Raw genomic sequence first — 53,761 nt, forward strand, 5'->3', positions numbered from 1 at the left:
CCCGCCGAGATTGTCGGTGCCGAAACGCCGCCGCAAAATAAAGTAGAGCGGATAGCCCAGCGCCACTACCAGCGTCGGCCACGAGACGCCGCCCGCCTGATACAGCTCATTGCCCACCCCCACCATGGCGCACGCCACCGCCAGCTTTTGCAGCAGCGACAGCCGATCGCGGTAGATCAAACGGCCCGCCAGCACCATGGTCAGCGGCAGCAGAAAATAGCCGAGCGACACGTCGAGCGCCTTGCCGTGCAGCGGCGCCCACAGGAATAACCACAGCTGCACCCCCAGCAGCGCCGAGGTGAGCAGTAGGCCCAGCAGACGCTGCGGCCGTTGGCCGATCCAGCCCAGCGTGTCGCCCACTTTGCGCCAATCGCCGGACAGCGCCATGAACAGCGTCAGGAACGGCAGCGTTAGCAGCGTGCGCCAGCCGTAGACCTGCTCGCCGTTCAGCGGGGTGAGGGTAGAGGTGAAGTAATACATCGCGCCGAACAAGATGGAGGCGACGACCGAAAGAGTGATGCCCTTAATCACACGCATTCCTGGTGAGTGATTGATTTTATGGCGGCTACTGTAGAGAAATTTGCCGCCAACGACAATGGCGTTGCCGGGCGCTGGACAATCGGCGGCGGCGGGTTACAATGATTACTGTGTATTCATACAGGCTTTGGCGATGACAATCGATCTTTTTGAAGACGCGCTGCCGCCGCCGTGGCGCGAAGAGATCGCCCCCGGCGCGGTGGTGATGCACGGCTTCGTGCGCGATCACGGGCCGGAACTGCTGGCGGCGGTGCAGGGCGTCGTCGCCCAGGTGCCGTGGCGGCATTTGACCACGCCCGGCGGGCACGTGATGTCGGTGGCGATGAGCTGGTGCGGCAACGGCTGGACCAGCGACAGCCGCGGTTACCGCTATTCGGAACGCGACGCGCGCAGCGGCAAACGCTGGCCGGCCATTCCGCCGATCCTGATGGCGCTGGCGGACGAAGCCGCGCAGCAGGCGGGCTTCGGCCCCTTCGTGCCGGATTCCTGTCTGATGAACCGCTACGATCCGGGCAGCAAGCTGTCGCTGCATCAGGATAAAGACGAGCACGACTTCGGCGCACCCATCGTTTCGGTGTCGCTCGGGCTGCCGGCGGTATTTCAGTTCGGCGGCCTGCAACGCAGCGACCGGGCGCGGCGCATCCCGCTGGCGCACGGTGACGTGGTGGTGTGGGGCGGTCCATCGCGGCTCTGTTTTCACGGCATCCTGCCGGTCAAGGAAGGCTACCACTCGCTGGTGGGGCCGCACCGCATCAACATCACGCTACGCAAGGCGCTTTAGCTGCGGCTCCTGCGCCAGGCAGGCGACGAGATAGTCGATAAACACCCGCAGTTTGGGCGGTAGATACTGGTTAGGCGCGTAAAGCAACCACAGGCCGCCGTGATAGCTGCTGAGGAAATCCCACGCCGGTAATACCTGCACGATCTCGCCGTCATCGAGCGCCTGGCGGGCGGTAAAATACGGCAGGCTGCCGATGCCGATATGCCGTTTCACCGCGTCCAGCCGCACGCCGGTGTGGTTGGCGGCGTAGCGGCCGCGCACGTTGACCGTCACCGTTTTGCCGCTGCGGCGGAACTTCCATTGCGCGTCGCTCGGCGTTTCACCCAGATAGATGCAGCTGTGCGCCGCCAGATCGTGCGGGTGCTGCGGCGTGCCGTGCTGCGCCAGGTAGTGCGGCGTGGCGCACAGCAGATGGTCTATTCTCATCAACTGGCGGCCGATCAACCCGGGCGATGGGCGATCGGTAATGCGCAGCGCCAGATCGACCCGATCGTCGATCAGATCCATGTAGCGATCTTCCAGCCGCAGCCGCACGTCCACCTTCGGGTAGCGGCGCAGGAACTCCGGCATGTGCGGATGCAGCACGAAGCGCCCCACCGCCTTGGGCACGCTGACGCTGACCAATCCTTCGGGCTCCGCGGCGCCGCGCCCGCCGATCGCCATAACCGCGTCGGCGGCCGCCAGCAGGGTGCGGCAGTGCGCATACGCCTCTTCGCCGCTTTCGCTCAGCCGTAGTTTGCGGGTGGTGCGGTGCAGCAGCTGCAGCGCCAGCGCCTGTTCGAGCCTTGCCACGCTGCGGCTGACGGCGGAAGGCGAAGTATCCAGCTTGCGGGCGGCGGCGGAAAAGCTGCCGCTCTCTACCACCTGAACGAAAACGGCCATTTCAGGCAACAGCGCGTAAGAAAGATTTGTGCTCATGACGCAAAGGTCCATTGTGATGACGGCGGATTATCCCTCGATTATGACATGAATATAATGGCTCTTTGAACCGAGGAGAAAAATGATGACCGAACGACGTTATTACTACAGCGACGATGTACAGGGCCAGGCGCAGGTGTTGAGCTGTACGCCGGCCGAGGCGGGCGCCTACGCCGTAGAGCTGGACGCCACGCTGTTCCACCCACAGGGCGGCGGCCAGCCGTCCGACGTGGGGACGTTAGGCGGCGTCGCCGTGCTGCGGGTGCAGCAGCAGGGGGATACCGTGCTGCACTTTACCGCCGCGCCGCTGCCGATCGGGCCGGTTACGCTGCAAATCGATGAGGCGCTGCGCCGCCTGCACGCCCGCTGGCACTCCGGCGGGCATCTGATCGGCTGGCTGGGCGAAACCCGCGGGTGGCGGCCGGTCAAGGCGCATCATTGGCCGGGAGAGGGGCGCATCACGTTCGCGCCAGGGCCGGATGCGCAGACGATAGAAGCGGACTTTTTGCAGGCGGAGCTGGCGCGCTTGATCGCCGCCGATCTGCCACGCCGCCAACAGGCGGTGGACGGGATGCGCCAGGTCGGTTTCGGCGAACTGCCCGCTTACGGCTGCGGCGGCACCCATGTCGCCACGCTGGGCGAGGTGGGCGCGATCGCTATCACCGGCGTAAAGATGAAGAAGGGGCAGCTGATCGTGCAGTATGCGCTGAGTTGAATTGAATAAGGGGGGCGGCTCAGCGCCCGGCCTGCCGCAGCTGGGTGCAGAACGCGCATTGGCATCCCGCCACTGGCACCGCCGCGCAGCTGCCGATGTTCACCGGCTGGGCGTCCATGGCGTGAAAGCCGTAAAACAGATTTTCGATGTTTTGTTCCGCCGCGCGCGCCTGTTCCGGGCGCGGTTCGGGCACTTTCGACTGAAACGCCGCGGCCTTGCCGGCCAGCAGGCAGAGAAACAGCAGCGACAGCTGGATTTTCATCGTCGTCTTCCTTTGGCTGAAGTTGTGATACGTTATAACAAAACCCCATCAATGCCAAGCGGCGGCGCTGTTACGCTATTCTCCAGCCACCGGCATCTGCAGGTTGACGATTACCCTCAGTAGCTGTGGCCGGTTTTTTCGCTGGCGTTGAATAACGCCCAACATGTCTTTGGCTTTGTAGTCCCAGTAAATCACGTCATGAAAGCAGGGACTGCCTTCGAACAGATGCTAACGTTATGCTTGCAATTGCCTCCGGGCGCCGCGCTTACTCCTCCCACACCTGCGTGCTGCGCGGGCTGTCCATCTGATAATCCGAATAGGGGCGAGTGAAAAACTCGCGCCCCAACTCGCGTGCGGCCTGCAGCGGGTTGCGCGGATCGCGGGCGATCTCGCCGCGCTGATTGCCGGCGCCGTGCACCACGCCGACGAACGAGGAATGGGTGTAGCGGCTGAATTCCTGGAGCTGATGCACGATGCCCAGTGCCGCGCCGGGGTAGGTCTCTTCCGACGCCACCGCCAGCCCGATGCGTTTGCCGCTCATGCGCTGGTGCACCTGTTCCGCCTGAGGGTAGGCATTGGAATAGAAGCTGAACGAGCGATCGAAAAAGGCTTTGGTTTGCGCCGACATGCCGTACCAGTAAATCGGCGTGCAGAATACCGCGCCGTCGGCCGGCAGGAAGTGCTCCAGAAACAGCTCGGCGTAGCGATCGGCCGGCGGCGGCGTATGGCGCTCATCGCTCAGAAAACCGCTCAGGTAATCATCGAGAAAATGCAGGCTGGCGGACGTGCCGGCTTCGGCGGCGCCCGCCATGATCGCCTGCGCCAGCGTGGCGCTGTTGCCGTCGCGGCGCGGGCTGCCGACCAGCACCACCAGACGTTTGGATTGATGAGTTGTATTCATGTCATGTTCCTCGGTATGAAGTGAATTCAGCCCTACTCTAGAAACAACTAGTGGCAGGCGACAAATGACGGCTTTTCTGCCAGGATGAGCTCAACTCATCTCTAGAGGTTTCGCCATGTTCGCCACGCTGCCCGTCAACGCATTACGCACCTTTGAATCTGCCGCTCGCCTGCGCAGCTTCAAGCTGGCGGCGGCCGAGCTGGCGGTGACGCCGACGGCGATTTCGCACCAGATCAAAGCGCTGGAACAGCAGTTGGGGTTTGCGCTGTTCGAGCGGGTGCCGCGCGGCGTGCGGCTGACGCCGAAAGGTGAAACGCTGTTTGCCGGGGTGCACGGCGCGCTGCTGGACGTCGCCGCCACGCTCGAGGGCCTGCGGCCGCAGCCCAGCACCGGATCGCTGTGCGTCTCGGTCACGCACTCTTTCGCGGCGCTGTGGCTGGTGCCGCGCCTGGGGCGTTTCTACCAGGCCTACCCGCACTATCTGGTGCGGTTGGAGGCCTGCGCCGAGGTGATCGATCTGCAGCAGGACGCCAGCGTGGACGTGGCGGTGCGCTACAGCCGCGCGCACTATCCTGCGCTGCATCAGACGGCGCGGCTGGAGGAAAGCTTTGGCGTCTACGCGGCGCCGGGGCTGGCCGCCGCCGAGCCGGAAAACCCGGTGCTGATCACCGTCAAATGGGGGGATTCGGCGCTGTACGACAGCGGCTGGCGCGACTGGTGCCTGGCCGCCGACGTGGACTGGTGGCAGCGCCATGCGGCGATGCGCAGCTATCACGAGGAGCATTACGCCCTGCAGGCGGCGGTGGCCGGGCAGGGGATGGTGCTCGCGAGCTCGGTGATGGTGTCCGATATGGTGGACAACGGCCTGCTGGTGGCGTACCGGCCGGAGGTGCGCGTACCGGGCGCCGCGTACAGCGTGCTGTGCGCGCCGGGGCGCGAGCGGCATCCGCCGGTCAGGGCGTTTCTCGCCTGGCTGCAGCAGGAACTGCCGCAGGGCAATGGCACGAAATAAAAGTTTTATCGTCCTAAGCTGTGGGAATATCAGCGAACTTTTGTTTTATTTCACTGCGAGAACCGACTATGAACCAGCCAAGAACTTCCGATTATCCGATTGATGCGCAATTTATCGAACGCTGGTCGCCGCGCGCGATGGCCAACGACACCATCGACGATCAAACGCTGCTGAGCTTTTTTGAAGCGGCGCGCTGGTCGCCTTCGGCCTACAACATTCAGCCATGGCGCTTTGCCTACAGCAAGCACGGTTCCGACAGCTGGGAGAACTACCTGGAATTCCTGATCGACTTCAACCGCGGCTGGGCGCAGCACGCCTCGGCGCTGGTGGTGATCGTCTCCAAAACCACCAGCCTGAACGGCGAACGGCTGATGGACAACCCGACCCACGCGTTCGATACCGGCGCCGCCTGGGCCAGCCTGGCGCATCAGGCGCACCTGAAAGGCTGGCTGACCCACTGCATGAGCGGAATTCACCACGACAAGATTAAGGCGGCGCTGCAGCTGCCGGACGACTATGCGGTGCACGCCATGGTGGCGATCGGCAAACCGGGCGACAAAGCCCGCCTGCCAGATTTCCTGCAGGAAAAAGAGGCGCCGTCGGGCCGCCTGCCGCTGGGCAAGACCGTCAGCGAAGGGCTGAATTTCACGCTGTGATTGCCCGTTCTCGCCGAGGCCCGCTTGGCGGGCCTTTTTTATGCGGCGAGTAAAACTTAGGGAGTATGTTCTCGTTCGCTCATTCGCTGTATATTTTGTTATATAGCGATGGCGTAATGAGGAGGAAACCGTGGGTGACCATTTTGGCAAAGGGCTGTTGGCGGGGTTAAAGGCGGAGAGTCTGAAGCCGGAGGCGGAATTGTCGCGCTTTTGCTCCGACTATAAGCGCGGCTTTGTGCTCGGCTATGCGCACCATTTGGCACAGCGCTGCGGCGACGAGAATCGGGCGGCGTTCGAAGCCGGGCAGCTGAGCCGCGCCTATGGCCTCGGCAGCGAGCCGATGAGCGAGTTTTTTTCCGGCGGCGACAGCCGGCTGGCGGAGAAGTTTTTCCGCGCCGGCTATAACCGGCCGACGCAGGGTTAGCGCGGGCGGGGCATCAGGCGGCGCTCAGCACCGCCACCATATACACGCACGGTTGATCGCTCTGGTTTTCAAAGCGGCAGTCCGCCGGTGGGCCGAGCTCCAGGCAGTCTCCCTCGGCCATGTCATGGCGCGCGTCACCTTCCACAAAGACCAACTCACCGGATAAGACCCAGATAAGCTGGCGCTTAAAGGCATACACCGAAGCCGGCATCGGGATCGTCGCGCCGGCCGGCAGTTCGATACGCACCAGATCGAGCGGCAGATCGGTGCGCGGCGACACGTGGCGCCGCACGTAGCCGCTCTCCGGATCGACCCAGACCGGCTGATCTTCCCGGCGCAGCAGCCGGCCTTCCTGCGTTTCCGCCCGGGCGATCAGCTTGGACATGCTGAGGCCGAACGCCCCCGCCAGCCTGGCCAGCAGCATCGCCGTCGGGCTGCTCTCGCCGCGCTCGATCTTATGAACCATCGCCCGTGAGACGCCTGCCTGCTCGGCCAGATCGGACAGCGACCAGTGGCGCGCCTCGCGTTCAAGGCGAATGCGTGCGCCGATCAGCTGATTTAGATTGTCTAATTTAATATTCATATCGTAGTATTATAGTGGACAATTGGCCGGGGTAAACCATGATTATACGAAATGCGACGCTCAACGATAGCGCGGCGATTGCCGCCATCTATAACGACGCGGTGTTGAACAGCACCGCCATCTGGAATGAACAAACCGTGGATGCGGCCAACCGCGCGGCGTGGATCGGCGAACGGCAGGCGGCGGGCTACCCGGTGCTGGTGGCGGTGAACGGCGCGGACGAGGCGATCGGCTACGCGTCGTTCGGCGACTGGCGCGCCTGGGACGGCTATCGCCATACCGTAGAACACTCGGTGTATGTCCATCAGGCGCATCGCGGTGAAGGGATTGGCAAAGCGCTGTTGATAGCCCTGATCGCACGGGCGCGGGAGATCGGCAAGCACGTGATGGTGGCCGGTATCGAATCCGGCAATCAGGCCTCGATTAAGCTGCATCTGGCGCTGGGGTTCCGCGAGGTGGGGCGCATGGAGCAGGTGGGCGCCAAATTTGGCCAATGGCTGGATCTGACTTTCCTGCAGCTGACGCTCGACGAGCGAACGGCGCCGCCGGCGCGCTGATCCCGGGAGACAGGGCGATGAATATGCTGTTGCTGCTGATCGCGGCGGGAATGGGGCTGGTGGTGCAGAATCTGCTGATGGTGCGCATTACCGAAAGCGTCTCGACCATCCTTATCACGCTGGTGATCAACTCCAGCGTCGGTTTGCTGCTGCTGGTGGGGTTGTTGCTGGCCAAAAACGGCCTCGGCGCAGTGGCGGAAGTGACCGGCGCCGCCAGGTGGTGGATGCTGTTGCCGGGGCTGCTGGGATCGCTGTTCGTGTTCGCCGGCATCCTGGGTTACCAAAAACTGGGCGCGGCGGCGACTATCTCGATCCTGGTCGCCAGCCAGCTATGCATGGGGCTGCTGGTGGACGTCTACCGCGCCGGCCCGGCGGCGCTGCGCGACAATCTGCCGGCGCTGTTCGGCGCCCTGCTGCTGGTGGCGGGCGCCTATCTGGTGGCGAAACGCAGCTTTTGACGGCGGCAGAAAGCAAAAAGCCCGCTCGGGTTTCCCTGAGCGGGCTTCTCTAAATATGGCTCCTCTGACTGGACTCGAACCAGTGACATACGGATTAACAGTCCGCCGTTCTACCGACTGAACTACAGAGGAATCGTGTGAACGGGGCGAATAATAGCGGGGCGGTTGCGGCTTGTAAAGCGTGAAAGCGCCCGACGCGCTCGTTTGCTGCAAGATTGCCCAACCTGCTGCTTTTTCTCGCTTTTATCGCTTATCCCGCGCGCAGCGCCGCCGGATTGCCCGTTGTTTGGCGCATTTGCCTGCCGATGGTGCAACGGCTGCCCTGCGCGGTGGCGCGCGCCGCCCGGCGAACGGCCGTTGACCGCCGTATATCCCGCTTCCGTGGCCGTTTACCGACTCTGGCCTGGATCTTGCTGTGGTTGCCTGACCGGATTTCGGCATTCTCAATTTAGCGGCTCGCTGGAGGCACTATGAATTTCAGACGTCTGAAGTACTTCGTGAAAATCGTCGATATCGGCAGCCTGACCCAGGCGGCGGAGGTGTTGCACATCGCCCAGCCGGCGCTCAGCCAGCAGCTGGCGACGCTGGAGGGGGAGCTGAAGCAACAGCTGCTGATCCGCACCAAGCGCGGCGTGCAGCCGACCGAGGCCGGCAACATTCTGTATGCCCACGCGCAAACCATTCTGCGCCAGTGCGAGCAGGCGCAGAGTGCGGTCAACAGCGCCGGGCAGGCGATGAGCGGCCAGGTGTCTCTCGGGCTGGCGTCGGGCAGCACCGCGGCGCAGCTGGCGTTGCCGCTGCTGCAGAGCCTGCGCGATCAGCAGCCGGGTATCCTGCTCAGCCTGCATGAAAACGGCGGCGCGGCGCTGGCCGGGCAGGTGGCTAACCAGACGCTGGACATGGCGATGGTCTACGGCGCCAAAATGCCCGCCGGGCTGCACGCCATCGCACTGATGCGAGAAGATCTTTATCTGGTGGCGACGCGCGCGGTGCCGCATCCTGGCAACAGCGTCGAGCTGCTGGACGTGGCGCGGCTAAACCTGTTCCTGCCGCGCGAGGGCGATGCGGTGCGCAATCAGCTGGAAGAGGCGATGGCGCTGCGCAAGCTGGCTGTCAACGTGGTGGGGGAGATCGAATCCTCGGGCGCACTGAGCGCCGCGATCGCCAGCGGGCTGGGGGCGACCGTGCTGCCGGAATCGGTGGCGCGCGCGATGATCGGCCCGGCCAAGGCCTGGATGGCGCGCATCAATGCGCCGACGATGTCGGTGCCGCTGTCGCTGTGCATGTCGGGCCAACAGGCGCTGTCCGCCCCGGCGCTGCTGGTCAAAGACCTGCTGCTGTCGATCGCCGGCGGCCGCAGCCAGGAGAAGCGCGCGCTGGCGTTGGTGCGTTAAGGAAAAAATGGCCCGCCGCAGCGGGCCTGACGTTACCGGAACGGCGGCTCGTTGAAGGTGCGCAGCTTGCGCGAGTGCAGGCGATCGCCCTCGGCGCGCAGCAGATCGATGGCGCAGATGCCGATCTGCAGGTGCTCGGAGATCGCTCCTTCGTAGAAGCGGTTGGCCTGGCCCGGCAGTTTTATTTCGCCGTGCAACGGTTTGTCGGAGACGCACAGCAGCGTGCCGTACGGCACCCGGAAGCGGTAACCCTGGGCGGCGATGGTGGCGCTCTCCATGTCGACCGCCACCGCGCGGCTGAGGTTGAAGCGCCGCGCCGAAGCGGAATAGCGCAGCTCCCAGTTGCGATCGTCGGTGGTGACCACGGTGCCGGTGCGCAAACGCTGTTTGACCTCTTCGCCGGGCATGCCGCTGACCATCTTGGTGGCGTCGTACAGGGCGCGCTGCACCTCGGCGATGCTCGGGATCGGAATATCCGGCGGCAGCACCGCATCCAGCACGTGATCGTCGCGCAGATAGGCGTGGGCCAGCACATAATCGCCGATCTTCTGGCTTTCGCGCAGGCCGCCGCAGTGGCCGATCATCAGCCAGGCGCTCGGGCGCAACACCGCCAGGTGATCGCAGATGGTCTTGGCGTTGGACGGGCCGACGCCGATGTTGATCAGCGTAATGCCCTGGCCGGTGCGCGAGATCAGGTGATAGGCCGGCATCTGGTGGTTTTTCCACGCCAGATCGGACACCGCCTGCTCCGGGGCGCGGGTTTCCGGCGTGATATAGGTGCCGCCGGCGCTGGAGAGGGCTATGTAGGGGCTGGCCGGATCGGCGATCTGGGCGCAGGCCCAGCGCACGAACTCATCCACATAGCGGGTGTAGTTGGTGAACAGCACGAACGGCTGGAAGTGTTCCACCGGCGTGCCGGTGTAGTGCCGCAGCCGCGCCAGCGAGAAATCCGCGCGCAGCGCATCGAAATGCGACAGCGGGAAATGGCTGTCGGTGGCGTGGTACAGGCCGTCGGCGGTCTCGTCACCGATCTGCGCCAGCTCGGTGGTGGGGAAATGCTGCGCGATGCCGGCGCTCATCGAGCGATCGAGCGCCAGGCTGGAGCCGTCGATCACGTAAGGGAACGGGATCTCCTGCTGCGACGGCGCCACTTCGATATGGGCGGCGTAATCGTGCTCCAGCATCGCCAGCTGTTCGGCCAGATAGTGGCGGAACAGCTGCGGCCGGGTCACGGTGGTGCTGTAGCTGCCGGGATGGGTAAAGCGGCCGAAGGCGCGGGTTTTGTTCAGGCCGGACTGCTGCCCGTCCCAGCTGACGCGCAGCTCGGGATACACGAACAGCCCGGCGGCGCGCGCCTGCGCATCCGGCAGCGTGCCGTGGTTGATAAAGTCGCTGACCGCCTGACGCAGCGCGTCTACCGCGGCGTCATACAGGGCTTCCAGTTGATCGAGTGCCTGATCGGCGCTGAGGCCGCTGCGAGGTGGGGCATAGCTCATACTTTCTCCTTGGATGTCCCGGCTCTGTAGCGGGGTTGCGGCGTTTTACCGTCACAGGTTAGCCGAAGAAGGGCGTAAAAGCTTGGTCGAAATGACGGACGCAGCAAAGAAAATGCCGCGCCCGTGAAGGCGTGGGGATCAGGAGGAGGGGGCGGCCGCCTCGACCTTCAGCGACACCAGGCCGATGCCCAGCTTCTTCGGTGTGAAGCCGCCGCTGGCGCTCTCTTTCGGCTCGGTCGGCGCCGGCGGGGTAATGCTGATCTTCTGCGCGCCGCGCGGGTTGTCGAAGCGCAGGGTGACGGTGCTGTCCTGTTCGCCGAGCGACACGAAACGCTCTTCGTCGCCGACGCGCACCGAAATCGGTTCGCCGACGTTATTGCCGTAGGCGCGGGCGCGCAGCACCAGATCGAAGCGCTTCGGCAGCGGATCGACGTAATCGATGTCGACCGCCGGCGCCAGGTTGGCGTCGGACCAGCGGCCCCACTCCTCGACGCCGGAAACGCCGGTGATGGCCTTCACCTGCTCCGGCAGGCCGGGCAGCATGAACTCGATGCTGTCCGCCCGGTACTTCATCGCCGCGTCGTCCACCTGCAGGCGGGCGACGGCGTTTTGATAATCGGCGACGCTGTCCGCCGCCGGGGCGGTAAAGCTCACCTTGCCGCGGAAGCGTTCGCCGCTGGCCTGCACGATCTGCGGCGGCGAGGCTAGGGTGCCGGAGGCCACGCAGATGTCGGTGCTCAGCGCCAGCTGCGGCGCCCAGACCCGGCCGATCTCGTAGCATTTATCGACCCAGACGAATTTCTCCCCCGCGCCCAGCCCGGCCAGCTGCTTGCGCAGCGGGGTGGAAAGGTAGACGTTGAACATCGGTTCGATGCGGTTATCGCCCACCCGCAGAATGAACGGCACCTTGTAGGTGACGCCGGAGAAGCTGAAGCTGCGCTGGCGCGTATCCACGCTGTAGTCGCTGATGCGGTTTGGCAGGCCCCACTGGTTGATCACTGCCGGTTTCCAGCCGTTGATTTTTTCTTCGATGTTCAGGAACACCGTAGACAGCGACGGCGCCGACAGGCTGCTGCGGCCGAGGCCGATGTAGTTGTCGCCGCCCATCACGTCCAGCACCGTGGCGCCGTTGTCCAGCGTGCTGCGCTTCTCGTTGCGCTGTTCCGCCAGCGGCCGGGTGCCGTCGATGATGAAGAACAGGTTGCGGCGCTTCTGTTTGGTCAGGATATCGTAGGCGGTGTTGTTCATCGCCAGATGATCGGAGGACACCACGATCACGGTGTTGCTGAAATAGGGCGAGCGTTTGATCTTGTCGATCAGCGCGGCGATGTGTTGCTGGCTGCAGGCCACCGCGCTCAGCGAGCGGTTTTCCTTGTTCTGCCAGGCGTAACTTTTCTTGCTGCAGCCGGCGGAGATAAAGCCGTCCGGGTGATGGGTATCGACGGTCAGGGTAAACAGCGAGAAGGGTTGGCGCTGCTTGGACAGCTCGACGAACTTGCCGTACACCACGTCCAGCACGCTGTCGTCGTACCAGCCCCAGTCGTTTTTGTAGCTCGGATCGGCGACCTGTTCACGCAGCTCTTTGAAGCCGTAAACGTGGTCGAAACCGTGGGATTTCAGGAAGGTGTCTTTACCGGCGAACGCCAGCTCGGCGCCCTGATAGAAATAGTTGCTGTAGCCGGCGGCCTTCAGCACGTCGCCCAGGCAGACGTTCTCCGGGTAGAAGGTGGAGACCGCGCTGGAGGCGTTGCCGTCGAAGGGCGCGAACAGCGGAATGCCGCACTGCGAGGCGACCATGCCGGCGATGGTGTAGCCGGTGCCCGGCAGCTGCTGGGTGTTGCTGAAATCGATGCTGTCCGTGCGCAGGGCGTTCAGCTCGTCGGCCAGGCCGGGAAACAGCTCTGCGTCGAAGTAGGTGCGCTCCAGGCTTTCGGCATAGATGTACACCAGGTTCGGCCGCTTGCCCTGCACGGTCTTTTTCGGCGCCTTGTAGTAGGTGCTGAAATCGGCGGTATCGCCGACGATCTGGCTCTTGACCAGCAGCGAGATGTCCTGAAACGCCGGGGTGGTGCCGACCGAAAACAGCGCCAGCAGCACGGCGACGATGCTGTAGGCCACGCTGCTGCCTTTGGCCTTGCGGCGCAGGAGGCTGCGAGCCAGCACCGCGAAGATAAGCCCCAGCGCCGCCAGCAGGCCGATAAACGGCAGCACGTATTTGCTGATGCCCGCGCCTTTGAGGCTGCTGGTGACGGTGTAGATCACCGCGTCGGTGATGCCGTCGCCGGTGAAGTAGTTGCTGGCGATCAGGATGACGTTCAGCACCAGATAGCTGCCGAGCAGCGTCAGCAGAATGGCGAACCACCAGCGGTTGGCGGCGGCCCGGGTGCGATAAATCAAAATCGACGCCAAAAAGAGAACAAACGAAACGACTGCTAAAACCATCCGCCAAACCCTGTCTGATTGAAATAAAACCGTTGCTGCCCTGGTCTGCGCCGCCGAGCGTGCCGCGGCGCGAAAAGTGAAGGGTATAGCCTATTGCCGGCGGCGGAACAACGCGCGATCTCCCGCTACGGCCGACGAACGGCGGCTATTGTACATTTTTATGACAATAGTGTGACGTTAATCACGCCGGCGGCGGCTTCGGCGGCGAAAGCTTGCTGGTCGGAGGTTTCGCTCTACGCTTAATGAGCGCCACGACGGCGCGCCCATCAGCCATTCAGGAGGAAGTATGCAGACGATTCCCGCAGCGGTACTCGACGATCTGGCCCCGCAAGGCGTGTTGCGCGCGGCGATCAACTACGGCAATCCGGTGCTGGCGCAGGCCGGAGCCGGCGGCAAACCGCAAGGCGCTTCGGTGGAGCTGGCCACCGCGCTGGCCCAGGAGCTGGGCGTGGCGCTCGAGCTGGTGACCTATGACGCGGCGGGCAAGGTGTTCGCCGATCTGGACAGCGGCGCCTGGAACCTGGCGTTTATGGCCATCGAGCCGGTGCGCGCGGCGCAGATTGCCTTCAGCGAGCCGTACGTGATCATCGAGGGGACTTACCTGGTGGCGAACGACGCGCCTTACTTTGAGGTGGCGCAGCTCGACAGGCCGGAGGTGCGCATCGCGGTCGGCCAGGGGGCGGCGTACGATCTGTTTTTATCGCGCACGCTGCAGCAGGCGCAACTGGTGCGGGCGGCAACCTCTGCCGAGGCGATCGCGCTGTTTTTCGACCGGGGGCTGGAGGCGGCGGCCGGCGTGCGCCAACCGCTGCTGGCCGCCGCGGCCGTCCATCCCGGCTACCGGGTGCTGGACGGGCATTTCACCGCTATCCGCCAGGCAATGGCGGTGCCGCGGCAAAAAACGCAGGGCGCCGCCTACGTGAACGATTTTATCGAGCGCTGCAAGGCCAACGGGCTGGTGAAGGCGGCCTTGCAGCGCAGCGGCCAGGGTGAGGTGACGGTGGCGCCGCCGGCCGCCTCGGCGTGATCAGTCGAGCTCCACCGCGTACTGTTCCCCCGGAGTGATTTTCTTGATCAGCTTGTTGTCGAACAGGAACTGTTCGTAAGCCTGGTAGCGGGCGCGATCCAGCTTGGCCGGATCGCGCGCGAACAGCGGCAGGCTGGCTTGCCACGCCTGTTTGTTCAGCTCGGTATTCAGCTCCGGGTGCGCCTTGGCGAACGCCAGCCAGGTGTCCTGCGGGTGCGCGTGCAGGTAGTCGCTGCCTTGCTTCAGCGCGGCGAGGAACTTGCGGATTTTCGGCTCGTTCACCGCATCGCGGTGGGCGACGATGATCAGCTCGTCGTAGGCCGGCACGCCGTAATCTTCGACGTTGAACACCACCGGCGTCTTGCCCTGCAGCTTCAGCTCCAGCGCTTCGATGTTGCGGTAGCCGCCGATCACCGCATCGACCTGGCCCGCCAGCAGGGCGCTGGTCAGCTGGAAGTTGACGTTGATGAGCTTGATGTCCTGCGGCTTGAGGTGCTCGTGTTCGACCATGGTGGCCAGCATCGCCTGTTCGATGCCGCTGACCGAGTAACCCACCGTCTTGCCCTTGAGATCCGCCGGCGACGTGATGTTTTTATCCAGCGCGATCACCGTATTCAACGGCGTGTTGATCAGCGTGCCGACGCGCATCAGCGGCAGGCCCTGATCGGCGAAGAAATGCAGCTGCGGTTGGTAGGTGATGGCGAGGTCGGCCTGTTTGGCGGCCACCAGCCGCGGCGGCAGCGCCGGATCGGACGGCGGCACGATCTTGACGTCCAGCCCTTCGGCCTTGAAGGCGCCGATCTGCTCGGCCACCATAATCGGCGCGTGATCGGGGTTGATGTACCAGTCGAGCACCAGCGTCAGCTTTTCGGCCGCGCCGGCCTGGCCGGTGATGGCGGCGCCGAGCAGCAGCCCGCAAACGGTTTGTTTGATCATGGTCGTTCCTTTATCCCTGGTTATGGTTGCAATCATCAGTCGTTTTCCGGCGCCCAGGCGATCAGGCGCCGCAGCAGCGCATCCACCGCAGCCCACAGCAGCACGGTCATCAGCACCAAAATAAACAGCGCGGCGAAGCAGACGTCGGTCTGCATGCGCGCATTGGCGTTCAGCATCACGTAGCCCAGCCCTTCGGCCGAGCCGACCCATTCGCCGATGATGGCGCCGATCGGCGCGACGGCGGCGGCCATGCGCAGGCCGGAGCCGAAGGCCGGCAGCGCCGCCATCAGCCGCACGTGCCGCAGCTGCGCCCAGCGCGAAGCGCGCATCGTGCGCGCCAGATCGAGATAGTCGTTGTTGACCCGGCGCAGCCCATCGAAAAAGGCCGACACCACCGGGAAGAAAATCACCAGCACCGCCATCGCCACCTTGGCGCTCATGCCGAAGCCGAACCACAGCACCAGCAGCGGGGCCAGAGCGAATACCGGTATCGCCTGGCTGGTGAGTACCAACGGCATCAGCCAGCGCTGCAGGCGCGGCGAGAAGATCATGCACAGCGCCAGCGCCGCACCGAGCAGCACGCCCAGCGCCAGCCCGCTGACGATCTCCGAAGCGGTGACCAGCGTGTGCCAGGCGAGATAGCCGCGCCCGTCCCACAGTGCCTGCGCCACCGCGCCCGGCGTGGGCAGCAGAAAGGCCGGAATGCCGCTTTGCGCCGCCAGCCACCACAGCAGCAGCAGGCCGACGAACACCGTCAGCCCGCGCCGCAGGCGGGTGAGGCCGCGCTCTTTGGCGATATTCATTGCGCGGCCCTCACCATCTGCAGCAGCAGCTCGGCCTGGCTTTTCAGCAGGCCGGCGTCATCCGGTGCGCGCGGCGGCCGCCCGCTGATGCAGTGGGTATCGTCGAGGCCCAGCGGCCAGGGCGACAGCACCAGCAGCCGGTGGCTCAGGCGGCAGGCTTCCATCGGGTCGTGGGTGATCAGCAGCACGGTGTTTTGCGCCAGCAGCTCGGCGGCCAGACTTTGGATCTCGGCGCGGGTGATGGCGTCCAGCGCCGAAAAGGGTTCGTCCATCAGCACGATCGGCTGGCGTTCATAGAGCGTGCGGGCGATGGCGGCGCGCTGGCGCATGCCGCCGGACAGCGCGGCGGGCAGGCTGCGGCCGTGAGCGGCCAGGCCCACGCGCTCCAGCAGGTGCGCCGCCCACGCCCGATCCGGCGTTTCGCCGCGCAGCCGCGAGCCGAGGGCGACGTTCTCTTCGACGGTCAGCCACGGGTAGAGCAGGTCTTTTTGCCCCATGTAGGCGATGCGCCCGGCGATCGGCAGGCCGTCGCTGCCGGTCACCGTGCCCGAGGTGGCCTGCGCCAGGCCGGCGATGATCTTCAGCAGGCTGGTTTTGCCGGCGCCGCTGGCGCCGAGCAGGGCAACGAAGCTACCGCCGGCGATGTCGAAACTCAGCCGCTCAAAGATCGTCTGTTGACCGAAACGCAGGCTGAGATCCCGCACCTGGATGCCGGGCGGGAGAAGCGGGGAGGTCATGAGGCGTTCAGCCCCATTTGCCAAAATGCCGATTCCAGCTGGGTGGCGGTGGTGAAAATCTGCGCCAGCTCGGTGAAGCGGCCTGGTGCGCCGCGCTGGTGGCCGACGGTTTCCAGCAGCTCGATGGCGGCGCGCACGCCGGCCAGATAGCCCTCGTCGCCGTAGTTGCGGATCCAGGAGGCGTAAGGATTGCCCTCCATTTGGGTGGCGGGATCGTGCAGCAGCCGCAGGCCGATTTCGGCATAGCCGGCCACGCAGGGCAGCAGGCCGGCCAGCAGGTCGAGGGCGTCGCCGGCATGGCCGATATCCAGTACGTAGCGGGTATAGTTCATGGTTTCCGCCGCTTCCGGCTGGGCGGCGATCTGCGCTTCGCTCAGCCCCCATTCGGCGCAGTAGGCCACGTGCAGCGGCAGTTCGGCGACGATGCCGTTGAGCGAGGCGGTGGCGGCGCGCATTTCCGGCAGGGTGCGCAGCTTGCTGACCAGCAGCGCGTAGGCGCGGGCGAAGTGCAGCAGGAACAGATAGTCCTGGGTCAGGTAGCGGCGAAACGCGCGTTCGGGCAAGGTGCCGGCGGCCAGCTGCTGCAGAAACGGGTGATCGACGTAGTCTTGCCAGTGGCTGCCGGCATGTTGGCGCAGCCGGCCGTAAAGACCGCTTTCGAACAGGGTGGTGATGGACATGGGACCTCCTTGAGTCAGTGGAGATCCGGGCACGCTGGGGTATGAACAGGCAACGGGTGAAAGCGTTGTTGCCTAACCGTCCCTTCGCTGGCATGACCCAGATCAGGTTCAAAGGGTTCGGCTTGCGCCATCTCAGCCCGTAACAGGACACCCCTCGGAGCTGCTTGTTATACGACATTTGTTTTTTGATTACAATCGCCGGGCGGCGCGGCGGCAATCGGTTCGTTTAGTGCGATCGGGGGCGATTTTGCTGGCGCAGGGCGCGCGGTTTTTGTCACTGTAGGCCGATGATTTGCCTTTGAGGACGATTCCCGATGAAAAAGATTGGTTTTCTCTCGTTTGGCCACTGGTCGCCTTCCGCCCAGTCCGGCACCCGTTCCGCGGCGGATGCGCTGCTGCAGTCCATCGATCTGGCGGTCGCCGCCGAAGATCTGGGGGCGGATGGCGCCTATTTTCGCGTACACCACTTCGCACGCCAGCTGGGGTCGCCGTTCCCGCTGCTGGCCGCCATCGGCGCCAAAACCCAACGCATCGAGATCGGCACCGGCGTGATCGACATGCGTTATGAAAATCCGCTGTATATGGTGGAAGACGCCGGCGCGGCGGATCTGATCGCCGGCGGGCGGCTGCAGCTTGGCATCAGCCGCGGCTCGCCGGAGCAGGTGATCGACGGCTGGCGCTATTTCGGCTATGCCCCGGCTGACGGCGAGAGCGACGCGGACATGGCCCGCCGCCATACCGAAGTGTTTCTGGAAGCGCTGCGCGGCGAAGGGTTCGCCGAACCCAATCCACAGCCGATGTTCCCGAATCCGCCCGGGCTGCTGCGGCCGGAGCCGTTTTCCGCCGGGCTGCGCGACCGCATCTGGTGGGGCGCCGGTTCGAACGCCACCGCCGTCTGGGCGGCGAAGCTGGGCATGAACCTGCAAAGCTCGACGCTCAAGAACGACGAAACCGGCGAACCCTTCCATATCCAGCAGGCCAAGCAGATCCGCGCCTACCGCGCCGCCTGGCAAGAGGTGGGCCATGCGCGCGAGCCGCGGGTTTCCGTCAGCCGCAGCATCTTCGCGCTGGTGGATCAGCGGGATCGCAACTACTTCGGCGGCGGCGGCAAGGAGGGCGATCAACTGGGGTATATCGACGCGCAGACCCGGGCGATCTTCGGCCGCAGCTATGCCGCCGAGCCGGACGAGCTGATCAAGCAGCTGGCGCAGGACGAGGCCATCGCCGAAGCGGATACGCTGCTGCTGACCGTGCCTAACCAGCTGGGCGTGGATTACAACGCCCACGTCATCGAATCGATTTTAACCCATGTCGCGCCGGCGCTCGGCTGGCGCTAAACGGAGGAGTGGCATGTCACGCATTTTCATTACCGGTTCGGTAGACGGGCTGGGCCGCGCCGCCGCGCAAACGCTGTTGGACGAAGGGCATCAGGTAATTCTGCATGCGCGTGAGCCCGGCCGTTTGGACGCGGTGCGCGATCTGCTGGATCGCGGCGCACAGGCGACGATCGGCGATCTGTCCGATGTGCAGCAGATCCGGCAGCTTGCCGAGCAGGTCAACCGCCTCGGCCGCCCGGACGCGGTGATCCACAACGCCGGTATGTTTACCGGGCCGCAGGTGATGCCGGTGAACGTCGTTGCGCCCTACCTGCTGACGGCCCTGATCGAACGCCCCAAGCGTATCGTCTATCTGAGCAGCAGCATGCACTTTGACGGCGTGGCGGAACTGAGCGGCGTGGACTGGCTCGGCGGCGCAGCCGGCTCTTATTCGGACAGCAAGCTGTTCGTCACTGCGCTGGCCGCCGCCGTGGCGCGCCTGTGGCCTGACGTGATCAGCAGCGCGGTCGATCCCGGCTGGGTGCCGACCAAAATGGGCGGCGCGGATGCGCCCGACGATCTGGCGCTGGGGCATGTGACGCAGGCGTGGCTGGTGAGCAGCGATGAGCCGCAGGCCCTGGTGTCCGGCGGCTATTGGCACCATCAACAGCGCTTCGAACCTCACGCGGCGGTATACGACGAGGCGTTTCAAACGGCGCTGCTGGCGCAATTGGCGCGCGCCGGCGGGGTGAGCCTGCCGCAGGCTTGAGGGCAGTGCTTTGTTGGCCCGTCGGTGCTTGCCGGCGGGCTTTTTTATGCACGCAGGGTGAACCGGCGAGGCTTTTCTTATACAGTGGCTGTCTGACCTGTTTTGCTTGTTCTTCCTATTATCGCCATGCATACATTCCTGATTATCGTCCCTGAAGGGGGCATGCTGTTCGAAGCGGCGGGCATCGCCGATATCCTGATGCAGGCTAACCGTCTGAGCCCTGCCGAGGTGCCGCTGTATCAGATCGCGGTCGCCACCACGCAATCCCATCGGGTGGTACACGGCCTGTCCGGGCTGAGCCTGTTGGCCGACCACCGCCTGGCGGATCTCGATCCGGCCCTGCCGCGCGATACCGTCATTGTCGCCGGCAAGGGGGCGACGGAAGAAGAGGGCGCCCTGGTGGCGGATTGGCTGCGCCGCGCGGCGCCGCAGACGCGCCGGATCGCTTCGGTCTGCGGCGGGGCTCTGCTGCTGGCCGAAGCCGGGTTGCTGGACGGGCGGCGGGCGACTACCCACTGGCGGCTGGCGGAAACGCTGCAAGCGCGCTTCCCGCGGGTGCAGGTCGAAAACGGCCCGATCTACGTGCAGGACGGGCCGATCTGGACCTCCGGCGGCGTCAGTTCCGGCTTCGATCTGACGCTGGCGCTGGTGGAGGACGACTACGGCTTCGTGCAGGCGCGCGAAGTGGCGCAGGATCTGGTGATGTTTCTGCGCCGCCCCGGCGGGCAGGCGCAGTTCAGCCGCTACCCGCTAAACCAGGCCAAATCGCCGGGCCCGATCCGCGATCTGCAGTCCTGGATCCTGGAAAACCTCGCCGACGATCTCAGCGTCGATCGGTTGGCCGAACGCGTGGCGATGAGTCCGCGCAACTTTACCCGCGTCTTCACCCGTGAGACGGGCATTTCTCCCGCCAAATTCGTCGAAGAAGGGCGGTTGCATACTGCCAGGCAGCGCCTCGAGCAGAGTACGGAGGGCATCGAACAGATCGCGCTGGCCACCGGCTTTGGCAACGGCCTTAACCTGCGACGGGTGTTTGAGCGCAAACTGCAGCTGACCCCGAGCGAATACCGCGAACGCTTCCACGCGCGCAATTTGGCGTAAATTGATCGGTAAACGTCATTTACGCCGCCTCGTGGCAGGGCTAGATTTGAGGCAAAGCCCAAAACGAGGAGAGCATCATGGTGAAAGTAGGCATTAACGGCTTCGGCAGGATCGGGCGCAACGTGCTGCGCGCGGCGCTGGGGCGCAGCGATTTTGAAGTGGTGGCGATCAACGATCTGACGGACAGCAAGACGCTGGCGCATCTGCTGAAATACGACACGCTTTCCGGCACGCTGGCGGCCAGGGTGGAAGCTGGCGACAACCAGCTGCTGCTGGACGGCCGGCCGATTCAGGTGTTTTCGCAGCGCGATCCCGCCGAGATCCCGTGGAGCAGCGTGGGCGTGGACGTGGTGATCGAAGCGACGGGCTTCTTTACCGAGAAAGCCAAGGCGGAAGTGCACATCACGCACGGCGGCGCCAAGCGGGTGATTATCTCGGCGCCGGCCAAGAACGACGACATCACCATCGTCATGGGGGTTAACGACCAGCTCTACGATCCGGCGCTGCATAAAGTGGTCAGCAACGGCAGCTGCACCACCAACGGGCTGGCACCCGCCGCGCAGCTGCTGCATCAGGCGTTCGGCATCGAATACGGGCTGATGAACACCACCCACGCCTATACCAACAGCCAGGCGCTGCACGATCAGCCGGAAAAAGATCTGCGCGGCGCGCGGGCGGCGGCAGAGTCGATCGTGCCTTACTCCAGCGGCGCGGCCAAAGCGCTCGGCAAGGTGATCCCGGATCTCGACGGCCGCCTGACCGGTTACTCGCTGCGGGTGCCGGTGCCGGTCGTCTCGATCGTCGATCTGACGGTGACGCTGAAACGCCCGGCGACGGTGGAGGAAATCAACGCCGCTTTCCGCGCGGCGGCGGCATCCGGCCCGCTGAAAGGAATTTTGGGCTACAGCGATGAACCACTGGTGTCGAGCGACTACCGGGGCGACGCGCGCTCATCGATTATCGATGGTTTGTCTACGCTGGTCATCGGCGGCAACCTGGTGAAAGTGCTCGCCTGGTATGACAATGAGTGGGGGTTCTCCAATCGGTTGGTCGATCTGGCGCTGCTGATGGAAAAACGCGGGCTGTAAATGCCCCATAGCAAAAAGCCCGCTTAAGTTTCCTTAAGCGGGCTTCTCTAAATATGGCTCCTCTGACTGGACTCGAACCAGTGACATACGGATTAACAGTCCGCCGTTCTACCGACTGAACTACAGAGGAATCGTGTGAACGGGGCGCATGATATCCAGCGGCCCCGGGTGTGTCAACGCTAAATTGCCTTGAGTGGTGCGACTGCTCGGTATCTGAGCAATGTGTCCGTCAATCAGCCCATTGCGCATCGTTTTCCGCCTGGCCGCGCAGCAGGCGCGCCAGCGGATCCTGGCGGTAGAAGCGGCAAAAGTGCTGATACAGCGCCGGAAAGCGTTCTGCCAGCAGCTCGGGGGCGCTGAAAAAATACTCCGACAGCACGGCGAAGCACTCGGCCGCATCGGTGGCGGCGTAGGCATCCATGCTGGCGGCCTCTTCGCCGACCATGTCGATTTCATCCTGCAGGCTTTCCATCGCGGCGTGCAGATCGTGCTCCCAAGCAGCCACTTCGCGCAGCGGGATCGGCGGCACGCCGGTAGCGACGCCGCCGTTGCGCATATCCAGCTTGTGCACCGCTTCGTGGATCACCAGATTGAAACCGGAGAGATCGAAAGAGTCCTGCACGTCTTGCCAATTGAGCACGATCGGCCCCTGTTCCCAGCTCTGGCCGGACTGCACCACCGGCCCCGAGTGCACCAGGCCGATTTCGTCCTGCCATTCGTCTTCCACCACGAACGGGGTGGGGTAGAGCAGGATTTCGTTGAAGCCGTCGAGGCACTCCGCGCCGAGCTCCAGCACCGGCAGGGCGAACAGCAGGGCGATGCGCGCCTGCATTTGTGAGGTGAGCTGCAGCCCCTGCAGCGGCACGATGCGCTTTTGCTGCAAGATTTGCCCGGCGACGGCCACCAGCCGCTGCCGCTCCTGCTCATTCAGCGGCGACAGCAGCGGGATCGCCAGCGCGTCCTGCCACTGGGCCTCGATGTCTGCCTGGGATTGAGAGGGTTGAGTCGCTTTCCACGGCCATTTAATCATCAGGTTGCTCGTAAACTCATCACTTGAACGTTCAGCGGTATGCTAATGCTGTAAAAATGCCGCAAAAGCGGGCATGATAGCAAGCGTTGTCAGGAGAGATGCCGGAGCGGCTGAACGGACCAGTCTCGAAAACTGGAGTAGGGGCAACTCTACCGGGGGTTCAAATCCCCCTCTCTCCGCCACTATTCAATCACTTACGAATAAATCTTTCAACGATCCCCATCACAGTAAAACCACCGTTCTTATCGGCTGTCGTTCTTATTTTCCTGTCCCGACCCTTTGCCGACGTTATCAAACTGTCTTTTCGTCTTACCGTTTGTCATGTTGTGAACGATAGGGCGGGTTTGACGCCGCCCGTTGCCGATGGGATTGACTCACTCTGTAAACCCGATGCGCCTTGATATTTCTCGTGCGAGATTACTTGTCCGGCAGCGCATAGGCGATAATGTAGTCGCCGCGCGTCGGTGATTGGCGTGCGCCCCCCGCATTGATGACAATGTACTGTTTGCCGGTTTTCGGCGAAAGGTAAGTCATCGGGCCGGATTGGCTCCCGACCGGCAAGCGCGATTTCCAAATCTCTTTACCGTTGGCGGTATCAAAGGCGCGTAAATAGAAGTCCTGCGTGCCGGCGAAAAACAGAAGACCCGACTGCGTCGTCAGCGGCGCGCCCAGCGTTGGCATGCCGATAGGGATCGGCATATGCATGCTGATGCCGAGCGGCCCGGTATCCTCGACTGTCCCGACAGGGACCTGCCACACCAATTTGCCGGTAGTCAGGTCCACGGCGGACATCGTGCCGAACGGCGGTTTCTGGCAGGGGATCCCCAGCGGGGAGAGGAACCGTTCTCGCAGGGCCCCGAACGGGGTGCCCTCCATCGGGACTATCCCCATTTCAATACCGCTGGCGTTGGTCGGCACCTTATCCCTCGGCACCAGATAATGCGCCAATCCCAGACGCATGTCGTTAACGAACATCAGGTTATTGTGGGGATCCACGGCGACGCTGCCCCAGTTCATTCCTCCCAGGGAGCCTGGGTATTGCAGGGCGCGGTCTTCACCCGGCGGGGTGAAAATGCCTTGATAGCGCATTTCTTTAAACTGAATGCGGCATAACAGCAGGTCAATCGGCGTTGCGCCCCACATATCCGACTCTTTCAGTTGTTCATTGCCAATCATCGGCATCCCCACTGAGTACGGCTGGGTGGGGGAATAGCGTTCACCCTTGATAGCTCCCGTTGGCACCGGGCGTTCTTCAACTTGCGCGACGGGCTCGCCGGTCACGCGATTGAGCATGAAAATCATGCCTTGCTTGCTGGTTTGTACCAGAACCGGCGTAATGCCGCCTTTGCCGTCGGGCAAATCGAACAACAGCGGCTGTGAGGGCAGATCGAAGTCCCACAAATCGTGGTGGGTCGTCTGATAGTGCCAGCGAACTTTGCCGGTAGCGGCGTCTATGGCGACGACGGCGGAGCTGTATTTATCGTCCAGCGCGCTGCGAGTGCCGCCGAAAAAGTCTGGCGTCGCGTTGCCTGTGGGTAAATAGATGAGGTTCAACCGCTTGTCATAGGACATGGCTGACCAGACATTCGGCGTGCCGCGAGTATAGGTTTGCCCCTCCGGCGGCAGGCCGCTCAGTTCAGGGTTGCCCGGATCCCAGGCCCACACGAGGTTGCCGGAGTGAACATCATAAGCTCGAACAACGCCGGGAGGCTCATCGGTGGAAAAGTTGTCCGCTACGCGTCCCCCCACGACGACGATTTCTCCGGCCACCAGCGGCGTGGAGGTTTGTTGATAATAGCCCGGTTTGATTTCGCCCATGCCGCTGCCGAGATCGACGGTACCGCGATCGCCAAAGGCGTCGCACAATTTCCCCGTGTCGGCATCAAGGGCGATGAGTCTGGCGTCAATTGTGGGCAGGAACAAACGACGTGAACAGATCGCGGGTGGGCGACTCGAGCCTGTTGCTGCAGGAGCGGCGTGATCCTCGTAGTAACCCAGGCCCCGGCAGCGCTGCCAGTTCGGCGAGGCGGCTTGCGGATCGAAACGCCATTTTTCTTTCCCGCTATCCACATCTAAAGCCAGCACTTTACTGTACGGGGTGCAGACATACAGCGTGTCGCCGACCTGCAAAGGCGTATTCTGATCTTCCGCGCCCGAGCCTTTGCTCACGGGAAGATCGCCGGTATGGGCAGTCCAGGCCACCTGCAAGCGGGAAACGTTCTGCTTGTTTATTTGATCAAGTGCGGCGAAGCGATCGCCGTACGGGGTATTTCCCCAGTGCTCCCAATTCTTTTGTTGCTCGCCGGCGGCTACTGGAAATACGGGGATGGTTTTCGTCGCGCTGACCAGCGGTTGGGATCTGAACATCCACCCGAAGCTGACCCCCAGCCCGATGGCCAGGATCGCCGCTAAGCCGAAAGCCGGGCCTTTTTTGGCCGAATGACCGGGCATCAATGGCCAGGCGATAGCGCAAAGAAACGCTAAAACGCCGAGGGTGAAAAGGCGCGAGAACAGCGGCCAGTAATGCCAGCCGGCATCGGCGACGGCCCAAAACAGGGAGGCGACGAAGGCGATCGCGTACAGGATAATGCCGCTGCGACGGCGCCGGGCAATCAGTACGGCGGCGATAATCATCGCCAGACCCATCGCCACGAAATAAAACGTTCCGCCGACGAAGGCCAATCTGGCGCCGAGAAGGCAGATTGCCAGGCCGATAATGAACATCAATCCGGCAAGAAACCACAGGAGGTATTTCTTCCCGTCCCGCGTCCTGTGCGCTTTTTGCATATGAGCTCCTTAGTGATTTTTCTCTGAGGCGGTTAAAAAGGGGAATGAGGTGGCGTTGCGCCTTCCGGCTCAGGCGTCGCGCGCTTGCAGCCGGAAGGCGTCTGTACCGAAGAAAGGAAGGGAGGGAATGTCATTCCCGCTATCCTGTCGCGCTGTTCAAACAGGGGCTACTCCGCGCGTTCAGCGCATGTCATTTGAACGTGCGTCAAGGTAAGCCTTATACCCATGCCCTGCCGCTTGGCGAACTTGATGGCGCCCTTTGGCGACGATCATCGCCACCGTCAATAGCGCCGGCAGCGCCAGCACGGTGAAAATGGTGCTTAAGCTCCAACCGAGCGCCAGCATTTCAGCGCCGGCCAGCGCGCTCAATATGGCGCCCAAACGACCGATGCCGTGCATCCAGCTGGAGCCGGTAGCCCGGGCTTCGGTGGGATAAAAACTGGCCGACAGGGCGTTCATGCCGGTGTTGGCTCCTCCGATGCAGAATCCGATCGCCATCGCGCAGCCTCCCATCAGGACGGGGTAGCCCATCGCCGGCCCCATAAGCAGGGTGAACAGCGCCCCCATCCCATAAATGGACGCCAAAGCGCGATGCGGTTCGGATCTGTCCATCAGCCAGCCGGAAAACAGTGAGCCCAGCGTGCCGCCCGCCTGAAACAGGGCGGTGATGATCGCCGCTTGCGTGACGTTGAAGCCGCCGTCTTTAATCAGCAACGGCAGCCAACTGCCCAACGTATAGAACAGAAACAGCGCGGAAAAATACGATCCCCACAGCATTAAACTGCCGAAACGGTACTGCGAGCTCACCACTAATTTGATGGGGTGCGCGCAGGCCTGGTTTGGCGGGGGCAATATGATGGTGCTGTGCCGAAGATCGAGGTCGGGCGCCAGTTTCGCCAAAATCCGCTGAATTCCGTCGTTTTTCGCCCGTTTCTCCACCAGGAAACACACCGATTCGGGTAACGCCGCCATCAGCACGGGCGCGAACAGCAGGGGCAAGATCCCGCCGAGCAGCAGCACGGAATGCCAGCCGAAGCGTGGCATCAGCCAGGAGGCGGCGAATCCGCCCAAGGCGGCGCCAAAGGTGAAGCCGCAGAAGACCACGGTAATCAAGAAAGCGCGGCGCCGGGCAGGCGCGAATTCCGCCACCAGGGTGCCGACATTCGGCATGGCGGCGCCCAGCCCCAAGCCGGTGAGCAGGCGAAATAACATCATCTGCTCCATATTTTGAGAAAACGCCGTCACCAGCGTCCAAACGCCAAAAAAGAATACGCTGTTGATGATGACCACTTTGCGGCCGAACCTGTCTGACAATGGCCCGGAAAGCATCGCGCCCAGCGACAGGCCAATCAGCGCCGCGCTGATCACCAGCCCCAGCTCGCGATTAGTGATTTGCCAATCGGCCTTAAGCTCTGGCGCAATAAATCCCATGATAACGATATCGAATCCATCCAGAGCAATGATGCAAAAGCCGAGCAGCACGACCATCTTTTGCCATTTCCCTAAGGGGCGGCTGTCGATCAGCGCCCGAACATTGATTGCGTTGTTTCCCGACATGGGGGGCTCCCGGTGCAGTAGTTGAGTGTCATCACTATAAGCAGCCGTTGGTGGGGCAATAAATGTCGATTATCGAAATAATGTGCGTTTATCGGACGATGAGGTGAGAGGGAAGTGAGGGTGGAATGTTAACCTTATGTTATGAAAAGGGATTGCCGTGGGAATGGCTGAGCCGGAAGCGGTTGAGAGTGTGAGCGCGATCATTAACCTTTTCAGTAAGATGAAAGAATGAGCGGGCCTTGATGGCCCGCACGGTTAACGCATGGCGGTGAGCCGAACCGGGGCGTTGGCGGCCCCGAAGCCGCGGTAGCCGCCCCGACGTTCCAATAACTCGAAGAAGAAGCGCCCTTTCTCGTAGGCGACGGTATAGACGTGCAGTAATTCTCCACCTTGCTCGTCTCGATCGTAGAGCACATTGAACGCTTGCAGCTGCGAAAGGAAAACGGGATCAAGATCGAAACGCGCTCTGAGGTCTTGATAGTAGTTATCGGGGATGCGCAGCGTTTTTAATCCACGCTGCTGAGCCGCTTTCACGACGCTGAACAAATCATTACAGCCAAAGGCGACATGCTGTAATCCCGCGCCCTGATAGGTGGTTAATGCCTGGGCAATTTGGGTTTCCCGGCTCACCGACATATTCAGCGGCAGCCGGATGGCGTCGTTGGGGCTGCGCAACACGCGGCTGCGCACCAAACCCAACGGATCGGGCAGTTCCCACTCGTTGTCCTGCACAAAACCCGGCACGCTGCGCAGGAACATGATCCAGTTGCCGCAAGATTCGTCCGTCAGCGCTATCGCGAGGTGATCGATGCTCTGCAGTGCAGGCGGCGGCGCGCTGCGATGCGTCAGATGAAAATCGGTGTGATAAATATCGTTCTTGGGATCTTCGTCCGCCTCGACCAGATAAATCAGGCTGCCGTCCGGTGCGCACAGGGCGGGAATTTGCCGCTCGTTGGGGCCGGTTTCTCCTTGCCAGAGGGCGTAACCGTAGTCTTGCGCCCGTTGCAGTAAACGCGCTACGCCGCGAACCCGCCACGCCACGGCGCAAAGAGAAATGCCGTGCAAGTGATAATAGCCGCTGGCCTGACTTTCCGGTTGGGCATTCAGAATGACATTCACTTTGCCGTTGCGATAGAGGGCGACGCTTTTGGAGCGGTGTTCGCCGGCGTGAACCAATCCCAACTGCGTCAGCCATTGGCCCATCGCCAGCCCATCGCTGTGCGAGACGGCAAATTCGATAAACTCCAGCGCCAGCAAGGGGGGATGCGCTTCTGAATGAAATAATGAATGTTCTATGAGCGAGGCCATGGCGTTGGGCAGCAGAGGCTGTTTGGCCAGCCAGTCATAGGTTTGTTCCTCCAGCCACAACAACGATCGGAAACCGTCCTGAGCCGTGGGAAGCACCGGCGAGGCGCGGAAACCATCGTTAAATATCTCCAGCGACCAGGCGCCGCGATAGCCATGCGCGGAAAGTTGAGTCATGAACTGAGCCAGGTTCAGCTCCCCTTGGCCGGGGAAACAGCGGAAATGGCGGCTCCAGGCGAGCACGTCCATCTTCAGCAGCGGGGCGTCCGCCAGTTGTACAAACACAATTTTTTCGGGCGGGACTTCATCAAGGCCGTCAAGATTATCGCCGCGCGACAGGATATGAAAACTATCGAGAATGATCCCCAGCGCCGGATGGTCTACGGCCTTAACCCGCGCCCAGGCGTCGCGCCACAGGTTCACGTGACGCCCCCATGCCAGCGCTTCATAACCGACAGTAATATCATACTCGGCGGCCAACTCCGCCAACGCGCGCAAATCGCTCACTTGCGTGGCCATGTCTTCGCTGCTGTCGGGCGAGACATTACTGCAGAGCAGCATGCGCGAGCAGCCCAATTGCTGCATGACGTCGAACTTGCGCGCTGCGCGTGAAAGGTTCTGCGCCAGGCTTTCGCGCGAGCCGCCTTCGAAGTCCCGAAACGGCTGGAACAGCAAAATTTCCAGGCCCAGTTCGGCGCACAGATCACGGATTTGCGCCGGTGAACCGGGGTAATAGACCAGATCGTTATCGAAAATTTCGACGCCATCAAAGCCTGCGGCGGCGATAGCCCGCAGTTTTTCCGGCAGCGAGCCCGATACCGAGACCGTCGCGATAGAACGTTTCATCATTGCCTCCAGTTAAGCGGTCATGGATGACCTGAAAGCGACCATTCAGTAGCGAGGCGGACCACCGACGGGAATTGAAACCTGTTATGGACCAAATGAAATGTTTCGTCAATTCAGAACATTTCATGACTTTTTGTTATATAAATCGATCGGTTTTCTCACTTTACTTTTACATATTGCGCTTCCTACACTCTGTCGACATGTACCCTCAAATAATAAGGATACCGGGATGAAAAGTGATTGGATGGCGCGAGAACTGGTGCATCGAGATTACAGCCATCACCCGCCTGCGCTGGCGCCGCTGTATAAAACCAGCGTGCTGCGATCGCCGCGCAATGCATTAATTTCATTGCAAAACTCGCTGTCTGAACTGACCGCACCCGTGTTCACGCCAACGGATATCGGCCCGATTGATCACGATCTGATTCTGAACTACGCCAAAGACGGCTTACCGATCGGCGAGCGGATCATCGTGCATGGATATGTGCGCGATGCCTTCGGGGCGCCGGTGCGCAACGCCCTGGTCGAGGTATGGCAGGCTAATGCGGGAGGGCGCTATCGTCACAAGAAGGATCAGTATCTGGCGCCTATCGATCCCAATTTTGGCGGCTGCGGCAGGATGCTGACCGACGACAACGGGTATTACTGTTTTCGCACCATCAAGCCGGGCCCGTACCCCTGGCGCAATCAGGTCAGCGACTGGCGTCCGGCGCATATTCACTTCTCGCTCTCCGGCGAGGCGTTCGCGCAGCGGTTGATCACGCAGATGTATTTCGAAGGCGATCCGTTGCTCGTTCGTTGCCCCATCTTGCAGTCGGTAGGCAGCGACGATGCGATGCGCACGCTGATTGCCGAGCTGGATATGCACGCCGCCGTGCCGCTGGACAGCCTGGCCTACCGCTTCGATCTGGTGCTGCGCGGCCATCGGGCCACGTGGTTTGAGAACCGTACACAGGGAGCCGCGTGATGAAAAAGTATTTGTCTGAAACGGCCTCGCAAACCGCCGGCCCTTATGTGCACATCGGTTTGGCGCCGCATGCCGCCGGTTTTGACATTTTTGAGCGTAATTTCACCCATGTGTTGACGCAACCGGAAACGCGCGGGGAACGCATCGTGGTGGAAGGGCATGTTTATGACGGTACCGGCACGCCGGTGCGAGACGCGCTGGTTGAAGTCTGGCAGGCCAACGCCGCCGGACGATATCAGCATCCCGCCGACGGCCAACGAGATAAACCCGACGACCCCGCTTTTCGCGGCTGGGGGCGAACCTGTTCGGATTTCACCAGCGGCCTGTGGCAATTTGAGACGATCAAACCGGGCAGAGTGATGGGGCGCGACGGCCGGCTGATGGCGCCTCATCTCAATTTATGGATCGTGGCCCGCGGCATCAACATCGGGTTGAACACGCGTCTTTACTTCGCCGACGAGCAGGCGGCGAACGCTGAAGATCCGGTGTTGAACCTCATTGAATGGGAGAAACGGCGCGGCACGTTATTGGCGCAAAGGCGGCAGCGCGGTGATCAGACGGTATACCATTTCGATATCTGGTTACAGGGCGAGAACGAGACCGTTTTTTTTGATATTTGACCTCCGTTCGCCCTGTGAATGAGCTTGCCGCGTCGGCGGCAAGTTAATACTATAAATCATGAACATGACTTCTCGCTTTAGCCAACGCATCCGCCTGCGTCATCTGCACGCCTTTGTCGCTACCGCGCAGCAGGGGACGCTGGTGCGCGCCGCACAGCAATTGGGCATCACGCAGCCCGCCCTCTCCAAAACGCTCAATGAACTGGAAAGCCTGGCCGGCGAGCGCCTGTTTTCGCGCAGCCGGCAGGGGGCAGAGCTGACCGCCGCCGGGGCGCGTTTCCTGCAGGATGCGGGGCGCGTTTTGGATGCGCTGAATGTGTTGGGGCGTACGGTCGCATCGGACAGCGAGGCGCTGCCGGCGCCGCTGCATATCGGGGCGCTGCCCACCACGCTGGTGAGTTTGGTCGCGCCGGTCGTGGTGGGGTTGCAGCAGCAATCGCCAGGTTGGCGCATGCAGGTTTCGACGCTGGCCAACGATGCGCTGATGATGGCGGTGAGATCCGGGCAATTAACCTTAGGGATAGGGCGTATGTCAGACCCCTCTCGCATGGAGGGGCTCAATTTCGAGCTGCTGTATCATGAAACGCTGCGGCTGGTGGTTTCCCCCCATCATCCGCTGCTGCATGCGGATGTCACGCTGGCGGAGGCCCTGAGTTGGCCATTGGTGCTCTCACCGCGTGGGACCGTACCGCGCCAGAATGCGGAGGCGCTCATTGTCAGCCACGGGCTGGCCGTGCCGGAAGGCTGTGTCGAGACCTTGTCGGTCACGCTGGCGCGCTGCCTGACGTTGCAGTATGGCTATGTTTGGCTGGTGCCTTACGGCGCGGTGCGCGACGATCTGTTCGGCAATCACCTGCGTGCGCTGCCGTTGCCTACTCAGGGAATGGCAGAACCGTTGGGCATCATTACCCGGCAAGAGGCGTTCACGCCCCCTGAGCAGCAGCGCCTGGTCGCAGCGCTGCGTCAGAGAGTACTGGATGTGCCGGTATAAACGGCTGTTCTATTCGACCGGCGGCTGCCCGGCATCGTGTTCGGCAAAGACGGATTGCGCCAAATGAAAGGCGGCGTTCGAGGCGGGCAGGCCGCAGTAAAGCGCCGCATGCATCAGGACTTCTTTGAGCTCTTCGCGCGTGACGCCGTTGTTGAAGGCGGCTCGTATATGCATTTTCAGTTCAGCTTCGCGATTCAGGGCGATCAACATCGCGATGGTGATCAGGCTGCGGGTATGGCGCGACAGACCCGGACGCGTCCACATTTCCCCCCAGGCGTAGCGAGTGATGAAATGTTGAAATTCCTCGTTGAACGGCGACAGCGCCGCGAGGGTATTATCGACATGCTCATCGCCCAATACGGCTCTGCGCACCGTCATGCCTTGCTGATAGCGTTGCCGCTGCGTGAGCTGTTCATCCAAAAAGGCCCGGAAAGTGCGATTGAATGCCCGCCAGGCCTCGACGCTGGAAAGGTGAGAGGCGGGCAAGATGACGCATTGAGCGCCGGGAATGCCAGCCACTAACGCTTTGGCATCATCGACGGTGGTTACCGCGTCGTCATGTCCGGCGATAATCAGCGTCGGCACGAGGATCCCTTCCAGTTCGGCGCGTAAATCGGCGTTTGCCAATGCTTCGCAGCAAGCGGCATAGCTGTTGGGATCGCAGGCCGTCAGCTGATTCAATAATGCTTGCACCCTGGCGGGGGCGGATTGGCAAAATGCCGGCGTGAACCAGCGTGATGCTGCGCCATCGCTGACGGCGGACATCCCCGACTGACGCACTTGCGCGGCGCGTTGTCGCCAATTCGCCGCCGTTCCAATTTTTGCTGCGCTATTGGCGATGGTCAACGTCAGCAAGCGTTCGGGATGAAAACGCGCCAGCCATAATCCCGTTAACCCTCCCATGGAGATACCGCAAAAATGGACGCGCTCAATCGCCAGAGCGTCCAGCAATGACAGCACCTGTCTGCCCAGCAGCGCCAGCGAACCGGGTTGTTCACCGGGCGGCGATGCGCCGTGGCCGGCAACGTCGTAGCGCAGAATGCGATAGTGGGAGATGAGCGCGTCGCGCTGCGGTTGCCACATTGCCAATGACGTCCCCAGCGAGTTGCTGAACAGAATGACCGGGGCGTTTTCGGGCCCTTCCAGGACATAATTCAACATCATTGCTCCTTTTCGGCCGATGCCAGAACTTGTTGAATGAAACGCTGTGCGCTGCCTGTGGCATTGGCCGGATCGAGCAACGTCTCCAGAGCTTCCCGGCTGAGTCGGGAAGAGACTTCCGCATCGGCGCACAGCAGGGTTAACAGGGATTGCTGCGTTGCCTGAGCCTGGCGGCAACATTGCGCGATATGCTGGTGCGCCTGCTGGCGGCCGAGAAGCGGGGCTAAGGCCAGGGAAACCGATTCAGCCATGATCTGCCCCTGCGTCAGCGCCAGATTGCGCCGCATCGCCGCTTCATGCACCTCCAGGCCGTTAACGAGGTCAAGGCTTTGCGCCATTGCCGCTCCGCTCAGCACCAGGAGCTGCGGCAGGCTTTGCCACTCGGCCTGCCAGCCTCCCAGCGCGCGTTCGTGCTCTTGCACCTGGCCGGCATACAATCCCGCCATCAGCGCAGGCAAGCGGTTAGCCGCGCTGAGGATGGCGGCGCAGAGTACCGGATTACGCTTATGCGGCATGGTGGAGGAGCCGCCGCGACCCGGGGCCGAAGGTTCGCTGATTTCAGCGACCTCGGTTTGCATCAACAGCGACATGTCACGCGCCAGCTTGCCGAGCGTGCCCGTGAGTCCGGCATACCAGCCGGCCAGTTCCAGCAACCGGTCGCGTTGGGTATGCCACGGCGTGGCGCTGCGCGGCAGCGCCAGCGCTTCCGCCAGCGCCTGCTCGACGCGTTCTCCCTGCTCGCCGAACGAGGCGAGCGTGCCGGCGGCACCGCCGAATTGCAGCGCCAGCACGCGTGGCCGCATCTCAGCCAGACGAACCCGAAAGCGCAGCAAGGCGTCCAGCGTGCCGGCCAGCTTCAGCCCCAGCGTCGTGGGTAACGCGTGTTGCAGCCAGGTGCGGCCGACCATTAACGTTGCGCTATGGCGCCGACATTGCGCCGTCAGCGCCGCAATCAGATGATTGAGCAGCGTGTCGGTTTGGTTGAGCGCGCTGCGCAGTTGCAGCACCAGCCCGCTGTCAATCGCATCCTGACTGGTTGCCCCCCAGTGAACGAAGCGCGCCGCGTCCGGCGAGCGTTGAGCCACCAGCGCCGTCAACTGTTTGACGAGCGGAATCGCTAAGTTGCCCGCCAATCCGGCGGACTGCGCCAGCGCGGCGGCGTCGAGTTTTTCCGCCCGGCAGTGGCTGCGTATGATTCGAGCCGACTCGTCATCGATAATCCCTGCAGATGCCAGGGCTTGCGCCAGGCCGGCTTCGAAATCGAGCATGCCCTGTAGCAGGGCCGTATCGCTGAAGCAGGGCGTTAATGGCGACGTCATAAACATTGCGCTATAGAGTGACATTGGTTATATCCGTTCCAGAATCAAGGCGACGCCCTGCCCAACACCTACGCACATGGTGCACAGGGCAAAGCGCCCGCCGGTGCGACGCAGCTGATAAGCGGCGGTCATGGCCAGCCTGCCGCCGGATGCGCCCAGAGGATGGCCCAGCGCGATGGCGCCGCCGTTAGGGTTGACCTGTTCCGCATCATCCGGTAACCCCAGGGCGCGCATCACGGCCAGCGCCTGGGCGGCAAAGGCCTCATTCAACTCGATGACGTCCATTTGCGCCAGGCTCAAACCGGTTTGCGCCAGTACCTTGCGGACCGCGGGAACCGGCCCGTAACCCATGATGCGCGGCTCTACGCCGCAGGCGGACATGGCGACCACCCGCGCCAGCGGGGCGAGTCCATACTGCACCGCCGCGCGTTCGCTGGCAATGAGCAGGGCGCTGGCCCCGTCGTTGATGCCCGAGGCGTTGCCGGCGGTGACGCTCCCCTCGGCGTGTACGACGCCCTTCAGTGCGGACAGCGCGGCCAAAGAGGTGCTGCGGGGATGTTCGTCGCGAACCATGCTGAGCGGTTCGCCTTTACGTTGCGGAATGCTGACGGCGATCAGTTCCTCATCAAACAGGCCCAGCTCCTGAGCGCGGGCGGTGCGTTGTTGGCTGCGCAATGCAAAGGCGTCTTGATCGGCGCGGCTGACGGCGAATTCGCGAGCCACATTTTCGGCGGTTTCAGGCATGGTTTCGACACCGAACTGAGCGCGCATTTGCGGATTGATAAAGCGCCATCCCATCGTCGTATCTTCCATTTTCAGCGATCGGCTGAAGGCGCTGTCCGCTTTGCCGGTGACAAAGGGTGCGCGCGACATGCTTTCCACGCCGCCCGCGATGATGACCTCCGCTTCGCCGCATTTAATGGCGCGCGCCGCCATCCCTACCGCGTCCAATCCCGAACCGCACAGGCGATTGAGGGTGGTGCCTGGCACGGAGTGCGGCAATCCGGCCAGCAGCAGCGCCATTCGCGCCACGTTGCGGTTGTCTTCACCGGCCTGGTTGGCGCACCCCAGAATAACGTCATCAATGGCCTGGGGATCCAGCTGCGGCAGTCTGGCAAGCAGCGCCTTCAGGGGCAGAGCGGCCAAATCGTCGGCGCGCAGCGCGGATAATGCGCCGCCGTAACGGCCAAAGGGCGTACGAACGGCATCGCAGATTAAAGCCTGTTGCATGGCGATTTCCTCAAGCGGGGATCAGGTCAGATTGCAGTAAACGTATAGGGGTTAACGCTTGCAGCGCGTCAAAGGTGAGCCCCGGACACAGCTCCAGCACCTGCGGGCCGTCCGGGGTGATATCAATGATTGCCATATCCGAATAGATGCGGCTGACGCAGGCCAACCCGGTCAACGGGTAGCTGCACTGTTCCACCAGCTTGCATTCGCCGGTCTTGGTCAGGTAGTCCATCATCACATAGACTTTGCGCGCGCCGATGGCCAGATCCATGGCGCCGCCCACTGCCGGGATCGCGTCTTCGGCGCCGGTGCTCCAGTTGGCCAGATCGCCGGCAGCCGAGACCTGATACGCCCCCATCACGCAGATATCGAGATGGCCGCCGCGCATCATGGTAAAAGAGTCGGCGTGATGGAAATAACTGCCGCCGGGCAGCAAGGTCACCAGCTCTTTGCCGGCGTTGATGAGTTCCGGATCTTCTTCGCCCGGCGCGGGTGACGGCCCCATGCCGAGCAGGCCGTTTTCGCTGTGCAGAATCACTTCTTTGTCGGCGGGCAGGTAGTTAGCGATGCGGGTCGGCAGCCCTATTCCGAGGTTGACGTAGGCGCCTTCCGGAATATCGCGCGCCACCCGTTGGGCTAATTGGTCGCGGGTTAATTTTTGCATGTTCTACTCCTCAGGCAGAGAGGGAAAAGGTCGCGGGGCGCGCCACCGCCACCAGGCGCTGGACGAAGATGCCCGGCGTTATCACGTTTTCCGGATCCAGTGCGCCCAACGGCACCAATTCAGCCACCTGCGCTATCGTCGTGGCGGCGGCCATCGCCATCACCGGGCCAAAATTACGCGCCGCTTTGCGGTAAACCAGATTGCCCCAGCGGTCACCCCGATGGGCCTTTATCAAGGCGAAATCCGCCTTTAAGGGCGTTTCAAACACGTAATGACGCCCGTCGATTTCACGCGTTTCTTTGCCTTGCGCCAGCGGCGTGCCAAAGGCGGTTGGGGTGAAAATGCCGCCCAACCCGCTGCCGGCGGCCTGCATGCGGGCCGCCAGGTTGCCCTGCGGCACCAGTTCCAGTTCGATCGCGCCGCGGCGATAAAGATCGTCGAAGACCCACGAATCGGCCTGGCGCGGGAAGGAGCAAATCATCTTTCGCACACAGCCGGTCTTGAGCAGCGCCGCGAGGCCGCTGTCGCCGTTGCCGGCGTTATTGCTGATTACCGTCAGCTCGCGAGCACCGCGTTCAATCAGCGCATCGATCAGTTCCAGCGGCTGTCCCGCGGGGCCAAAGCCGCCAATCATGATGCTCGCGCCGTCCGGAATGATGGACACGGCATCTTCCAGGGTGGCCACACTTTTATCGATCATCTGTTGTTCCTTTTGTTCGATGCCCGCCGGGGGGAGTGTCTATCGTCAATGGGAAAAGTAGATCGTCCCTTTCAGGCAAACAATACCGATTATCGAAAAAGTGTGCGATTATCGGCTATTGTTTAACAAAGGTTCGCAGGCTGTGATCGTCGGCACACCGAAATTTCAGGCAGACAGCGGGGTAACGAGAATGGAAAAAGGACAGGAAATTACGCGCAGCAGCACCGATCCCTGGAAGGGGGATCCCGACTTTATGGCCTCTTTGGCGCGAGGATTGGAAGTCCTGCAGGCTTTTACGCCGCAGCGGCGGCTGATGTCGGTATCGCAGATTAGCCAGCGTACCGGCATTCCGCGCGCGGCGGTGCGCCGCTGCCTTTACACCCTGAGTAAGCTGGGCTTTGTGTACGCGGAAGACGGCAAGAATTATGAGCTGCGCCCGCGCGTCTTGTCGCTGGGCCATAACTGGCTGGCGGCTTCGCCGTTGGCCAACGCCGCGCAACCGGTGTTGAGGCAACTCAGCCAGACGCTCAATGAGTCCTGTTCCATGGCCATATTGGATGGTGATGACATTCTTTATATCGCCCGCGCATCGACTTCGCGGATCATGACCATTGATTTGCACGTCGGCAGTCGCTTACCTGCCAGCACGACGTCGATGGGGCGGGTTCTGCTGAGCGGGCTCGCCAATGAGCCGTTGAATGACTATTTGGCGCGGCTGACGCAACTGCGTTACACCAGCCATACTCTGGTGAGCGTTAGCGCATTGCGGGAAGAGCTGGCGCGCGTGCGTCAGCAGGGATATGCCATCAACGATCAGGAACTGGAGATTGGTCTGCGTTCACTGGCGGTGCCGCTCACCACGCCGGACGGCCGTATCGCCGCGGCGTTGAACGTCGGTGTGCATGCCAGCCAGGTTTCCGCAGAGCGTTTGTATCAGCACCACTTGCCTTTATTGCGCTCGGCCGCGGAAGAGATATCGCTGCTGTTGCACGACTAATCTTGAACTTTGGGTACCTGCCGGAGTTAACGCCGGTTTTTTACCGCGCCAGGTGAGTCATGCGGTGTTGTACTGTTGCCCGTGGGTAAGGTAATTTGCTGTTGGCAAAGATGACTGACGCGGGGGCCAACGGACATGAACGAGAAAATCGACTATCACATCGAGAAATACCATTTCGCGCCGCTGGATGAGGCCCCGCGGCTTGCGCACCAGTGGCGTGAGGTGCTGAACGAGTGCCGCGAGACGCAGGCCGGGGCGGAAGAGCGTCTGCGCATTGCGCTGCTCAACGTGGATTATGTGACCAGTTTCGAATTGCCGTTTCGCTTATTGCTGGTGCGGGCGCCGCAGCTGATCGCCGGCCTGCGCGATGAGCTGTCGATAAGTCAAAAAAATGTGGTGTTCAACGGCAAGCGTTTCGGCTGTGTCTACAGCCTGAAAAGCGATTTGAGCGGCGTGCCGGAGGCCTTTCAGTACAGCCTGTCGACCCGTATTCATCGAACCTCGGCGTCGGGCGTGGACGCGCTGCCTTACCGGGAAATCGCCAAGGCGCTCAAAGCGCCGCGTGAGCGGCTTAAGCTGGCGCTGGAGCAGGGGCTGCCGGTAACGGCGCTGGATGGATTGTTCTGGTTCGGCATCCAGCGCATTGCCGCCGAGGTGCGCAGGCTAAGAAAAACCGGCATGGCGATCGTGACGGCGGAAACCGAGATCTTCGACACCCTGACCGGCACGACGCGCAAGGTCCCGGTGTACCGCCTGGCCGAGAGTTAATGGCCGATAGCCGGCGGTTTATATTATGAGGCTTGATTCCCGCCGGTCTCCGCCTGGCTCTTCTACGATCCTTTTTTTACCCGCATCTCCTCGCCGTTCGGCAAGAAAACCGACGCGACGTATTCCTCAAACCTGACTCAGCGTTCGTTCTGCAGCGGCACAACACAGACGGCGGGCCATCGTCGATAGCCGGTGTCACGATGGTGTTTCCGGTGGTCGGCGCCGTTTGCCGCCCACCTTTGGCTAACATCGACGAGGGTTTGAAGGAGAAGAGTATGCTGAAACGTTTTGCACTGCTGTGCTGGTGCCTGATCGGCGCCAACGCTCTGGCGGCTGGCCCCAACGCCAATATCAAGTATTACGGCTATGACTGGCTGGACTTTTATGAAACTGCCACGCCGTCTTTCAGCGCCACAGAGGCGCTTAAGGCGATTACCGGCACCGGCTTCAGTATGACCAATCTGAACGTGGTGCACACGTTGGCAAGCCTCAATCTGCCCGTTTGCGCCGGTGGCACCTGCGCCGTGAACATTCAGGCTGGTTCGGGTGCGGTCTCGGGATCGCCGTTTATCGATATCTGCCCTGGCGCAGACTCGAACGGCAGTTGTCAGGCCGCGGGTTCCTGGAACGCCATTTGGACGGCGGTGAAAAAGATCGCCGAAGCCAAACATAAGCCCGGCGCCATTTATTTTATCGATGAGCCGTTCGACGTTCCCGCGTTACAGACCGCGGGGAAATACGACGCTTACCAATATTCAAGCTATGTTTGCACCCTGCGGCAGGCCATGCAGCAGTATGGCGTCGCGATCCCCATCTACACCATCTTGTCCTACCGGCATGCCAACAACGCCGAATGGATCCGTGAAATACAGCAGGGCGCGCCTGCGACCGCGTGTCCGGCCAACGTAAAAAGCACGCCCGATTGGGTTGGGGTGGATAACTACAACTGGTCGGTGGCGGATATGTGGAGTACCTACAACCGCCTGGCGCCGATAAGCGCAGCCGGACAAAAGTGGGTGTTGGTACCGCCTTCCACGGCATCGTTAGGAATGAACGACCAGCAACTGCACGCGCAAATTCAACTGTATTGGGATTTTATTAACCAATATCCCAATGCGCCTGTGGTTTACATCATGAACTGGCGGTTTGATCGCGAGGTTACCGAGAACCGTGCAGCCTACCCTCAATCGACCGCCTTACTGTCTTTCATGGCGAACACGCTGCTTGCCAAACCTTAGGCATGCAAAAAGGAGGTTCGAATCAGGAACCTCCTTTACAGTGCCGCTTACCGATAGGCTTCATTGCGCGCGATAGCATATTTCCCGCTGCCCAGCAGCAGGATGACGACCCCACCCATAAAGAACACCAGTTCGTTTTCAATGCCCCAGGCGCCGACGTCGGTGACGGTAAACACCTTGCCGGTGCCCACCATCAGAAACGCCACCACCAGCGTGAGGGCGTAAACCAGCGCGGCGGGGCGGGTGAACAGCCCCAAAACGATCAGTATCGGCGCCAGGATCTCCCCAACATACACGCCATAGGCGATGAAGGCAGGCAGCCCCTGTTGTTGTAACGCATCGGCGATCCAGCCGACGCCATGCTGAATTTTCGCCACGCCGTGAAACAGCATCAGCCCGCCGAAGGTCAGTCTGAGCGCCAACTTGCCGGCGTCCGGGCGATCAAAAAGGCGCGTGAATGCCGCATTCAGTGACTTAACCATGACCTTTCCTCCTGAATAGGAATGATTTTCAATCAATATATCAGCAAGGTGAATGCGAAAGATGTTCTGGATCAGTAAAACGGCGGGCTTTACGCCGAATCAGCGGGCGAGGTTCGGCGGGCATTGCGCACGGCAACGCAGGCTGTCCCCGCGACCCAAATCGCGGTAAAATGCAGCAGTTCACCCTATCGCATTCCATCAGGCCGTCGAACCCGCTATGAAAACGCGCAAACCGCGCCGTCCGCCCGGGCGGTGGATCTATTACATCCTGCATGAAGACATGCTGTGGCCCTGCCCGGTCAAATGGGAGTGGGAGAGCGGCTATAACGCCTGGCTGCCGTTTTACTATTCCCCCACGCTGGAGTTCGTCGCCGGCAACCCCGCCCGCGCCACCAAGGTCAGCAGCGGCCGGCGCTAAGCGTGTAGCCCGCCTTGCCGCCCGGCATCCGCTCACCTAAGATCATTGCATCACCCACAGGTTTCCGGGAGCGCCCATGTCTACTCTGTTTCGCACTTCTCTTTGCGGCGCGGTGGCGTTGCTGCTGCTTGCGGGTTGTCAGCAGACGGCGCATAAACCGGCGCCGCCGCTGCAGGCGCAGTTGGATCACATCGCTCTGATGCTGGCCGGCGGGCATTTCCTGCGCGTGGCGTGCGGGCGCAGCGAAGTGCCGGACGATGTGAAATTGCAGCGCACCGCGATGCGTACGGCGCAGCACCGCAGCTGGGACACGCATGCGGCAGGGTATCGGCAGCTGCCGGCGCTCACCCAGGCGCGCTATCTGGCTCTGCAACAGGATAATCAGCTGCTGACGGATAAATGCGCCACGCTCAGCCGCAGCACCGCGCGCTTTATCGCGGCGGCGCAGGCCGATCAGGAAGACTACATGGAGTAGCGTTGCGGCAAGCCTGTCGGGTGCTCGTCACGGGCGCCCAAAAATTCTTTGCAGGATAACGATTTATCGATCATCATTTGAAATGATGTTTCACTTTTATCCACCGAGCCCACCTTGAACCTGTATGCCGCCCTGCGTCAGCGCGTGGAAAATACGCCCTGGTACGCCAAACGGAAAAGCTACCGCGTGCTGTTCTGGCGCGAGATCACGCCGCTGGCGGTGCCGATCTTCCTGGAGAACGCCTGCGTGCTGCTGATGGGGGTGCTGAGCACCTTTCTGGTGAGCTGGCTCGGCAAAGAGGCGATGGCCGGGGTGGGGCTGGCGGACAGCTTCAACATGGTGATCATCGCCTTTTTTGCCGCGGTGGATCTCGGCACCACCGTGGTGGTGGCCTTCAGCCTCGGCAAGCGGGATCGCAGGCGCGCGCGGGCGGCGGCGCGTCAGTCGTTGGTCTTGATGACCGGCGTGGCGCTGCTGTTGGCGGCGGGCATTCATCTGGCGGGCGAACCGATCATCGATGTGATCGCCGGCGCGGCCTCGCCGGAAGTGAAAGCGCTGGCGCTCTCTTACCTGCAGACCACGGTGTGGAGCTACCCGGCGGCGGCGATTGCGCTGATCGGCAGCGGCGCCCTGCGCGGCGCGGGCAACACCAAGATCCCGCTGCTGATCAATGGCGGCATGAATATCCTCAATATCATCATCAGCAGCATCCTGATTTACGGCATGCTGGGTTGGCACGGGCTGGGCTTCGTCGGCGCCGGGCTGGGGCTGACGATTTCCCGCTATATCGGCGCCATCGCCATTCTCTATGTGCTGGCGATCGGTTTTAACCCGGCGCTGCACATCACGCTGAAAAGCTATTTCACGCCGCTGAAGATGAGCATCCTGTGGGAAGTGCTGGGGATCGGCATTCCCGCCAGCGTTGAATCGGTGTTGTTCAACGGCGGCAAGCTGTTGACGCAGATGTTCGTCGCCGGCATGGGCACCAACGTGATTGCCGGTAACTTCATCGCCTTCTCCATCGCTTCGTTGATCAACTTGCCGGGCAACGCGTTGGGATCGGCCTCGACCATCATCGTCGGCCGGCGGCTCGGCAAAGGCGAGATCGGCCAGGCGGAGCGGCAGCTGCGTCATATTTTCTGGCTGTCTACCCTTGGGCTAACCGCCATCGCCTGGGGCACGGCGCCGCTGGCCGGGGTATTCGCCGCGTTTTATACCTCGCAGGATGACGTGAAATCGGTGGTGAAAACCCTGATTTGGCTCAACGCCGCCTTTATGCCGATCTGGGCCGCTTCCTGGGTGTTGCCTGCAGGGCTGAAAGGCGCGCGCGATGCCCGCTTTGCCATGTGGGTGACGATGCTGGGCATGTGGGGCTGCCGCGTGGTGGCGGGCTACGCGCTGGGCATTGAACTGGGCATGGGCGTGGTGGGCGTCTGGTTGGGGATGTTCCTCGATTGGGCAGTGCGCGGCGCCTTGTTCTATTGGCGCATGGTCAGCGGGCGCTGGCTGTGGAAATATCCGCGGATGAGGCGAGAGAGGAAAGGTTAACCGTGTATTATCGGGGAACTGCCGGCGCCGATTGAACGGCCGCCGACAAGAAAATGGCGTCGTCAGGAGTGGTGAGTCGAAGGATACCAGCGCAGTGAGTTATTGACAGGGCCTTGGGTGACCAGCACTTTTCCCTTGCCCGCCAGGCTCAGCAGCAAATTGCGCGCCTGATAAATCGTCAAGTCGTTGGACTCGGCCAATTGGCGCGTGGTGGGCCATTCGCCGGGGGGCGGCGGCGGCGTTTCCATGGCTGAAGGGCACAGGTTGTGTAGCGTCGTGAGTAAATGTTGCTGCAGGTTCTGCAATTCTTGTTGTTTTGAGATGCGTTTTGCCATGTAAGCCTCCCTTAAACTTCAGGTGAGTTTTGATATAGCGGTAAAAGATGGGTCAGAGAATAGTGCCGGTTGCCGACAAGACGCTCCTGAGCTATTCCCGGACGGCCGTCTGAACCTGATATTTTCGCCGCTATAACCCGGCGGCGCGCAAGGGGCAGGATGGAGAATGCCGTTGCCGGGGGCCCGGCCGGCTGTGTGTATTGGCTGTATTTCATTGTTTTGCTCCATGGTGTACTTCCGAGCCTGGTTTTCACCTGTTCGGATCGTTAAGTCTTCCTTCTCTTTCTCGGCGCATTATAACGCAAATAGCAAAATGGCGATCGTTAATGTCGTGGAAAATATGTTTTTCGATACAATTGACTGGTGTTATTGCTTTTACGATCTGTTGTCTCGCAAAAATATATTCGTCTCGTGGTTTTTGGGCTTATATTTTGTATTTATTGGTTTTGATTAAAATGGCTTTCCAAGGTGTGAGTGTTTTTGTAAGAATAACCAGGCCAAAATGAGCGGGTAAGACGAAGCTTATTTTAAATATCTCTGAAGGGTAAGTCTTTAGACGATCTTTATTTAAGCGTGTTTTTCTTTTGCCTGTTTAGCTATTCGTTTATAACCCTAATTGGGTGGTAATGAATTGACAGTCGCGATTTCACAATTGCGACGTCTTTCTTTTTGGCGAAGAGTAATACCGTTATTCATTCTGGAATGTATAAATGGCTGTTAAAGGAACGGGAGCAATCCTGCGCTTTTTACACAATATTAAAGGAATAAGTGAATTATGAAACTGAACAAAATCATGCTGGCAACTGTTCTGGCGTTTGGCGTGTCTTCTCTGGCGAATGCCGCCGATCAGGGTCATGGCAAAGTGACTTTTACCGGTTCTATTATTGATGCTCCTTGCTCCATTGCGCCTGAATCGGCCGATCAAACTGTGGAAATGGGGCAGATTTCCAATGTCGCGCTGAAAAATGGCGGCAAATCAGCGCCGCGTCAGTTCGATATTAAACTGGAACAGTGCGACACCTCCACGCTGAAAACCGTCACCACCACTTTTGACGGCAAGGCTTCCGCCGCGAACCCTGATCTGCTGGGCATCATCGGTACCGCCAGCGGCGCCAGCATCGCCATTACCGACATGGCGAGCAATCCGATCAAACTGGGCACCGCAACGGCTCCTCAGACGTTGAACGACGGCAACAACACGCTGCGCTTCGCCGCTTACCTGCAGGGTGACGGCGCTTCCGCCACCGTGGTTCCAGGTGATTTCACCGCCGTAGCCGATTTCAAACTGGCTTACCAATAAGTCTCATCGCCATTGGCGTGACGTCTTTTATGCATGCGGGATATCCCGCATGCATTTTCCCAGGATGAAGGGTATTTGTCAGGGGTATTCAATGAACCGGTTTATTTACCATTTAGTGTCTCCTTGCATATTGATGACCATGCTAGTTATTCCGGCCACTCAGGCTGCTCCCAAGGTTCAGGGATGGGGGCGAGTGAATATGCAAGGAGCCATTATCGATACCGCTTGCGCCATTGCCGCCGGCAGTCGCGATCAGACTATCGATATGGATGTGTTGCCGCTGGGAAATATTGCGCGCGATGGACAGGGCAATACGCGCCCATTCACCATCGAATTAATCAACTGCACGTTTGAACGGCCAAAGCCCAATTTGCCGAACTGGAAGCAATTCCAGGTTGTTTTTGACGGCGATGCCGATGGCGAGTTATTCGGCGTGCGCGGAGACGCGAAGGGTGTGGCGCTGCAAATATCCGATGGCCAAGGGAATATCGCGGCGCCCGGCGTGCCTTTGCCGCGTGGCGATATTTCACCAGGAAGCATGTCGCTCAACTATTCCATCAAGCTGGTTGCCAATAAGCAACCGCTGCATGCCGGAAGCTATTTTTCTGCGGTGCGCTTCAAGCTGGATTATTACTGAAGTTTTTATTACGGCTTACGGTGGGCCGCAACGACGGAAATATACGATAAAGGTTAGGGATATGATGTTATCACCTGCTGGGAAGCTATTTCGATTTCAGGTTTTGGGGTTATGTATCACGCTGGCACTGGGAAGTTCATCAACGCGTGTTTACGCTGAAGACGGTATTCAATTTAATACCGATATTCTGGATGTTAACGATCGGAAAAATATCGACCTAAGCCAATTTTCCCGCAGCGGCTACATTATGCCGGGGAGTTACAGCATGGTGGTTCATATCAATAAAAACGAACTGCCGGAGCAAAAAATATCGTTTTATCCGCCGGACAGCGATCCGGACGGCAGCCGGGCCTGCATCACCAAAGCGTTGGTCGAACAATTGGGGCTGAAGCAAGAGATGATGCGATCGCTCAGCTGGTGGCATCAGGGTGAGTGTCTGGACGAATCCAGCCTGAAAGGCATGGCGTCGCGCGGCGATCTTGCGACGGCTGCGCTCTATCTGAGCGTGCCGCAGGCTTATATGGAGTACAGCTCGGAAGACTGGGATCCGCCGTCGCGCTGGGATGAGGGCATTCCGGGGTTGTTGTTCGACTATAACCTCAATGCTCAAAGCCGGCATCAGCAAAAGGAGGGCACTCGCGAGTATAGCGTCAGCGGCAACGGTACCGCCGGCGCCAACCTCGGCGCCTGGCGTCTGCGCGCCGACTGGCAGGGGCAGCTTAACCATCAAACCGGTGTCGGGCAGCCTACCGATAAGAAGTTGGAGTGGAGCCGCTATTACGCCTACCGCGCCATCCCCGCGCTGCGTTCGCGCCTGACGCTGGGTGAAGACTATTTGGATTCGGGCATTTTCGAGAGCTTCCGTTTTTCAGGCGCGAGTCTGATCTCCGACGACAATATGCTGCCGCCCAACCTGCGCGGCTATGCGCCAGAGGTGGTCGGCGTGGCCAAAACCAACGCCAAGGTGACCATCAGTCAGCAGGGGCGGGTCATTTATGAAACCCAGGTGGCGGCGGGGCCGTTCCGTATTCAGGACATCAATGACGCCATCTCCGGCGAGTTGGATGTGCGGGTGGAAGAACAGGACGGCAGCGTACAGGCGTTCAAGATGAACACCGCCAGCATTCCGTATCTGACCCGCCCGGGCTCGTGGCGTTTCAAACTGGCGGCGGGCAAGCCGTCCGACTGGCAACACCACGCTCGCGGGCCGCTGTTTGGCACCGGCGAATTCTCATGGGGCATCAGCAACGGCTGGTCGTTGTATGGCGGCGCGTTGGCGGGCGGCGATTATAACGCCCTTTCGCTGGGCGTGGGGCGCGATCTGATGATGTTCGGCGCGCTGTCGTTCGACGCTACCCAATCGCGGGCGCGCCTGCCGCAGCAGGAAAAAACGCTGAGCGGCGGTTCTTACCGGGTGAGCTATTCGAAAACCTTCGATGAGTTGGACAGCCAGGTCACCTTCGCCGGCTACCGTTTCTCGGAAGAAGACTACATGAGCATGAGCGAATACCTCGACGCGCGTTATTACGGTAATCGGGTCGGCAACAACAAGGAGATGTACACCATCACCTTTAACAAGCAGTTCCGCGACTGGGGGTTGAGCACCTACCTCAACTACAACCATCAGACTTATTGGGATCGTCCGGCCAATGACCGTTACAGCCTGACGGCGTCGCGCTATTTCGACATCGCCGACTTCAAAAACCTGAGCCTGTCGTTGTCGGCTTATCGCAACCGTTACAACGAGACCAACGACGACGGCATGTATCTGTCGCTGTCAATGCCGTGGGGCAATGGTGCCACTCTCAGCTACAACACCACGGTGAATCGCAACGACAACACTCATCGCGTGGGGTACTACAACCGCGTCGACGAACACAACAACTATCAGGTGAGCGCCGGCAGCGCGCGGAGCGGCGCCAATTTGAACGGCTACTACAACCACGAGGGCGACGTGGCGCGTCTGAGCGCCAACGCCAGCTATCAGGCCGGGCGCTACAGCGCCGTTGGCCTGTCCGCGCAGGGAGGGATGACCGTTACGCAGGAAGGCGGCGCGCTGCATCGCTCTACCGTTATGGGCGGTACGCGCCTGTTGCTGGACACCAACGGCGTAGCCGGGGTACCGGTGCGCGGCTACGGCAGCACCGTGAGCACCAACCGCTTCGGCAAGGCGGTGGTGGCGGACGTCAACAGCTATTACCGCAACAAGGCCAGCATCGATCTGAACAAGCTGGGAGACAACGCCGAGGCCACCCGATCGGTGGTGCAGGCCACCCTGACGGAAGGGGCGATTGGCTACCGCAAGTTCGATGTGATCGCCGGTGAGAAGGCAATGGCGATCGTCAAACTGGCGGACGGCAGTACGCCGCCGTTCGGCGCTACGGTGTTGAACGCCCGCAAACAGGAAACCGGCATCGTCAACGACGGCGGCAGCGTCTACCTGAGCGGCATCAACGCCGGTGAAACCATGACGGTCCACTGGAATGGCGCCGCACAGTGCCAAATACAGCTGCCGTCTTCGCTGCCGGCCGACATGCTGATGCGTACATTGTTGCTGCCTTGCCGGCCGCTCGCCCCGGCTGAATAAATTCATCATTCTGAATCTGGAGTAATCGACAACATGCAGAACATTTCCCTGAAGACCGCGGCGGCGATCGCCCTGTTGAGCACAGCGATGTCGCAGCAGGCATCGGCGGCGATCGCGCTCGATCGCACCCGGGTGATCTTTGACGGCGGCCAGAGCTCGGTCAGCCTGAACCTCAGCAACCAGAACAAACAGCTGCCGTATCTGGCGCAGGGTTGGCTGGAGGACGAGCAGGGCAACAAGATTCAGAGCCCGCTGGTGGTGCTGCCGCCGGTGCAGCGCATCGAGCCGGGCAAACCGAGCCAGATAAAGATTCAGGCGCTGCCGGCGGCCAAACAGCTGCCGCAGGATCGCGAGAGCCTGTACTACTTCAATTTGCGCGAGATCCCGCCGAAGAGCGACAAACCGAACACGCTGCAGATCGCGCTGCAAACGCGCATCAAGCTGTTTTACCGGCCGACGGCGATCGTGCCGAGCCGCGCCGACATGGCGACGCCGTGGCAAGAGCAACTGACACTGACGCGGCAGGGCGACGGCTATCAGGTCAATAACCCGACCCCTTATTACATCACCATTGTCGATGCCGGGAGCAAAAAGCACGGCGAAGGCGCGCAGGGTTTCGAGCCCTTCATGATCGCGCCCAAGAGCAATGCGCGGCTGACCGTGAGCGCGGCGGCCCTGGGCGGCAGCCCGGTGCTGACCTATATCAACGACTACGGCGGCCGGCCGCAGCTCAGTTTCAACTGCAGCGGCGGCAGTTGCAAAGTGGTGCCGGAAAAGAAACCGGCTTCATAACCCTCTGTTCAGGCCGTTATCGACGGGAGAGTGACTCAGGTGCAAAGGATGAAACGAAAACTGAAAAAGGACAGCCTGCCGCAGCGCTGCGAATGGCGCTATTACGCCGCGATGGGCGGCCTGGCGCTGATGTTGCCGCTGCTATTGCCGAAAGCCGTCGCGGCCGACAACTGGCAGGTGGAAGGCGCCAACGGCGTGTTGCAGGTGCGCGGCGCGCTGACGGAGAGTGCCTGTCGGTTGGAGATGACCAGCGCGCGGCAGGATATTTGGCTGGGGGAAACCGGCACCGCACGCTTGCGGCAGGACGGCGATCGCGGGCTGCCGGTGGCGTTCGAGCTGCGCTTGCAGGATTGTCTGCGTGCCTCGACCAGCCAGCGCGATGCGCGCACCGGCGCGCTGACCTGGGCGCCGAACCAACCGGCGGTGACGGTCAGCTTCGGCGCGCCGGCGGATATGGATAATCCACAGTTGGTGAAAGCGCAGGGCGTGTCTGGTCTGGGGCTGCGCCTGCTGGACGGCCGCGGCCGCGACGTTCGCCTGGGCAGCCGCGGTGAGCCGCTGATGCTGACGCCGGGGCAGAATACCTTGAGCTACACCGTCGCGCCGGAGCGAACCGCGGCGCCGTTGATGGCCGGCGCTTATCGGGCGGCGGTGGATTTTAGGCTGAGTTATGACTGAGGCGGCGAGATGGCGCAGATGATGAAACGAAGCCGAACGGCGCTCTGGCTGGCGGGGCTGTTGGCGCTGGTTCAACTGTCGGCTGAGGCGAACACCCTGGTGAACGTGCGGGTCACCGTGCTTTCCCCTCCCTGCGTTATCAACGGTGGGCAGCCTATCGAGGTGAATTTCGGCGATGAAGTGATGACCACCCGGATCGACGGCAACAACTATCGGCGGCCGGTGAACTATACGCTGACGTGCAACGGGCAGAGCAGCAACGCTCTCAAATTGCAGGTTCAGGGGGCGGCGGCCGGTTTCGACGGTCAATTGTTGCGCACCAGCCAGGACGGACTGGGCATCGCGCTGCTTCACGGGGGAGGCCGCTGGCCAATCAATCAGTGGTTGAGTTTTACCTATCCCGTCACGCCGACGCTTGAGGCGGTGCCGGTGAAATCGGCCACTGCCAAACTGACGGCGGGCGAATTCACCGCCGGCGCGACGATGAAAGTGGACTATCAGTAACGCAGGAGCTAGAGCATGAAACAGCGTTTAACGGCGAGCGTGCTGCTGTGCGCCGGCGTGGTGTGCCACTTCGCCTGGGCGGAAAAAACGGTCGATATGCAGTTCCGCGGCACGCTGATCGAGCCGCCGCCCTGCACCATCAACGATGATGGCGTGATCGATGTGGATTTCGGCGATCGCGTCGGTATCAATAAGGTCGACGGCGTGAATTACCGGCAAACCATCGGCTATCGCATTACCTGCGAGCCGGGGATCGGCAAGTGGGACATGATGTTGCGCCTGAACGGCACGGCGACGTCTTTCGATGAGGCGGCGGTGCAAACCAACCACCGTTATCTGGGCATTCGCATTTACCAAAATGCCGCGCCATTCAAAGTGGGCAGTTCGCTGCCCATCGATCCGCTCAAGCCGCCGGTACTGGAAGCGGTGCCGGTCGGCAAGGCGGGGGAAACCTTGACGGAAGGGGCGTTCGACGCCACGGCGACCCTGCAGGCTGACTACCAGTGAAGGAGGGAACACGTATGAAAATGACGCCAAGACGCCGCTGGGCGACGGCGGGGCTGTTGCTGTTTTCACTGGGCGCGAGCGGCATGGTGCGAGCGGCGGACAATCTCTATATGCACGGCGCGCTGGTGGCGGAGCCCTGTGTCATTCAGCCGGGCGACGAAGATATCCAACTGGATTTCGGCACCGTGGTCGACAAATACCTGTACCTGAATCAGCGCACGTTGAGCCAACCGTTCGAGCTGCGGCTGTCCGAATGCGATCTGAGCCTGGGAAAAACGGTGTCGATCACCTTCAAGGGCGAGGAAAACCCGCAGTTGCCGGGGTTGTTGGCGCTGGCGGCGAGCAGCGAGGCCAGCGGGATCGCCATCGGCATGGAAACCGCGCAAGGGCGGCCATTGCCGCTCAACAGCGCCGGCGGCAAATACCCGTTGCAGAACGGCAGTACGGTGATCGCCGTGCAGGCTTATGTGCGGGGCGAACCGGAGGCGCTGGCGAAGAAGACCATCGGTCGCGGCGCGTTCAACGCCATTGCGACTTTCAACCTGGACTATCAATAAACGCCGGGCCGGCCCGGTATTCGGCAAAACAGAATAAGGACCTGACGCGATGCAGCGTGCTCACTTCAGATGGATGTCTCTACTGCTTGGCCTGGCGCCGGGGCTGTGCTCGGCACAAATCTATTCGTACGTCACCCAAAGCACCGGCTCTCCCTCCAACGCTAGCTATAAGTTCGTGCTTGAAAGCTGGGATATGGACGACCTGTCGCCCAATCCCTGCTATCAGCAGGCAAATTGCGCTATCGGCATTAACCACCGGCATACCAGCACCAACACCGGGGGCACATCTTCGGTGTCACCGTCTGCCTACGTTGTCGGCTCGACGCGTTATCCGCAAATTACTCAATTGGCGACGATGGGCGAACTCAGCCGTTTTTATCAAAGCATCTATCCGTTGCCGATACAGGGGAGCACTTCGCACGTGGGGGAGTCGATCACTCAGGAGTGCGTCGGGTTGTTTTACAACACGCGCTCCGGTTCCGCGGTAACGGGGAGCAATGCGCGCCTGATGCCCAGCAGCGTCTGCGGCATCGCGCCGCCGCCGGTCGGGGTGTGCGGCATTGATGAGCAGCAGCTTGATTTGAACCATGGCGTGCTGCAGGACACTGAACTGGCGGGTAATACCGCGCGCGGCAGTCTGCGGGTGGTGTGTTCGCAGAAGATGAATATCGTCATGTATATCCGCACCGGCAGCAGCGGCCGTTTGGATCTGGGCAACAACTCGGGCGTCTACAGCACGCTGCGCATCAATGGCGTGTTGGGCAATCAGGGCTATCCGTTCACTGCCGACACGAGCGGCATCACGTTGCCGGTCACTTCAACGCTCGGCGTGACCGGAACGGTCAAAGCCGGTGATTACTCTGGGCAGTCGGTCGCCATTCTGGCGCTGCCGTAGCCGCTTGGTCGCGCTTAAGGCCGCGTATCGCCGCAAGGCCGTCATCGGTCTTGTTAGCGCTGATAAGCGGAAAGGATGACGTGCATCTGGGTGCGAAAAGGGAGATTTCATGGAGAAGGTACCGATGGGAAATAGTCTGTCCCTGGCGTTCATCGATAACGACCGCTTTTTTATTGAAGGGCTGCAGCGGGTGCTGCTGCCTTATTTTGCCCGCAGGGCGATTCCGGTTCGATTGCTGGATCCCGCCGCGGCGGCGCAGGCGGATATGGTGTTCCAGTCCGTGGAAAGGGATTGGCAGGCGCGATTCTGCCTGCGTGCAGCGGAGGGCGGTAAACAGATTAATTTTTCTCTGCGTGCGCCGGATGACACCCGTTGGCGCGACAAGCCGCGTTGCATCAGCGAATCGGGTGTGATCTTTCGCAACGATACGATCGGCCTCGTGCTGAGCCGGGTGGAACAGGCGCTGGCGTTGCAGACGTCTGATAGCGAAGCGCGCCGCTGTTATTGGTGCGAGCGGCAGCGCATTACCCGCCGCGAACAGGATGTAATGCGCTATCTGGCCTGGGAAATGCCGCCGACGGCGATAGCGCGTTATTTGGCGTTGAGCGTGAAGACCGTCAGTAACCACAAACAGGCAGCGATGAGAAAACTGGGGTTCAAACGCAACGTCGATTTATACCACTGGCTGCGGCAAGGGGGCCTGAAAACCGTAGAGCGTTCGCGAGGAGAGGGGTGCGGTTCAGGTGCGCGGCTTGGCGCCGGAACCGCTGCGGCGTCAATACAGCAGCGTCATCGCGCTGAAGAACAGTAGCGTCAACACGATGATGATGACGTTTTGTGTGGCTTTGCGCACCAGTTTGCTGGCGCTCAGCCGGCTGTCGATGATGTAGAGCAGCGGCACCATCAACAGCACGTAGGCGAACATCAGCATGGCGGTAAAGGGCTGCAGGTTCATTCATGCTCCTCTTGTGCGTCATCATCGCCGACCAGGTGCACCAGCACGGCCTCCGTCTGATGGGGCAAACCAATAAAATGCGCAGTGGCGGGGGAGTTCGCCGCGAGCGGCAGAGCGGCGCGCCGCGTCTTCACCGCCGCTTGCAGAATTTTCTTTCGATGCTTCCGAGTATGGTCGACCATGCGCCTCCGAATAAAGCCGCCCGCAGGCGGCCGATCGTTGTATTGCCCATTAAGCTGGATAAGGATTTCGGGCCGCTGCCGGGGCCACGCACTCATAATATTGCGAATGATAACCATTATCAACAATGAGAGTGAAAAAATTAAGGGTATTACGAGGGGCAGTCGGCGGGGCGGGAAAAGAAAAAGCACGCCTTGCGGCGTGCTTTGCGCGGTATTAACTGCAGCGGTTACTTCTGGTCGGGCAGGGCGTAAGCGACCAGATAGTCACCCAGCTTGGTGCCGAAGGAACCGTGGCCGCCGGCGAAGATCAGCACGTACTGCTTGCCGTTGACCTCATAGGTCATCGGCGTCGCCTGGCCGCCGGCCGGCAAGCGCGCTTCCCACAGTTTTTCACCGTTGGTCACGCTGAAGGCGCGCAGGTAGTTGTCTGCGGTGGCGCCGATGAAGAACACGTTACCGGCGGTGGTCACCGGGCCGCCCAGCATCGGCATGCCCATTTTGAACGGCAGCGGCAGCGGTGAGCTGTCGCGCACGGTGCCGATGCGTTTTTTCCACACGATGTCGTTGGTTTTCAGATCCACGGCGGAAATGTAACCCCAGGCCGGCTGTTTGCACGGCAGACCGAACGGTGACAGGAACGGGTTCAGGGTCACGCCGAACGGCACGCCATACTGCGGCTGCACGCCGGACTCGGTGCCGCTGCCGCCCTTGTCGCCTTCCGGCGGCTCAATCGGGTTGCCTGGGCCGCGTGGGATCAGCTTGGACACGAACGGCAGCGCGATCGGGTTGGCGATGGCGATTTCGCGATCGGTATCGACGGCCAGGCCGCCCCACTCGAACATGCCGAGGTTACCCGGGAACACCAGCGTGCCCTGCTCGGACGGCGGGGTGAAGGTGCCTTCGTAACGCAGGCTGTGGAACATCACGCGGCAGACCAGCTGGTCATAGATGGTCGCGCCCCACATGTCCGCACCGGTCAGTTTCTTCTCAGGACGGAAGGTCAGCTCGGAGAACGGCTGGGTCGGCGACAGGCGGTCGCCTTTGGCCGGGCCCTGCGGTACCGGTTTCTCCGGGGCCGGCACCACCAGCTCGCCGTTGGTGCGGTTCAGCACGAAGATGTTGCCGGTTTTGGTCGG

General features: G+C 61.5%; 57 protein-coding genes, 3 tRNA genes and 1 riboswitch (2 of these 61 running past the window's edge). Of the genes, 33 read left to right on the forward strand and 27 right to left on the reverse strand.

Features of this window, described 5'->3' with window-relative positions; genetic code table 11:
- Positions 1–531, reverse strand: partial view of an EamA family transporter RarD gene (rarD, locus tag ACJ8MK_RS13205; protein ID WP_033647922.1) — the 5' portion only. It extends 348 nt beyond the left edge of the window; the window shows 531 of its 879 coding nt (coding positions 1–531); its start codon is at positions 529–531; its stop codon lies off the left edge, out of view.
- 139 nt (positions 532–670) lie between these two features.
- On the opposite strand from rarD, the gene alkB reads away from it, so the two are divergent.
- Positions 671–1,318: a DNA oxidative demethylase AlkB gene (alkB, locus tag ACJ8MK_RS13210; RefSeq protein WP_033635177.1), complete on the forward strand. Its 648-nt coding sequence runs from the start codon at positions 671–673 to the stop codon at positions 1,316–1,318.
- On the opposite strand, the gene ACJ8MK_RS13215 is transcribed toward alkB, so the two are convergent.
- A complete protein-coding gene (locus ACJ8MK_RS13215; RefSeq protein ID WP_043147652.1) occupies positions 1,301–2,236 on the reverse strand; it encodes a LysR family transcriptional regulator in 936 nt (311 codons plus the stop codon). The two genes, alkB and ACJ8MK_RS13215, sit on opposite strands and share 18 nt — an antisense overlap.
- Before the next feature lie 85 nt (positions 2,237–2,321).
- On the opposite strand from ACJ8MK_RS13215, the gene ACJ8MK_RS13220 reads away from it, so the two are divergent.
- Complete coding sequence (locus tag ACJ8MK_RS13220) at positions 2,322–2,951, forward strand: alanyl-tRNA editing protein (protein WP_442517807.1); 630 nt, start codon at positions 2,322–2,324, stop codon at positions 2,949–2,951.
- A 19-nt stretch (positions 2,952–2,970) separates the two neighbouring features.
- On the opposite strand, the gene ACJ8MK_RS13225 is transcribed toward ACJ8MK_RS13220, so the two are convergent.
- Positions 2,971–3,213 carry a hypothetical protein gene (locus ACJ8MK_RS13225; RefSeq protein ID WP_033635174.1) on the reverse strand — a complete coding sequence of 81 codons (243 nt, stop codon included), beginning with the start codon at positions 3,211–3,213 and terminating at the stop codon, positions 2,971–2,973.
- Between the two features lie 265 nt (positions 3,214–3,478).
- Positions 3,479–4,114, reverse strand: coding sequence for a flavodoxin family protein (locus tag ACJ8MK_RS13230; RefSeq protein WP_101427115.1), 636 nt, complete (start codon positions 4,112–4,114; stop codon positions 3,479–3,481).
- A gap of 115 nt (positions 4,115–4,229) precedes the next feature.
- On the opposite strand from ACJ8MK_RS13230, the gene ACJ8MK_RS13235 reads away from it, so the two are divergent.
- From ACJ8MK_RS13235 to ACJ8MK_RS13245, 3 genes are all read left to right on the forward strand, one after another.
- Complete coding sequence (locus ACJ8MK_RS13235) at positions 4,230–5,126, forward strand: LysR substrate-binding domain-containing protein (protein WP_442517808.1); 897 nt, start codon at positions 4,230–4,232, stop codon at positions 5,124–5,126.
- Between the two features lie 68 nt (positions 5,127–5,194).
- The gene (locus tag ACJ8MK_RS13240; RefSeq protein WP_442517809.1) at positions 5,195–5,782 is read left to right on the forward strand and encodes a nitroreductase family protein; all 588 of its coding nucleotides are present in this window, start codon (positions 5,195–5,197) and stop codon (positions 5,780–5,782) included.
- Between the two features lie 130 nt (positions 5,783–5,912).
- The gene (locus ACJ8MK_RS13245; protein ID WP_060425948.1) at positions 5,913–6,206 is read left to right on the forward strand and encodes a DUF2623 family protein; all 294 of its coding nucleotides are present in this window, start codon (positions 5,913–5,915) and stop codon (positions 6,204–6,206) included.
- Positions 6,207–6,219: 13 nt separating this feature from the next.
- Here the strand turns inward: ACJ8MK_RS13245 and ACJ8MK_RS13250 are convergent, their stop codons facing one another.
- Positions 6,220–6,789, reverse strand: a complete 570-nt coding sequence (locus ACJ8MK_RS13250) for a helix-turn-helix domain-containing protein (RefSeq protein WP_041035812.1) — start codon at positions 6,787–6,789, stop codon at positions 6,220–6,222.
- A gap of 38 nt (positions 6,790–6,827) precedes the next feature.
- Here ACJ8MK_RS13250 and ACJ8MK_RS13255 point away from each other — a divergent pair, with 38 nt between their 5' ends.
- Together ACJ8MK_RS13255 and ACJ8MK_RS13260 are read left to right on the forward strand one after the other, a co-directional pair.
- Positions 6,828–7,346, forward strand: a complete 519-nt coding sequence (locus tag ACJ8MK_RS13255) for a GNAT family N-acetyltransferase (RefSeq protein WP_033654908.1) — start codon at positions 6,828–6,830, stop codon at positions 7,344–7,346.
- A 17-nt stretch (positions 7,347–7,363) separates the two neighbouring features.
- A complete protein-coding gene (locus ACJ8MK_RS13260; RefSeq protein ID WP_033647911.1) occupies positions 7,364–7,804 on the forward strand; it encodes a DMT family transporter in 441 nt (146 codons plus the stop codon).
- A 56-nt stretch (positions 7,805–7,860) separates the two neighbouring features.
- On the opposite strand, the gene ACJ8MK_RS13265 is transcribed toward ACJ8MK_RS13260, so the two are convergent.
- Positions 7,861–7,936, reverse strand: a tRNA-Asn gene (locus ACJ8MK_RS13265).
- A 338-nt stretch (positions 7,937–8,274) separates the two neighbouring features.
- On the opposite strand from ACJ8MK_RS13265, the gene nac reads away from it, so the two are divergent.
- The gene (gene nac, locus ACJ8MK_RS13270) at positions 8,275–9,198 is read left to right on the forward strand and encodes a nitrogen assimilation transcriptional regulator NAC (protein ID WP_041035809.1); all 924 of its coding nucleotides are present in this window, start codon (positions 8,275–8,277) and stop codon (positions 9,196–9,198) included.
- A 32-nt stretch (positions 9,199–9,230) separates the two neighbouring features.
- Here the strand turns inward: nac and ACJ8MK_RS13275 are convergent, their stop codons facing one another.
- Together ACJ8MK_RS13275 and opgB are read right to left on the reverse strand one after the other, a co-directional pair.
- Complete coding sequence (locus tag ACJ8MK_RS13275; protein WP_164050823.1) at positions 9,231–10,694, reverse strand: AMP nucleosidase; 1,464 nt, start codon at positions 10,692–10,694, stop codon at positions 9,231–9,233.
- Between the two features lie 138 nt (positions 10,695–10,832).
- Positions 10,833–13,136 carry a phosphatidylglycerol--membrane-oligosaccharide glycerophosphotransferase gene (gene opgB / locus ACJ8MK_RS13280; protein ID WP_440481871.1) on the reverse strand — a complete coding sequence of 768 codons (2,304 nt, stop codon included), beginning with the start codon at positions 13,134–13,136 and terminating at the stop codon, positions 10,833–10,835.
- Between the two features lie 286 nt (positions 13,137–13,422).
- Here opgB and ACJ8MK_RS13285 point away from each other — a divergent pair, with 286 nt between their 5' ends.
- Positions 13,423–14,163: a transporter substrate-binding domain-containing protein gene (locus ACJ8MK_RS13285; RefSeq protein ID WP_101455518.1), complete on the forward strand. Its 741-nt coding sequence runs from the start codon at positions 13,423–13,425 to the stop codon at positions 14,161–14,163.
- Here ACJ8MK_RS13285 and ACJ8MK_RS13290 read toward each other — a convergent pair whose 3' ends face one another.
- From ACJ8MK_RS13290 to ACJ8MK_RS13305, 4 genes are read right to left on the reverse strand one after another with little or no spacing between them, the layout of a single operon-like run.
- Positions 14,164–15,099: an ABC transporter substrate-binding protein gene (locus ACJ8MK_RS13290; protein ID WP_442517810.1), complete on the reverse strand. Its 936-nt coding sequence runs from the start codon at positions 15,097–15,099 to the stop codon at positions 14,164–14,166.
- A 35-nt stretch (positions 15,100–15,134) separates the two neighbouring features.
- Positions 15,135–15,902: an ABC transporter permease gene (locus ACJ8MK_RS13295; protein WP_101455516.1), complete on the reverse strand. Its 768-nt coding sequence runs from the start codon at positions 15,900–15,902 to the stop codon at positions 15,135–15,137.
- Complete coding sequence (locus tag ACJ8MK_RS13300) at positions 15,899–16,639, reverse strand: ABC transporter ATP-binding protein (protein ID WP_101455515.1); 741 nt, start codon at positions 16,637–16,639, stop codon at positions 15,899–15,901. Before ACJ8MK_RS13300 ends, ACJ8MK_RS13295 begins: the two co-directional genes overlap by 4 nt.
- Positions 16,636–17,319: a TenA family protein gene (locus tag ACJ8MK_RS13305; RefSeq protein ID WP_033647901.1), complete on the reverse strand. Its 684-nt coding sequence runs from the start codon at positions 17,317–17,319 to the stop codon at positions 16,636–16,638. The genes ACJ8MK_RS13300 and ACJ8MK_RS13305 overlap by 4 nt, the downstream gene beginning before the upstream one ends.
- Positions 17,320–17,381: 62 nt before the next feature.
- A riboswitch (TPP riboswitch) is annotated at positions 17,382–17,484 on the reverse strand.
- 149 nt (positions 17,485–17,633) lie between these two features.
- Here ACJ8MK_RS13305 and ACJ8MK_RS13310 point away from each other — a divergent pair.
- The 4 genes from ACJ8MK_RS13310 (at position 17,634) to gap (ending at position 21,593) form a co-directional block, all read left to right on the forward strand.
- Positions 17,634–18,656: an LLM class flavin-dependent oxidoreductase gene (locus tag ACJ8MK_RS13310; RefSeq protein ID WP_442517811.1), complete on the forward strand. Its 1,023-nt coding sequence runs from the start codon at positions 17,634–17,636 to the stop codon at positions 18,654–18,656.
- A 13-nt stretch (positions 18,657–18,669) separates the two neighbouring features.
- Positions 18,670–19,404 (forward strand): SDR family NAD(P)-dependent oxidoreductase, encoded by a 735-nt coding sequence (locus ACJ8MK_RS13315; RefSeq protein WP_103773489.1) that lies wholly within the window; start codon positions 18,670–18,672, stop codon positions 19,402–19,404.
- 126 nt (positions 19,405–19,530) lie between these two features.
- Positions 19,531–20,505: a GlxA family transcriptional regulator gene (locus ACJ8MK_RS13320; RefSeq protein WP_161764555.1), complete on the forward strand. Its 975-nt coding sequence runs from the start codon at positions 19,531–19,533 to the stop codon at positions 20,503–20,505.
- A 77-nt stretch (positions 20,506–20,582) separates the two neighbouring features.
- A complete protein-coding gene (gene gap, locus ACJ8MK_RS13325) occupies positions 20,583–21,593 on the forward strand; it encodes a type I glyceraldehyde-3-phosphate dehydrogenase (RefSeq protein WP_442517812.1) in 1,011 nt (336 codons plus the stop codon).
- A 54-nt stretch (positions 21,594–21,647) separates the two neighbouring features.
- Here gap and ACJ8MK_RS13330 read toward each other — a convergent pair.
- Together ACJ8MK_RS13330 and mtfA are read right to left on the reverse strand one after the other, a co-directional pair.
- Positions 21,648–21,723 (reverse strand) — tRNA-Asn (locus ACJ8MK_RS13330).
- 99 nt (positions 21,724–21,822) lie between these two features.
- On the reverse strand, positions 21,823–22,623 hold the full coding sequence (gene mtfA, locus ACJ8MK_RS13335; RefSeq protein WP_033635147.1) for a DgsA anti-repressor MtfA: 801 nt from the start codon (positions 22,621–22,623) through the stop codon (positions 21,823–21,825).
- Positions 22,624–22,715: 92 nt separating this feature from the next.
- Here mtfA and ACJ8MK_RS13340 point away from each other — a divergent pair.
- A tRNA-Ser gene (locus tag ACJ8MK_RS13340) sits at positions 22,716–22,805 on the forward strand.
- 235 nt (positions 22,806–23,040) lie between these two features.
- Here ACJ8MK_RS13340 and ACJ8MK_RS13345 read toward each other — a convergent pair.
- The 3 genes from ACJ8MK_RS13345 to ACJ8MK_RS13355 all read right to left on the reverse strand — a co-directional run bounded on the left by ACJ8MK_RS13345 (position 23,041) and on the right by ACJ8MK_RS13355 (position 29,118).
- Positions 23,041–25,410: a glucose/quinate/shikimate family membrane-bound PQQ-dependent dehydrogenase gene (locus tag ACJ8MK_RS13345; protein WP_334283047.1), complete on the reverse strand. Its 2,370-nt coding sequence runs from the start codon at positions 25,408–25,410 to the stop codon at positions 23,041–23,043.
- 180 nt (positions 25,411–25,590) lie between these two features.
- Positions 25,591–26,967 carry an MFS transporter gene (locus ACJ8MK_RS13350; RefSeq protein ID WP_033653547.1) on the reverse strand — a complete coding sequence of 459 codons (1,377 nt, stop codon included), beginning with the start codon at positions 26,965–26,967 and terminating at the stop codon, positions 25,591–25,593.
- Positions 26,968–27,222: 255 nt separating this feature from the next.
- A complete protein-coding gene (locus tag ACJ8MK_RS13355; protein ID WP_041035786.1) occupies positions 27,223–29,118 on the reverse strand; it encodes a bifunctional sugar phosphate isomerase/epimerase/4-hydroxyphenylpyruvate dioxygenase family protein in 1,896 nt (631 codons plus the stop codon).
- 229 nt (positions 29,119–29,347) lie between these two features.
- On the opposite strand from ACJ8MK_RS13355, the gene pcaH reads away from it, so the two are divergent.
- Genes pcaH through ACJ8MK_RS13370 form a run of 3 tightly spaced genes read left to right on the forward strand, consistent with a single transcriptional unit; the run spans position 29,348 to position 31,696 of the window.
- A complete protein-coding gene (gene pcaH, locus ACJ8MK_RS13360) occupies positions 29,348–30,085 on the forward strand; it encodes a protocatechuate 3,4-dioxygenase subunit beta (protein WP_033647894.1) in 738 nt (245 codons plus the stop codon).
- The gene (gene pcaG, locus ACJ8MK_RS13365; protein ID WP_033635143.1) at positions 30,085–30,705 is read left to right on the forward strand and encodes a protocatechuate 3,4-dioxygenase subunit alpha; all 621 of its coding nucleotides are present in this window, start codon (positions 30,085–30,087) and stop codon (positions 30,703–30,705) included. Before pcaH ends, pcaG begins: the two co-directional genes overlap by 1 nt.
- A gap of 58 nt (positions 30,706–30,763) precedes the next feature.
- On the forward strand, positions 30,764–31,696 hold the full coding sequence (locus tag ACJ8MK_RS13370; RefSeq protein WP_033635142.1) for a LysR substrate-binding domain-containing protein: 933 nt from the start codon (positions 30,764–30,766) through the stop codon (positions 31,694–31,696).
- A gap of 9 nt (positions 31,697–31,705) precedes the next feature.
- On the opposite strand, the gene pcaDC is transcribed toward ACJ8MK_RS13370, so the two are convergent.
- The 5 genes from pcaDC to ACJ8MK_RS13395 are packed head-to-tail and all read right to left on the reverse strand — an operon-like array spanning position 31,706 to position 36,770.
- Complete coding sequence (gene pcaDC, locus ACJ8MK_RS13375) at positions 31,706–32,860, reverse strand: bifunctional 3-oxoadipate enol-lactonase/4-carboxymuconolactone decarboxylase PcaDC (protein WP_049234654.1); 1,155 nt, start codon at positions 32,858–32,860, stop codon at positions 31,706–31,708.
- Positions 32,857–34,200, reverse strand: a complete 1,344-nt coding sequence (locus ACJ8MK_RS13380; protein ID WP_049197314.1) for a 3-carboxy-cis,cis-muconate cycloisomerase — start codon at positions 34,198–34,200, stop codon at positions 32,857–32,859. The genes pcaDC and ACJ8MK_RS13380 overlap by 4 nt, the downstream gene beginning before the upstream one ends.
- 3 nt (positions 34,201–34,203) lie before the next feature.
- On the reverse strand, positions 34,204–35,406 hold the full coding sequence (gene pcaF, locus ACJ8MK_RS13385; RefSeq protein WP_103829634.1) for a 3-oxoadipyl-CoA thiolase: 1,203 nt from the start codon (positions 35,404–35,406) through the stop codon (positions 34,204–34,206).
- A 10-nt stretch (positions 35,407–35,416) separates the two neighbouring features.
- On the reverse strand, positions 35,417–36,070 hold the full coding sequence (locus tag ACJ8MK_RS13390; RefSeq protein ID WP_033647889.1) for a 3-oxoacid CoA-transferase subunit B: 654 nt from the start codon (positions 36,068–36,070) through the stop codon (positions 35,417–35,419).
- A gap of 10 nt (positions 36,071–36,080) precedes the next feature.
- Positions 36,081–36,770: a 3-oxoacid CoA-transferase subunit A gene (locus ACJ8MK_RS13395; RefSeq protein WP_033647888.1), complete on the reverse strand. Its 690-nt coding sequence runs from the start codon at positions 36,768–36,770 to the stop codon at positions 36,081–36,083.
- Positions 36,771–36,960: 190 nt separating this feature from the next.
- On the opposite strand from ACJ8MK_RS13395, the gene ACJ8MK_RS13400 reads away from it, so the two are divergent.
- The 3 genes from ACJ8MK_RS13400 (at position 36,961) to ACJ8MK_RS13410 (ending at position 39,773) form a co-directional block, all read left to right on the forward strand.
- Positions 36,961–37,767: an IclR family transcriptional regulator domain-containing protein gene (locus ACJ8MK_RS13400; protein WP_033635136.1), complete on the forward strand. Its 807-nt coding sequence runs from the start codon at positions 36,961–36,963 to the stop codon at positions 37,765–37,767.
- Positions 37,768–37,902: 135 nt separating this feature from the next.
- Positions 37,903–38,535: a helix-turn-helix domain-containing protein gene (locus ACJ8MK_RS13405; protein WP_033647887.1), complete on the forward strand. Its 633-nt coding sequence runs from the start codon at positions 37,903–37,905 to the stop codon at positions 38,533–38,535.
- Positions 38,536–38,810: 275 nt separating this feature from the next.
- Positions 38,811–39,773 carry a hypothetical protein gene (locus ACJ8MK_RS13410; protein WP_033635134.1) on the forward strand — a complete coding sequence of 321 codons (963 nt, stop codon included), beginning with the start codon at positions 38,811–38,813 and terminating at the stop codon, positions 39,771–39,773.
- Between the two features lie 47 nt (positions 39,774–39,820).
- Here ACJ8MK_RS13410 and ACJ8MK_RS13415 read toward each other — a convergent pair whose 3' ends face one another.
- Positions 39,821–40,255 carry a DoxX family protein gene (locus ACJ8MK_RS13415; RefSeq protein ID WP_033635133.1) on the reverse strand — a complete coding sequence of 145 codons (435 nt, stop codon included), beginning with the start codon at positions 40,253–40,255 and terminating at the stop codon, positions 39,821–39,823.
- Positions 40,256–40,472: 217 nt separating this feature from the next.
- On the opposite strand from ACJ8MK_RS13415, the gene ACJ8MK_RS13420 reads away from it, so the two are divergent.
- The 3 genes from ACJ8MK_RS13420 (at position 40,473) to ACJ8MK_RS13430 (ending at position 42,696) form a co-directional block, all read left to right on the forward strand.
- Complete coding sequence (locus ACJ8MK_RS13420; protein WP_015378375.1) at positions 40,473–40,673, forward strand: hypothetical protein; 201 nt, start codon at positions 40,473–40,475, stop codon at positions 40,671–40,673.
- A 76-nt stretch (positions 40,674–40,749) separates the two neighbouring features.
- The gene (gspS, locus tag ACJ8MK_RS13425) at positions 40,750–41,148 is read left to right on the forward strand and encodes a type II secretion system pilot lipoprotein GspS (RefSeq protein WP_442517813.1); all 399 of its coding nucleotides are present in this window, start codon (positions 40,750–40,752) and stop codon (positions 41,146–41,148) included.
- Positions 41,149–41,262: 114 nt separating this feature from the next.
- Complete coding sequence (locus ACJ8MK_RS13430) at positions 41,263–42,696, forward strand: EmmdR/YeeO family multidrug/toxin efflux MATE transporter (RefSeq protein ID WP_033653553.1); 1,434 nt, start codon at positions 41,263–41,265, stop codon at positions 42,694–42,696.
- A 62-nt stretch (positions 42,697–42,758) separates the two neighbouring features.
- Here ACJ8MK_RS13430 and ACJ8MK_RS13435 read toward each other — a convergent pair whose 3' ends face one another.
- Positions 42,759–43,031, reverse strand: a complete 273-nt coding sequence (locus tag ACJ8MK_RS13435) for a hypothetical protein (RefSeq protein WP_039565339.1) — start codon at positions 43,029–43,031, stop codon at positions 42,759–42,761.
- A gap of 775 nt (positions 43,032–43,806) precedes the next feature.
- Between ACJ8MK_RS13435 and ACJ8MK_RS13440 the strand changes: the two genes are divergently transcribed.
- The 10 genes from ACJ8MK_RS13440 to ACJ8MK_RS13485 all read left to right on the forward strand — a co-directional run bounded on the left by ACJ8MK_RS13440 (position 43,807) and on the right by ACJ8MK_RS13485 (position 52,299).
- Entirely contained in the window at positions 43,807–44,331 is a 525-nt protein-coding gene (locus ACJ8MK_RS13440) for a fimbrial protein (RefSeq protein WP_033653555.1), read from the forward strand.
- 91 nt (positions 44,332–44,422) lie between these two features.
- Positions 44,423–44,968 (forward strand): fimbrial protein, encoded by a 546-nt coding sequence (locus ACJ8MK_RS13445; RefSeq protein WP_033647884.1) that lies wholly within the window; start codon positions 44,423–44,425, stop codon positions 44,966–44,968.
- Between the two features lie 61 nt (positions 44,969–45,029).
- Positions 45,030–47,555 carry an outer membrane usher protein gene (locus ACJ8MK_RS13450; protein ID WP_440481877.1) on the forward strand — a complete coding sequence of 842 codons (2,526 nt, stop codon included), beginning with the start codon at positions 45,030–45,032 and terminating at the stop codon, positions 47,553–47,555.
- Between the two features lie 33 nt (positions 47,556–47,588).
- A complete protein-coding gene (locus ACJ8MK_RS13455; protein ID WP_442517814.1) occupies positions 47,589–48,347 on the forward strand; it encodes a fimbria/pilus periplasmic chaperone in 759 nt (252 codons plus the stop codon).
- Between the two features lie 48 nt (positions 48,348–48,395).
- Entirely contained in the window at positions 48,396–49,025 is a 630-nt protein-coding gene (locus ACJ8MK_RS13460) for a fimbrial protein (RefSeq protein ID WP_442517815.1), read from the forward strand.
- Positions 49,026–49,046: 21 nt separating this feature from the next.
- A complete protein-coding gene (locus ACJ8MK_RS13465; RefSeq protein WP_039567081.1) occupies positions 49,047–49,529 on the forward strand; it encodes a fimbrial protein in 483 nt (160 codons plus the stop codon).
- 15 nt (positions 49,530–49,544) lie between these two features.
- A complete protein-coding gene (locus ACJ8MK_RS13470) occupies positions 49,545–50,036 on the forward strand; it encodes a fimbrial protein (RefSeq protein ID WP_050438937.1) in 492 nt (163 codons plus the stop codon).
- Between the two features lie 14 nt (positions 50,037–50,050).
- Positions 50,051–50,593 carry a fimbrial protein gene (locus tag ACJ8MK_RS13475; protein WP_371317395.1) on the forward strand — a complete coding sequence of 181 codons (543 nt, stop codon included), beginning with the start codon at positions 50,051–50,053 and terminating at the stop codon, positions 50,591–50,593.
- A gap of 73 nt (positions 50,594–50,666) precedes the next feature.
- Positions 50,667–51,488, forward strand: a complete 822-nt coding sequence (locus tag ACJ8MK_RS13480) for an MrpH family fimbial adhesin (RefSeq protein WP_223181969.1) — start codon at positions 50,667–50,669, stop codon at positions 51,486–51,488.
- 109 nt (positions 51,489–51,597) lie between these two features.
- A complete protein-coding gene (locus ACJ8MK_RS13485) occupies positions 51,598–52,299 on the forward strand; it encodes a helix-turn-helix transcriptional regulator (protein ID WP_080434115.1) in 702 nt (233 codons plus the stop codon).
- Here ACJ8MK_RS13485 and ACJ8MK_RS13490 read toward each other — a convergent pair.
- From ACJ8MK_RS13490 to ACJ8MK_RS13500, 3 genes are all read right to left on the reverse strand, one after another.
- Positions 52,264–52,443, reverse strand: coding sequence for a hypothetical protein (locus ACJ8MK_RS13490; RefSeq protein WP_033635123.1), 180 nt, complete (start codon positions 52,441–52,443; stop codon positions 52,264–52,266). The two genes, ACJ8MK_RS13485 and ACJ8MK_RS13490, sit on opposite strands and share 36 nt — an antisense overlap.
- Positions 52,440–52,625 (reverse strand): hypothetical protein, encoded by a 186-nt coding sequence (locus ACJ8MK_RS13495; protein WP_033648139.1) that lies wholly within the window; start codon positions 52,623–52,625, stop codon positions 52,440–52,442. Before ACJ8MK_RS13495 ends, ACJ8MK_RS13490 begins: the two co-directional genes overlap by 4 nt.
- Positions 52,626–52,852: 227 nt before the next feature.
- On the reverse strand, positions 52,853–53,761 hold the 3' end of the coding sequence (locus ACJ8MK_RS13500) for a glucose/quinate/shikimate family membrane-bound PQQ-dependent dehydrogenase (protein WP_033647880.1). It continues 1,464 nt past the right edge of the window; only the last 909 of its 2,373 coding nucleotides appear in the window; its start codon lies beyond the right edge, outside the window — the gene reads right to left on this strand; the stop codon is at positions 52,853–52,855.

Source organism: Serratia sp. CY38905, assembly GCF_052168875.1.
GTDB classification, from domain to species: domain Bacteria; phylum Pseudomonadota; class Gammaproteobacteria; order Enterobacterales; family Enterobacteriaceae; genus Serratia; species Serratia sarumanii.

Bases quoted from the DNA above. Each gene is read 5' to 3' on its own strand.
- alkB (WP_033635177.1), top strand. From the start codon at position 671: ATGACAATCGATCTTTTTGAAGACGCGCTGCCGCCGCCGTGGCGCGAA.
- ACJ8MK_RS13215 (WP_043147652.1), bottom strand. From the start codon at position 2,236: ATGAGCACAAATCTTTCTTACGCGCTGTTGCCTGAAATGGCCGTTTTC.
- ACJ8MK_RS13220 (WP_442517807.1), top strand. From the start codon at position 2,322: ATGACCGAACGACGTTATTACTACAGCGACGATGTACAGGGCCAGGCG.
- ACJ8MK_RS13225 (WP_033635174.1), bottom strand. From the start codon at position 3,213: ATGAAAATCCAGCTGTCGCTGCTGTTTCTCTGCCTGCTGGCCGGCAAG.
- ACJ8MK_RS13230 (WP_101427115.1), bottom strand. From the start codon at position 4,114: ATGAATACAACTCATCAATCCAAACGTCTGGTGGTGCTGGTCGGCAGC.
- ACJ8MK_RS13235 (WP_442517808.1), top strand. From the start codon at position 4,230: ATGTTCGCCACGCTGCCCGTCAACGCATTACGCACCTTTGAATCTGCC.
- ACJ8MK_RS13240 (WP_442517809.1), top strand. From the start codon at position 5,195: ATGAACCAGCCAAGAACTTCCGATTATCCGATTGATGCGCAATTTATC.
- ACJ8MK_RS13250 (WP_041035812.1), bottom strand. From the start codon at position 6,789: ATGAATATTAAATTAGACAATCTAAATCAGCTGATCGGCGCACGCATT.
- ACJ8MK_RS13255 (WP_033654908.1), top strand. From the start codon at position 6,828: ATGATTATACGAAATGCGACGCTCAACGATAGCGCGGCGATTGCCGCC.
- ACJ8MK_RS13260 (WP_033647911.1), top strand. From the start codon at position 7,364: ATGAATATGCTGTTGCTGCTGATCGCGGCGGGAATGGGGCTGGTGGTG.
- nac (WP_041035809.1), top strand. From the start codon at position 8,275: ATGAATTTCAGACGTCTGAAGTACTTCGTGAAAATCGTCGATATCGGC.
- ACJ8MK_RS13275 (WP_164050823.1), bottom strand. From the start codon at position 10,694: ATGAGCTATGCCCCACCTCGCAGCGGCCTCAGCGCCGATCAGGCACTC.
- opgB (WP_440481871.1), bottom strand. From the start codon at position 13,136: ATGGTTTTAGCAGTCGTTTCGTTTGTTCTCTTTTTGGCGTCGATTTTG.
- ACJ8MK_RS13285 (WP_101455518.1), top strand. From the start codon at position 13,423: ATGCAGACGATTCCCGCAGCGGTACTCGACGATCTGGCCCCGCAAGGC.
- ACJ8MK_RS13290 (WP_442517810.1), bottom strand. From the start codon at position 15,099: ATGATCAAACAAACCGTTTGCGGGCTGCTGCTCGGCGCCGCCATCACC.
- ACJ8MK_RS13295 (WP_101455516.1), bottom strand. From the start codon at position 15,902: ATGAATATCGCCAAAGAGCGCGGCCTCACCCGCCTGCGGCGCGGGCTG.
- ACJ8MK_RS13300 (WP_101455515.1), bottom strand. From the start codon at position 16,639: ATGACCTCCCCGCTTCTCCCGCCCGGCATCCAGGTGCGGGATCTCAGC.
- ACJ8MK_RS13305 (WP_033647901.1), bottom strand. From the start codon at position 17,319: ATGTCCATCACCACCCTGTTCGAAAGCGGTCTTTACGGCCGGCTGCGC.
- ACJ8MK_RS13310 (WP_442517811.1), top strand. From the start codon at position 17,634: ATGAAAAAGATTGGTTTTCTCTCGTTTGGCCACTGGTCGCCTTCCGCC.
- ACJ8MK_RS13315 (WP_103773489.1), top strand. From the start codon at position 18,670: ATGTCACGCATTTTCATTACCGGTTCGGTAGACGGGCTGGGCCGCGCC.
- ACJ8MK_RS13320 (WP_161764555.1), top strand. From the start codon at position 19,531: ATGCATACATTCCTGATTATCGTCCCTGAAGGGGGCATGCTGTTCGAA.
- gap (WP_442517812.1), top strand. From the start codon at position 20,583: ATGGTGAAAGTAGGCATTAACGGCTTCGGCAGGATCGGGCGCAACGTG.
- mtfA (WP_033635147.1), bottom strand. From the start codon at position 22,623: ATGATTAAATGGCCGTGGAAAGCGACTCAACCCTCTCAATCCCAGGCA.
- ACJ8MK_RS13345 (WP_334283047.1), bottom strand. From the start codon at position 25,410: ATGCAAAAAGCGCACAGGACGCGGGACGGGAAGAAATACCTCCTGTGG.
- ACJ8MK_RS13350 (WP_033653547.1), bottom strand. From the start codon at position 26,967: ATGTCGGGAAACAACGCAATCAATGTTCGGGCGCTGATCGACAGCCGC.
- ACJ8MK_RS13355 (WP_041035786.1), bottom strand. From the start codon at position 29,118: ATGAAACGTTCTATCGCGACGGTCTCGGTATCGGGCTCGCTGCCGGAA.
- pcaH (WP_033647894.1), top strand. From the start codon at position 29,348: ATGAAAAGTGATTGGATGGCGCGAGAACTGGTGCATCGAGATTACAGC.
- pcaG (WP_033635143.1), top strand. From the start codon at position 30,085: ATGAAAAAGTATTTGTCTGAAACGGCCTCGCAAACCGCCGGCCCTTAT.
- ACJ8MK_RS13370 (WP_033635142.1), top strand. From the start codon at position 30,764: ATGAACATGACTTCTCGCTTTAGCCAACGCATCCGCCTGCGTCATCTG.
- pcaDC (WP_049234654.1), bottom strand. From the start codon at position 32,860: ATGATGTTGAATTATGTCCTGGAAGGGCCCGAAAACGCCCCGGTCATT.
- ACJ8MK_RS13380 (WP_049197314.1), bottom strand. From the start codon at position 34,200: ATGTCACTCTATAGCGCAATGTTTATGACGTCGCCATTAACGCCCTGC.
- pcaF (WP_103829634.1), bottom strand. From the start codon at position 35,406: ATGCAACAGGCTTTAATCTGCGATGCCGTTCGTACGCCCTTTGGCCGT.
- ACJ8MK_RS13390 (WP_033647889.1), bottom strand. From the start codon at position 36,070: ATGCAAAAATTAACCCGCGACCAATTAGCCCAACGGGTGGCGCGCGAT.
- ACJ8MK_RS13395 (WP_033647888.1), bottom strand. From the start codon at position 36,770: ATGATCGATAAAAGTGTGGCCACCCTGGAAGATGCCGTGTCCATCATT.
- ACJ8MK_RS13400 (WP_033635136.1), top strand. From the start codon at position 36,961: ATGGAAAAAGGACAGGAAATTACGCGCAGCAGCACCGATCCCTGGAAG.
- ACJ8MK_RS13405 (WP_033647887.1), top strand. From the start codon at position 37,903: ATGAACGAGAAAATCGACTATCACATCGAGAAATACCATTTCGCGCCG.
- ACJ8MK_RS13410 (WP_033635134.1), top strand. From the start codon at position 38,811: ATGCTGAAACGTTTTGCACTGCTGTGCTGGTGCCTGATCGGCGCCAAC.
- ACJ8MK_RS13415 (WP_033635133.1), bottom strand. From the start codon at position 40,255: ATGGTTAAGTCACTGAATGCGGCATTCACGCGCCTTTTTGATCGCCCG.
- ACJ8MK_RS13420 (WP_015378375.1), top strand. From the start codon at position 40,473: ATGAAAACGCGCAAACCGCGCCGTCCGCCCGGGCGGTGGATCTATTAC.
- gspS (WP_442517813.1), top strand. From the start codon at position 40,750: ATGTCTACTCTGTTTCGCACTTCTCTTTGCGGCGCGGTGGCGTTGCTG.
- ACJ8MK_RS13435 (WP_039565339.1), bottom strand. From the start codon at position 43,031: ATGGCAAAACGCATCTCAAAACAACAAGAATTGCAGAACCTGCAGCAA.
- ACJ8MK_RS13440 (WP_033653555.1), top strand. From the start codon at position 43,807: ATGAAACTGAACAAAATCATGCTGGCAACTGTTCTGGCGTTTGGCGTG.
- ACJ8MK_RS13445 (WP_033647884.1), top strand. From the start codon at position 44,423: ATGAACCGGTTTATTTACCATTTAGTGTCTCCTTGCATATTGATGACC.
- ACJ8MK_RS13450 (WP_440481877.1), top strand. From the start codon at position 45,030: ATGATGTTATCACCTGCTGGGAAGCTATTTCGATTTCAGGTTTTGGGG.
- ACJ8MK_RS13455 (WP_442517814.1), top strand. From the start codon at position 47,589: ATGCAGAACATTTCCCTGAAGACCGCGGCGGCGATCGCCCTGTTGAGC.
- ACJ8MK_RS13460 (WP_442517815.1), top strand. From the start codon at position 48,396: ATGAAACGAAAACTGAAAAAGGACAGCCTGCCGCAGCGCTGCGAATGG.
- ACJ8MK_RS13465 (WP_039567081.1), top strand. From the start codon at position 49,047: ATGAAACGAAGCCGAACGGCGCTCTGGCTGGCGGGGCTGTTGGCGCTG.
- ACJ8MK_RS13470 (WP_050438937.1), top strand. From the start codon at position 49,545: ATGAAACAGCGTTTAACGGCGAGCGTGCTGCTGTGCGCCGGCGTGGTG.
- ACJ8MK_RS13475 (WP_371317395.1), top strand. From the start codon at position 50,051: ATGAAAATGACGCCAAGACGCCGCTGGGCGACGGCGGGGCTGTTGCTG.
- ACJ8MK_RS13480 (WP_223181969.1), top strand. From the start codon at position 50,667: ATGTCTCTACTGCTTGGCCTGGCGCCGGGGCTGTGCTCGGCACAAATC.
- ACJ8MK_RS13485 (WP_080434115.1), top strand. From the start codon at position 51,598: ATGGAGAAGGTACCGATGGGAAATAGTCTGTCCCTGGCGTTCATCGAT.
- ACJ8MK_RS13490 (WP_033635123.1), bottom strand. From the start codon at position 52,443: ATGAACCTGCAGCCCTTTACCGCCATGCTGATGTTCGCCTACGTGCTG.
- ACJ8MK_RS13495 (WP_033648139.1), bottom strand. From the start codon at position 52,625: ATGGTCGACCATACTCGGAAGCATCGAAAGAAAATTCTGCAAGCGGCG.